Here is a 57,671-nt window from a genome sequence, read left to right as displayed (position 1 = left end):
CCACCCTTATTGAGCCTGAACAGGTACCACAAGATGCCATTAAAGACCTTTCCAGCCGTACTGCCGGTGTCTCCGCCACCACACTGTATATGGGGTTGGACTGCGAGCCGGAAGACATCGGTATTACGCAGGCCACCACCATGATTGGCGCCAACGCGGATGTGGATGAACAGTATCGTCGAGCCAAAACCCTGGAGCCCGCTGGCTACGTGGGATTCACCTGCTACAATTTCGCCGATCCCACTGCGGCACCCAAGGGTGGTGCCAACGCCTCGTTGATCGCGCTGCAATATGCCGACCCCTGGCTCAAACTCTCCCCAAGAGACTACGCCAAGGAAAAATACCGCTACGCTGACTCCATGTTAAAGCTTCTGGAAAAAACCTACCCGCAGATCCGCGGCCATATCGAAGAAGCGGAAGTCGCCACCCCTTTGACGGCCATGCGCTATCTCAACACCCCACGCGGTTCCATATACGGCTTCGATATGAAACTGACCGAACACCGACTTGTGCGTGAAAACGAAAATCACATCCAGGGCCTCTACCACGCCGGTACCTGGACCACCACCCAGGGTTATCAGCCCACCCTCCAGGCTGGCTGCACCATGGCGCGCCGCATACTACGAACTTTTGCATAAGGGGTATCAACTATGAGTGACTACAAGGACGCCATTCCCGGCTACAAAGAAACCATTGAGCGGATTCACAACCTGGAAGAAAACAATCCGGTACCCTATAACTATTGGGCAGAAACCGCCAAAGTCATCAATGAGTATCACCCCAAACGCCTGCAGCTGCGTGTCTCAGAAATCATTGCAGAGACCGCCACCTCCAAAACTCTGCGCCTGGTATCCACCGATGGTTACTTGCCACCTTTCCAGGCGGGACAATACATCAATCTGTTTGTTGATATCGAAGGGATCACCACCAGTCGAGCATTTGCCATTTCGTCCTCGCCCAACACGCTCAATCACTATGATCTGACAATTCGCAAGATCAAAGACGGCTTTATCAGCCAGTATCTGGTCAATGATGTCCAGGTGGGGCAGGAATTTATCAGCACCGGGCCAATGGGTAACTTTTATTACAACCCGATTTACCAGAGTAAGAACGTGGTGTTCCTGGCGGGTGGTTCAGGCGTGGCGCCAGCCATGAGCATGATCCGTGAGCTGGTGGAAAACGGTGACGATAAAACCATTACGCTTATCTACGGCTCCATGAATCTGGACGACATTATCTTTAAGAACGAACTCGATCAGCTTGCCAACGAACACAGCTCTGTGCGAGTCGAATACGTAGTCACCAACCCTCCTGAGAACTACCAGGGCTATCGCGGCTTTATCAGCGCTGACATCATACAGGACATTCTGGAGGCTCCTGAAGACAACACCTTCTTTGTCTGCGGACCGCAGATTATGTACGGCTTCGCCGAAGCCGAGCTGCGCAAGCTCAACATCAAGCGCCGCAATATCAAGTTTGAAGCCAATGGGCCACCATCCGACCCATCCCAGGAACCCGGCTGGCCTGAAGATGTAAACAAAACGAAAAAGGTCAAGGTGACAGTGACGGGAGGAAAGAGCTTTGAAACCGAAGCCGGTGAGCCCCTGCTCAATGCCCTTGAAAGGAATGGCATCGTAATGGAGTCTGCCTGCCGATCAGGTGAATGCAGCCTGTGTCGGTGCAAGGTAGTCAAGGGGGAGGTGTTCGAACCCAAACAGGCCCACGTGCGAAAATCGGACAAACAGTATGGGTATGTTCACAGCTGTGTGACATTTGCGGTCGGGGATATCGACATTGAAATCCAGTAAAGATTGGATGCATCGATAGCCATTAACGTAGATTCATTAATCGAAGAATGAGACTGGCCATGGGTTCTGGGACATTTAGCAATGCCACCAGAACCATTGCTGGTCTTTAACTATGAATAAACACCTGGTCCTTTCTCGGAACTCCTCGCTATTACAGAAGAGAGGCGACAGAAGTATTGCGGGCCACTCAAAGGGGTGATGTGTAACGGGCAAACCCTAGCGCGGCTGCATGCGAATCGCACCGTCCAGGCGAATGCACTCGCCATTCAGGTACTCATTCTCCGCCATCATCACAGACAGATGGGCAATTTCTTCCGGACGCCCCAATCGCTGGGGATTGACCACCATTTTACTCAGGGCTTGGATCACATTATCGGGCGCTGAATCAAACAGTGGCGTGTGGATCAAGCCGGGCACAATCGTATTAACACGGATACCGATGGGCGCCAGATCGCGAGCCATTGGCAGGGTCATGCCGACGATGCCGCCTTTCGAAGCACTGTAGGCGACCTGGCCGATCTGGCCCTCATAGGCAGCAACCGAGGCGGTATTGATAATAACACCGCGACCACCGTGCTCATTGGTGGGTTCGTTCTTTTCCATCTGTTCCGCAGCCAGTCGGGCAACGTTGAAGGTGCCGATCAGGTATGCCAGAAGAATTGCCGGGCGTATGAACGTGGTTGATTTTCTGCACCTGGGGGTATTTGGAAAGCAGCATATCGTCCATGCCCATGGCACCCAGAGACTCAAAGGAGGCTCTCAGGCCACCCAGCCCCTCCATGGTGGTATCGGGTTTGATAAAGTCGTCTTTCTCCAGGATGGTGAGACCATTGGCGTCTTTCACCGGCACCACGGACTTGTCGAAGTAACTATTGTCACGGGCAAATGCCGCCCGCTTCTGTGACTCCAGGGCAAAGGCGTCCACGTCCTCGCGGCTCCAGCCTTCCATCGTCGCAATCAGATCCGCGCCGATACCCTGGGGTACGGTACGCTGGTTCATGACAAACTCCGGGTCCCCCAACAGCGAACCACCCGCACTGCCCATAGGCACGCGGGACATGGACTCAACGCCACCGGCAACCATCAGCTGATTCCAGCCGGAAATCACGTTTTGTGCGGCAGAGTTAACGGCCTCCAGGCCCGAAGCACAGAAGCGGTCCATCTGCACGCCAGCGACGCTTTCGTCCCAACCGGCAAACTGCACAACCGCCTTGGCCATATCGGCCCCCTGTTCGCCCACCGGACCGGTACAGCCCAACATCACGTCATCTACATAGGAGGTATCCAGCTGATGGCGGCTCTGCAATTCCCGCAGCAACCCGGCCCCCAGCTCAATGGGTTTCACTTCATGTAAGGATCCGTCCTTCTTGCCCTTGCTGCGGGGCGTTCGGATCGCATCAAAGATATAAGCCTGGTTGGTCATGACTACCTCGTCTTTGTGGGCCACTGTAAGGCCGTTGTGGGGAAGCTGCGGGAACAATCCGCTGGAATTATATTGAGCCACGCCGGGAGGCTGGACAATGACGGCCGAAGAGGCAAAAATAAACAAAAAGTGACAATTTACAGACTGACTACCGTCAATCGAGAGAGAATCAGGCTTTGGAAAAGACACAACAGCTCAGTATCAGCGCCCGCATGACAGATCACTCCCTCGCGGGTGCACGGCGGGCGGGTCTGGATCTCGATCGACTGTTTCGAAAGTGTGGTATTCCCAAAGAGGCCCTCAAACAACCGGGTGTGAGAATACCGCTGGACAGGGCGATAAAACTGCAGAACCATTGCGCCGCCCTCATGCAGGACGAAATAAACGGATTATTCGAAAAGCCGGCTTATATCGGTACCCTGAGACTCATGGCACTCTGCGTTGTGCATACCCGTACCCTGGGCCGGGCCTTGCAGCGTTGTGCGGAGTTCTATAACCTGCCGCAAAACAGCTTGCGTTATCATTTCGTCGTCAATGATAACCAGGCCGAGTTTATTCTTGAGCGTATTCCAGGGCATCGGATTCTGGATAATTATGCACTAAGCTCGGCGATGACGGTGATCCATCGCTTTGTCGGCTGGCTCTGTAATGAGCGCATTATCCTCAACCAGGTCAATGTGGATTTTCCGGCTCCGGATTACCAAGAGGAGTTCAAGTACATGTACTACGGTGCGCCGGTGTTTTTCAATCAGGAACACTACAGCATTCGCTTTGATGCCAGCTACCTCGCTCGCAAAATCGTACAGAGTGAAGCCAGTGTGGAAAGCTATGTTCGACGGGCACCGCTGGACATCTATCTGTCCCTGGATGCCGGTGGTGCGGTTACCCTTCAGGTTCGGGAGTTGGTTCGAGAGGCGTTTTCGAAACAGAGCGAACCGCCTTCACTGGAACACATCGCCGCCGACATGGGATTTCACCTTCAGACTCTGAGGCGGCGCTTGAAGGATGAGGGGACCAGTTTTCAGACCATCAAGGCCCAGGTGAGGCGAGACATTGCCATTCATCACCTGGGGCATCTGGATTCCAGCATCGAGGAAATCGCCGCGTTTACCGGTTATACTGAGCCCAGTGCGTTTATAAGGGCCTTTAAGGCGTGGACGGGGTTTACGCCGTTGCAATTTCGTAAGGGGTTGGAGGCTGCGTAAGGGAAGCGACAAAAACCAAAACGCTAAACGAAGATCCAGCGTAAGCCGCTAGGGTTTCAGCAACCATTTGACTGTCTACAGTGCTGTAGACCCAGAGCAATAACGGCCAAGAAAGACATACAGTTTTTTGCACACGAATATATCTCTCTTAAGTCATCCTATTTACCATTGAAATATGACTCGAGTGTTTTAAGCGATCTTCGCTCCCGTGCCGGCTATGTCAATTTCGGCAGATCACTCGGCCATAGCCTCCCTCAACCATTTGTGGCCACGCGGCTTTGGTAACTTTATAGGCACCGTTAAGATGTACCTGCTGTACCAGGTCCCAGTCCTTATCGCTCATTCTGGCAAAGGATTTGTCACGAAGGATTCCAGCATTGTTAACTACGATATCAACACGACCCCAACGTTCCACCGCTTTGGCAACAATGGACTCACCGGATGTGACCGATTCATAGGCAGCAATCGCTTCACCCCCGGAGCTCACTATCTCTTCAACGACCTTGTCCGCCATCGATGAACCCGCTTCACCCTCTCCATTCGCGGAGCCGCCCAGGTCGTTCACCACAACCTTGGCGCCGCAAGCAGCAAGGTCCAAAGCATACTGCCTACCCAATCCTCCACCGGCACCCGTTACAATGGCAACACGTTCGTCAAATCTCAATCTGCTCATTGTATAAACGTCTCTTATTGGGCCTTGTAAAGGGTAACTACGGCGGCGCCTCCGAGCCCAAGGTTGTGTTGCAGCGCGATATTTGCGCCTTCAACCTGGCGCTTATCGGCACAGCCGCGCAGCTGTTGAACCAGCTCGTAACACTGTGCGAGCCCCGTGGCACCCAATGGATGCCCCTTTGACATCAGGCCACCTGAAGGATTAACAACATATCGTCCTCCGTAGGTGTTATCACCATTTTCGATCATTTCCGTGGCGCCGCCTTCACCGCACAGTTGTAACGCTTCGTAGGTAACCACTTCGTTAGGTGTAAAACAGTCGTGAAGCTCGACCACATCAATATCTTCCGGGCCAAGTCCCGCTTGCTCATAAACGGCAGCGGCCGCGCGCCTGGTCATATCCCGGCCGGCGAGATTCATGGGGTTATCAAACGTCTCTTGAGTGTCTGTCGTCATTGCTTGAGCAGCGATTTCCACACCTCCAGTAAGCCCATGTTTACGGGCAAATTCGGGACTGCACAGTATTGCTGCCGCGCCCCCGCAACTGGGAGGACAACACATCAGGCGGGTCATCCAGTCCATAAAGACCACTTGGGAGTTCAACACCTCTTCCAGGGTCAACGGCGTTGAGAAAAGCGAATAGGGGTTGTGAATGGCATGGTTGCGGGTCTTGACGGCGACCTTGGCAAAAATTTCAGGACCGGCATCGTATTTTTGCATATAGGCGTGACCGGCGCCGCCAAAGCTCGCCCCCGCCGGAAATGTCGTATCGTAACCCCAACCCTGCAGTTGAGGCAGAAAATTGGTAGACATCGGCGCTTCGCGATCATTCCACTTGCTCGTCAGCATACCTGGCTGCATTTCTTCAAAACCAAATGCCAGTACACACTCTGCCTCGCCGCTGGCGATGGCCTGACGGGCCAGGAACAGCGCCGAAGAACCGGTTGAGCAATTATTATTGACGTTAATCACCGGAATGCCTGTCATAAAAGCGTCGTAGAGCGCATGCTGTCCGGAGGTGGAATCTCCATACACATAGCCGGCATAAGCCTGCTCTATCAGCTTCGGATCAATGCCTGCATCTGATACCGCTGTTTGAATTGCCGTCGACCCCATCACGCGATAGGGCTCATTCTGGCCCGGCTTTTTGAATTTGGTCATTCCTACGCCGGCGACGAGAACTCCAGTCATCGTTTACTCCTGAGATTTGTTTATATCAAGCCGCTATCGGCTTATGAATGGTTTGCGAGGTAATCGGCTTTGAGCTCGGTCTTTAACACCTTGCCCAGAGTGTTGCGGGGCAGGTCGTGGCTGAGTACCACCACATCATTGATACGCTGTGTCTTGGACAGTCGTTCGTTGGCCCAGGATTTCATCGTCAGGGGATCAATCTGAATGCCCTTTTTGGCAACGATAAACGCGATTGGGGTTTCTCCCCATTTTTCGTGGGGGACTCCGGTAACGGCAACGTCCCTCACATCTTCATGGCGCTGAATTGTCGTTTCTATGTCGATGGGGAAGACATTGAGTCCACCGCTGATGATCATATCCTTGGAGCGTCCGCGCAGGGTCAAATATCCAGCTTCGTCAATTTCGCCGATGTCGCCGGTGCGTATAAACACCTGGCCTTCTTTATCCGTCCACACCAGTGCCTCGTTGTCTTGCGGGCGGTTCCAATAGCCACTCATCATGCCTTCAGAATAGCCGACGATCTCTCCAGTACCGCGGCAGGTAACATCTTCATCGTTTTCGTTGATCAGTCGAATCTCGCAGCCCGTCAATGGACGTCCTACCGAAGCCGGGCGCTCCCGCATCTCTTCTGGCGTAATGGCGGTTGCAATGCCTTCTGTCAGCCCCCACAGTTCGTAGAGTCCGCCATTGGTCAGACGCTGCATCTCTTTTTTCATTGGCGCCATCATCGGTGCGCCGGCGGTAATCGCGCATTCGAAACAGTCGAGTCCTGCTGACTCTATCTCTGGGTGCTCCAACAATACCGCACAGATAGCCGGCACCAGAAAACCGTAGGTTGGTCGGTGCCTGCGAACCACCTCCAGAAACCGGTCCGGGTCAAATTGCGACATGATAACCGTCGTTGCGCCAATCAACTTTGCCGGCAACCAACTCAACCAGGCTCCGTTGGAATGCGGCGGGATGATGGACAAGCATACTGAGTCCTGATGACAAGTCAGCAGAGCTAGCGCCAACTTGGCAAAGTTCTGTCTTGATTCATGGGTGTGGGCAATACCTTTGGGTGTTCCAGTGGTACCTGAGGAATATATGATCACTGCCAGGTCCTCTTTCTTGATATCCGGCTGTGTCGTCTTGGCCACTTCCTGATTACTCGATGGCAGTTCAAATGATGGGCCAGACAAAGGAATTGAGAGCGATTCCACTGCGTATTCCGCCAGGGTAAAGTAGTTTGAATCCGCGAACATATAGCGAGCCCCGGAGTCAATCAGCATGTTCTTAAGCACTTCTGCCGTTAGCAGTGGTGACAGGGGCACCACTGCCGCGCCTGCACGCCAGATCCCCAGGATCAATTCGTGAGCCCACAGGCTGTTTCCCACCAAAATCGCCACCCGGTCGCCCTTCTGAATACCGGCTGACATAAGAGCATGGGCAATCTTGTCACCCTCTTGATCATATTGCTTCCAGGTAACTTCACGATCCCCCTCGATAAAAGCTATCCCTTCTGGCTTGAACTTCCCATGGATGGCGACTTGTCTGGCCACGTGAACAAAAGGGAGCTCAAAATTGCTTTCGATTAATTGAGTCATGTCTGATGCCTTTAGAACGCCTGTTAGCTGGAAATTGAGCGATATGGGATTGAAACCCCACTACGGACATAGAGGATTTTACTGTTTTACAAACAGACGCCGATAATGAGATGATCACTTTCACTATTTAGATCCGCACACATACATTTAGTCAGACCGGGTACTTTGTACACCCGTTGGCCATTTATCACTGCAATCCAGATGGAAGTAGATCTCATGGGTAAGCGAGGCAATAATAAGAAGAATATGGAGCAACTGGTGTCGACGTTGCCCGCCGTTTCTGGAGGGGACAGCTTCTACTGTCTGAGTGATGGACTGCTGGAAGCCAGGCCTGAAAACTTCGACAGCATTAATGAAAGCTCTGAAGTTCTTATTGATGACAGTGAGCGTGGATTAAAAGAACTTTCAGCGGGAATTGTCATTTCCTATATCAACAGCAATCACTCAAAAGCCATTACGTTTGGCGGCCGATCTACCGGTAATATTATTGCCATCCGATTGATGTTCAAGGGAGCCTTGAATCAGATTTACGACGATCAGTGCATAGCAGGCGTAAAAGCGCCCCTCTGCAGCTTCCAACTGGTCAAGCCGGGGGAGATGTTTACGGTCAGCTATGGCGGTGAGCCGGAAATGGAACTTATCGCGATGTATATTTCGATCGAGAGGCTGATGGATTTATTAGCGGCCAGGATCGATCAACTTCCCGGACGGATACAAGCTTTTCGAGACTCTACGTTGCCTCACGACCATGGGCACTTTGTTGCTTCAGACAAAACGATTTCTATAGCCCATGATCTATTGATGAATATCTCCCAAAACCTGTTTTCCGACATCCTTGTGCAGTCGAAAGGCCTGGAGCTGCTCTATTTGCTGTTCGAAGACTGGTTCAATTCCGAAAAACCCGAGGCGACGCCGAAAAACAGATTCAGGTTGTCGGACCAGGATATAGACAGCATTGAGAGTCTCTATCGGCACGTATGCGATTCCTTTTGCCAGCCACAGACTATCGATGAACTCGCCAAAACCGCCAATATCAATCGTAACAAGCTTCACTACGGTTTCAAGCTGCTTTATGGCACCACTGTCAATCAACTGCAAACAAAACTCAGGATGAACTGGGCCAGGGAACAAATTTCGCTTGGCAAACTCAGCGTGTCAGAAATATCCGATAAACTGAATTACCTGGAGGTTAACTCGTTTAGCGCCGCGTATCGGCGCTACTTTGGTTCGGCACCGACCAAAGACAGATAGCCTGGCGTTATTGGTTTAGTGAAATTTGATACCGTGTAGTGCTTACTTCACAAACGAGACTACGACCTGCGATCAAAAAGCAATATCCTCCGAACCCACCACCAAACACCAGGGCGGCCATCATGGCGTAACTCAAGGAATCTACCCCCTCGGCGGAGGTCATTGCATCGCTCAGAATGCCTACTGACGCGGGTCCCATCCCCATGCCAATGATATTGATTAGAAAAAACAGAACAGCCGTCGCCTGGGCCCTTCTCTCCGGGCCCACCAATTCATGACTGAGTGCAATGATGGGTGCCAGCCACGTGGCAAACAGCAAAACCGTTAAGCCATTGAGCGCGATCGCCAGATTTTCGTTATTTGTCGTCAGTATAACCATCCCGACCGGAATCGTACCCAGCATGGCAATCGCCGGCAGCCAGATATACCAGCGTTTGTCGCTGGTTTTCAGCTTATCGACCAGTACTCCACCTCCAAAAGTACCCAGCAGACCACCAACGCCAGCAGTCAGCCCCATCCATAACCCTACCTCAGCTGTTGATACCTCAAAACTTCGAAGCAGGTAGGATGGCATCCAATTGCCAATCCCATAGCTTGAAAAGCACGACAAGCCGCCGGCGATGGCGATATAGCGGAATGCAGTGATATTCCACAGCATTCGCAATGTCTCAATGAATGGCTCCTGTTTTTTACCTGTATCCTGAATTTCTCCATTTGGTCTATATCTGGCGGGCTCTTCAACCGTGTACATGAGCAATGCGGCCAGCAGTACTCCCGGAAGACCAATAACGATAAACGCCGTGCGCCAACCATAGGTGTCACCCAGCCAGCCTCCAAATACGTAACCGGCAATCAGTCCCGCATAGATTCCCGAAGAATAGATGGACATCGCTGTGGCACGATTCTTCTCTGAATATAAGTCGGAAATCATCGAGAGGGCCGGAGGTCCACCCCCGGCTTCACCCACCGCAACCCCCATGCGCGCCAGCAACATTTGTATAAAGCTGTAACTGAGTCCACATATCGCCGTCATCAGGCTCCATATACCTAACGACAAGGCAACAATGTTGCGACGATTGCCGCGGTCTGCCATTCGTGCGATTGGAATACCAAAGGAGACGTACAGCAGGGCAAACGCAAAGCCTGACATCATACCCAGTTGAGTATCCGAAAATCCAAGATCCTGCTTGATTGACTCCTGTAATATCACCAGCAGCTGGCGGTCCACAAAGTTGAACATGTAAACCAGGAAGAGCATAAAAAGAACATAATGCTTGTACCCCGACTTATCATAGTTTGAATGGGTCGATGTAAATTGTTTTGACATATTACCTGAATAAGTTCCCTGATTCTGTTCGCAGGCCTGGAGTATTGCTTGGCTACCAAAGTTTCACTGGATCAAAACGAGGCAGAGTTATGAATTCTACATCGGCCTCTTTTGTCTTAAGGAACTGCAACAACTTTTTGTCAGCCTGCAGCAAGAAATCTTGCTCAAAAAGGTAGCGAAAGAACAGAGTTTGTCCTTCAAAAGGTTCGTTCAATGAGCATACAAGGCAGTCCCAGTGAATGGGAATAACGCGCTTGGCACCAACGGTCTCAACACTCTCATGCCAGTACTGTTCCCGGTATTCTTGCGTTTGTCCACCCAAGCCACCGATACCCAAAAAAACAGTGTCCGCCTTGTAATCATCGAGCCCACCCTCTATATAGCCGGCACTCCCGATAATCAACCAGCTGCCCCGAGGATGACTCACGTGCAGAGCCCAGGAACCTCCCTCTTTATACGCGGCCAGATTCGTGGGCGAGCCCACCGGTTCATCAATGGTCTCAACCGTGTTACCAGTAACGGATCCTGGGAATTCATAGTGTTTGGATAATATCGGGGTAATGGTAAATTTCCCCAATGGAATTTCTTCACGACTGTTCATCACTTTGATGCGAAATTCGGGCAAACCCCAACCACGACCCAGATTAGCCGTGGAATGGGTTCCCATCAGCAACGCATCTGTTCTCTCCGCAACTGCGGCCGAGTCCATAGCGTGATCAAAGTGTGAATGCAAGGGGATCACCGCCTCCATACTGTCGACATTGTTGGCCTTCAGACCAGCTTCTATGGCCGCCAGATCCGGCTCGAAATCACCCAGCAGTTGCAGCCAGCTTAAACGGGTAAACCAGCCATCCGTCATCCAGCGGGTTTCTCCATCGTCGAATAGAAGGGTCGATGTGCCGGTAAATCGTACCGTAACAGCTTCTTTGTCACCGCCGTAGTTGGCTGCCTGAATTTGCCAATTGGGATCCAGAGCTGGATCGGTGGTTGTGGTGGTCACCAGCCAGAACGCAACAGCGAATACCACTGCAATGCCAACCAGGATACTAACCAGTCGGTATATCATATTTCATCCCAATGCTTGCGAGGTAACCTGGAATCCTTCGGGTTTGGAGATAAACATGTTTCTATTCAATACAACAATCACCGCCGCAACCACCATGAGGACCATGACCCAGACTCCGAAGTTAAACTCCTCATTCAGCAGTCGTAAGGAAGCGTTATTGGCGCCGTGCATCACCATTGCAATCAGGATGGCTGCCTGTGTATGGTTTGCCAGCCACGTAAATATCAACGCCAGTGCCAGCGTCATCAATGTACTGCCTGCGAGCATAATGATTATGGCTTCGGTACTGCCATCACCGCCAAATGCCCGACCGTACCAAACCGGATAGTGCCAGACTCCCCACAAGAATCCCAAAAGAAGGGAAGCTTTTAAAGGCGTAAAGTGAGCCTGAAGGGCTGGCAGCGCATAACCTCGCCAACCCAGCTCTTCTCCGATCATGATTACACCGATAAACATGAAGTTCTGAATAAAGATGAAAATAAGTTCACCGATATTGGTAGTAATCAGCTTGCCCTGTAGCATTGCGGGGATAACGACCATTGCAATCGGCAACAACAACGCAACTGCCCACCAACGATAACCCACCTTCCAGACCAGCAGTCTCTTCAAGATCGTGGACAGTCCCTGTTTGCCACGGAAACAAAGAGCGGTGACCAGTGCCGACAGCATGGGTATCCAGATGATGATCAGCGCTTTTTCTTTGTACCACGACGCCGCTATCTGGTCACCCACGCCCTGTTCTATCATGGGACCGGACAGGAACACAGCCGCAGTAGATACGCTGAACGTGAGCAGGAAAAAGACGATCAGCTCCCGTTTTGTAACCTGGCTGTCTTGGACAATGTTCATGTATGACGTAACCCTCTAATTTGCTTTCCAGATCCAACGAAATGCGTCGGCCAATATTGCGGCCGCGTGTTGTGTGTCATGGCCGCCATCACCGAAGACGAAACGATAGTCATAACCGGCATAAGCAAGCGCGGAGGCCATGCTTTGATTGGCCAGCGCCCAGTCCCCAAACTCCAGCTGAAAATCATAGAGTCCGCTTTGCATAAATACCCGTATGGGTTTGGTGGGGTGTCTTCGCACGTTCATGGGGACGTTATGCCCCCCGTGAATATCAGTATAGCTGCCGATAAATGAGACCACATTGCCAAACGCATCTGGCCGTTGCCAGGCGACATTCCAGGCGGCCATTGCCCCGGAACTGGCTCCACCTATGGCACGCATCCGGGGATCATCGCTGATATTGTACGAGCGGCGTACCTCGGGGAGAATCTCCTCCAATAGCAAACGCGCGTAGTGGTCATTCTGCTTATCGTATTCTATCTGGCGCTGGCTGCTGCGAATGGTTGTCGCTTGCACATTACCTTGAGGTCGACCGGGTTCAACGAAGACCGCAATGGTAACCGGCATTTCACCCTTGTGGATAAGATTTTCCATCACGGCGAGCGTTGGCATATTGGTTTCATTCAAAAATCGATCGCCATCCTGAAACACCATCAGGGCCGCAGGCTCGTCGGATCGATATTGAGCGGGTACGTATACCCAGTAATTTCTATGTGTATTTGGGAATATACCGCTTGTATTCCATTCGTATTGTTTGACCGTGCCTTTTGGAACATCCTTCCCCCGGCTGGACTCCGGCCCCCATCGATAATCGCCATTGCGATTATCGACGATCAGATTAATCAAATAGCGTTTACGGGCTTGCTTGCTGATCTCGAGTCTCCGCGCTGGGTCCTTCAGCGTGGAAATTGGCGTAACGCAGTCGGAAGCTGTATTTAGGGGACTGTCCTCTCGACAGGCAAGATGCTCTCCTGCTGCCAGTTGGGATGTATTCGACAGCATTACCAGCACGGCTGCCCATAGCAGAGCCCGTTGCACAATAGCGGTGTATATCACTGCTTGGCTTCCTTAACTTTCTGCTCGAAGACCAGCTCGCGGACATCCTCCAGCATTTTTTTGGCGTCGTACACGATTCCATCCTTGATGGTGTATAGAATCCCCTTGCTGGTTACCATTTTGCCCTGGTCGCTATCAAGCATCTGGTGGCCGGTGCCGTATAGCACCTTAAAGTTTGCGATTGGGTTTTCATTGACAATAACGATGTCCGCCTTCTTACCCACCTGAATACTGCCTACTTGGTCGTCCATTCCAAGCAGTTCAGCTCCATTAATGGTGGCCGACTTCAGCACTTCCAAGGGGTGAAAACCCGCTTCCTGCAGCAACTCCAGTTCACGAATATAGCCAAAGCCATAGATTTTCCAGATAAATCCGGAATCGGATCCCACGGTTACCCTACCCCCCTTATTCTTATAGTCGTTGATAAATGTCATCCAGCGCCGGTAGTTCTTTTTCCAGGCTATTTCATCGGCGGTCGTCCAATTAAAGAAATAAGAACCATGGGTATGGGGATCGGCTTGAAACGAACGGGCAATATAGGGCATTGTGTATTCGTCGTGCCATACCGCGCGCTGTTCTCGCATCAGATCCCGATTGGCTTCATAGATTGTGAACGTGGGATCAATGGTAAAGTCGAGACCGATAAGTTCATCAATTGTGGCGTTCCACTTCTCGGATCCGGGAGCCGCCGCCTGTAACCACAAGCGCCCCGCCTGACCGAAGCGATCTTGCTCATTGTTAAAGTTATAATCGTAGGGATAATCCTGAATGATTCGATCTTCAAACATGGCCTCCGGTAAACCGTACCAGTGCTCCATGCTGTCCAGCCCCATACGGGCGGTGTCGAGCACATTCAAGCGGGTTACCGTAACCTGGGAATGGTGCTGAGTCGTTTTCATCCCCAGCTTTTTGGCCTCTTTGATCGCAGCTTCCACTACTTTAGGGGCCGCCCCGAGAAGCTTGATGCCGTCTGCTCCCCTTTTCTTAACCGCGCGAACCCATTTCCTCGCCGCTTTTTCCGTCGCCGTTTGTTCGGGGAAAAGTGCAAACACAACCATTCTGGGAGCGGTAATCTCATTATTGGCACTGCGTCGTTTATTCTCCAGCGTCCACGACAATCCCAGAAGAGCGCCGACATCTCTCACCGTCGTTACCCCGTGGGCGAGCCACAATTTGTTAACATACTCAGCATCGGTCAAAGAACCTGAAAATGCGTGGTAGGGAGAGCCAAGATGGGCGTGGGCATCGATCATGCCAGGTATGGCATACTGACCGCTGGCGTCAATCACCTTGATTCCGGCTGAGTTCTGTTTTTTGTCAGAAACTATCGTACCAACACCAGTGCCCTCAATCGCCGTGATCCGGTCGTTTTCAATCACAATGTTAACGGGCCCCTGATTGGGAGCACCCGTGCCATCGATCAGAAAGACATTCTTGATAATCAGTTTGTCAAACGGACCTTCGCTTTCCGCCCCCCTGGCGGGACTCTTTTTAGCCGGCGGGAAAGACTCGGGGACCTTGCTGATAATTTCCTCACCGGGTTCAACCTGAGCAGACACGGCACCATGGCTGACGACTATTGCCGATAGGAATAGACTATAGATAAGATTGGAATACTTCACGCTGAATCCTGAATTATGCAGCACCGACAGGAGCTGTCCACCAAGAACAGCTCCTGTCAGGCTAAAAGGAGTTAGGTCCGAACCAAAACAACGAGGCTTTATCAGTAGTCGTAACGCAAGCGGATGCCTACATTTCGTGGCTTGGCACGGACACCAATTGCCTGAGTAACACCCAACGACCGCAACACATCCTCGGCAATATAGGCATTCCAGTAGCCTTCATCGGTCAGGTTCTCGGCGAACACACCGACCGAGAATGAGCCAATGGAATAATCAGCGGATAAATTCACCAGTACATAGTCATCGAGTTGAGGGGATGTCGTAAAATCCGGTGCGACCGAACCGAACCCAAAGGTTTCATCCGTATAATAGACGCCGACTGAAGACCTGAGAGTACCTTTACCCAGAGACAAGTCATAGTGGGTGTAGAGATGTCCAGACCACTCTGGCTGCAGAGGAAGGCTGCCATCGTAGGAATCCAGACCGTTATTCGGATCATCAACGACGTCGACACTGACATAGCTGATACCCGCATTCAGTGCCCACTCCGGGGTAATGGCGGCATTGAACTCGGCCTCGAACCCAGTGTTTTCAACCGCGCCGAGGTTTTGGTTAACCACAATCAGCGCAGAGGTTTCTTCGTCGGGTACCAGCTCATTGAGAATCAGGCCGTCCTGCTCAACATGATAGACGGCCGCATTAAGGGTAACTCTGCCATCGGCCAATGTAGACTTGAACCCCAGCTCGTAGCTCTTCGCCTCGTCTCCATCCCAGGTTTCGAATCCAGCCGGAGCATCGCCATTGTTAAAGCCGCCGGCGCGCACGCCTTCGGAATAGGTGGCGTACATCATTAACTCATCAGACCAGGCCTTGGACAAGGAAATCATCGGGGTTACCGGGTCTTCTTCCAGGTCCACACTGATGGCATTTGATCGGTCAAGTACAACGCTTGACTCCGCCAGTACTCCTGTTTGTTCGAACCGATCAAATCGCAGGCCCACGGCGAGCTCCCAGCTGGGGCTGAATTCCCAATAGGCATTGCCGTAAACGGAGACGGTTTCATCGTCCACATCGCGGGTACCAAATGTGCTGAATCCCGCGGATGGGACGATATTCTCAGAAATTTCATCGCTGTTTTGTCGGCTGTAGAAACCGGCATACATAACACGTAATGTGTCTGAGAATTGGGTCTCAAATCGTATCTCCGCCTGGGTAAAGTCTTCGTCCAGAGACACCCTGCCACGGACGATATCAGTGGGCAGAAAATCCCTGTCTGCATTCCCCACTTGCTCTCTGCTGTCGTAGCCAAGGGTCAATGTCAGATCCGTACTGTCGCTGAGCGAGTGCGTCAATGTACCATTCATGCGAAATATTTCAGTCTCCGCAGATGTCTGAAACGACAGAATGGAGTCACCGTCAAAATCATCAGCGTCCACATTGTTACCCGGTACCGGTGTATAGGCTACGCCGGGGCCTCTGTAATCCCCGTAACTCGCGGACAGGCGGAATTCCCCCTGGTCGCTGTAGATCCAGCGCAGAGCACCCTTAATCGCATCTGATTCGCGGGCATCCCAGTTACTGCCCACTGTTTTGTGTTGGTAAAATCCATCCGATTCACTGGTGGAGGCGGCCAGTGAGCCGTACAGGGTATCTGCGATGATAGGACCCGCCACTCTCGCAGAAATCTTGTGAGCCTCATCTTCTTCTGTCCAGGAACCGGATATGCTGGCTTCCAGCTCGTCGCCGGGCAGTTTACTGATGACGTTTATCGCACCACCCAAGGTGTTTTTACCAAACAGGGTTCCCTGGGGACCACGGACCACTTCAACCTGGGCGGTATCCAGGAAACTGTCGTTAATTGAGGAGGTGTAAGGCACGTAGATGCCATCCATAAACAGACCCACGCCTGGCTGAATGGTCGTTTGCAGCGTCACCCCGACACCGCGAATTTGTACAAAAGCACGCTGATCGCCGTCGGAATTGATTCTCAGGCCCGGGACGATATTCTGCACATCAGCAACACTGCTGAGATTTCCGGTTTCCAGGACATTCGCGCCAATCGCGGAAACCGCCGCCGGTACATCCTGCAGGGATTCCTCGATCTTTCGAGCCGTGACCACTATTTCTTCCAAGCGGAAGTCCTCAGCACCGCCCTCAGCGGCCATGGTGGCACTTATATTGCCCGCAACAGCCATCATGACAGCCACAGCTAACGATTTTTGTGTGTTCATCATCAGTTCTCCTTCGAAGGCGGGATTACAGGGGTTTTTACACCTTGGGATTACCCCGCAAACTTGTATTATATCTTGATTGTATATATGCTATATTTGTTTCATTATGCGTCAAAAGCCGGGCCCTAGCGATACTCGCGAGAGCCTGACAATGGACGGATTTCTGTGAGGTCATCAGATCATCGCCGTTCTATATAAATGCTTTCTGAGTATAGTTTCGGCCCTCACAACAGTTCCTGCTTTGGGAGACCCGATATTGAGATTTTTGGCATCAATACAGCACACCTTCTTCTCATCGGATCGAGGTTCCATTGTATGGCGCCGCATAGATTCAACTTGTGCAGATTCGCCGAGAGTTTTTACCACTTGTCGTCATTTAATTCCCTGGCCTCAACGGCCCTGAACAGATACCAATAATAGCCCTGAGCAAATATAACCAAGCGCTATAAGAACAGCTTAATTGAGAGGTGAAAGTGATGATTGATATACGTACATCCGGGATTGACGTTTGCTCGCCAAAGAACGTTGTCGCTCAGAGTGCTGCGTCTCAGATTCAGGCCTACCCCCGCTGGGCGGAGACAACACCAGGCCCTATTCCTCTCAGTGCACTATTCTCAGAAACGAAGACGTATCTGTCGGGTAAACTGGACATATGGCAGCCGTACGAGGAATGCCTGGTCAGTATCAGAGACCAACAGACCTTGAAGAACCACTCAGTGTCGACGCCCATAGAGGGTTTTGTTGGTCTTGAATTCATTTTGGAGGGTGGCTATGAACAATGGTACGGAGACCACCGTATCCTCAATGCACAAAATGCCCGCATCACCCTTTCCAGCTATTCCCAAAATGGCTTTCAGACAAAAATACTGCGCGCAGGAGAACAGGTTAAGTCCGTAGCGCTTTGGATACCCGCCTCTTGTCTGATTAAGGAATATGGTTTGGAAATCGACCGTGTTCCCGGCAGCATACAGCCCATCGTTGCCGTGGAAGAAACGACCGCGGCTACTTTTCCCATGAGCAGCACCATCAAACGGATCACATCCGAAATGCTGCACCATCCCTTTTCCGGACAGATGGCCAATAAGTATCTGCGAGCAAAATTTGATGAACTGCTCTGTCAAACCGTTGTCAACCTCTATGACCTGGAAAACGCCTACCTGCAGGACAACAACCTTAGCAAGAGAAAATCTGCGGCCATGGCCAAGGTCATTGAGCATCTGAACTTGCACTACTGCGACCCCTTATCCATTGAACAACTGGCGGAAGCGGTTGGAATATGTCGCAGCAACCTGTCGTCGATGTTCAAGAGCACCTATGGTGTGGGCATTTCGGAATACCTGCTGACACAGCGGATGGAAAAAGCCAGGGAGTTGATCAGACAGGGCAAGATGAACATGCTGGAGGTTGCCCTGGCCGTTGGCTATAACGCACAGTCGAGTTTTACCCGTGCCTATAAAAAGTTTTATCAACAATCCCCAACGGCTGATCGAAAAATCTGTTATTCCTGAGTGATCTGAACACAATGTCTAGAATCGTTTAAGCCTAATGTCTCGGTATTCGGCCTTCATGGGCGGACCTACATGTACCTGGATACCGATATCGCCCTCGTCGTGTCGGCTGTCAACGTCGTCATCAATCACGATAGACACCACATGATTATTGACAATGTGAATCAAAATATTGCCCCGGGCGATGATTCGCAACTCATTCCAGTCACTGTTTACCAGAGAATTCACCAGCTCTTGATCTCCGAGAAGAGCCTCCACGCGGCTGCTGCCACCGGCACCCACTCGAGCTACCTCACCGGGGAGTGCCAGGATATGACGCCCCAGTTCGTCATAATTCTGACCGGTTACCCTCAACCCCGAAGGAGGATCCATCAGACTGCCCGGATTCTGCCAATCTGGAATTTTTTTCCCGGTCGCTCGTAACCAACCCGTAAACGGAGCACTCCACTGCGGGCCGTCGATGTCAAACTGGTAACCTCGCATTGTCCACTTGGGTTCGTAGAGCGATTGACTGCGGTAATTCACGCCGCCATTCCCCTGGGGAGAAATGCGATATTTTAGCCTCAGCTCAAAATCGCGAACGGGTCCCCCTCGGAAGATAAGGAAGCTGTTGTAATCCTTTAGCAACGTCGCCTCTGTGACCTCTCCAACAATGGCTCCGTCTTCTACGCGCCAATAGGTTGTGTCACCCTCCCACCCTTGAAGCGACTTGCCGTCGAATAGCGCCGTGAAGCCACTTTCCTCCGCCGACATTGGCAGCGGATACCGGTGTTGCCAGGAAACACACGACTCCCGCCAGACGCGCGAAAGACCAACTGAGTATTTGCAACATTGTCTTAATTTTCTCCCTCGAACGTTTTCGGCCTTGCATCTGGCCCCACCAGATTGCATCGTAAGTTGTATTACAGGTTTTAATCAACTAATTATATTATTTCGGGCTACCAGTCCTACCTATAGCCATTATGTAAGCTGGGGTTCCAGGTAATACTCTATGAACGCGAAAATGCTCTTTCATGTCGCTATCAAGACAATTGACCGGTTGCCCGATCCCAGCAGAAGTTCCACTTCTACATTCGGTGCCAGGTATGCTGACCTCTGTTCTTCGTTTCAGAATAGTGAAGACTCACCATTTGCTTCTAACATATTTGTGGTTACCGATTGTTGATACGTTTTTGCGAACCGGGCGCAAAGCCAACACTGCTCATGTTCGATTTGCCGTCAGTTATTGAAGCTTGTGTATGACCTGAAAATGAGTGAGAGAAAATATGGCAGAATTCGATAGAAAAGACAGTCTGAGCAAAGGTCCAAATATCTGATATTGACACTTTTTTTCTGAAACAGGCGAAGAGTTGGGTATTTCAATTGGGGTATTCGGGAGAATCTGTGAATTGTTCCGGTTCAGGCTTTGGCGGAGAGGTGCCATAGCCGGCATTTCGGCAAAAGCGGCTTCCCGCTCGGGCAGTCTCCGTTCCAGCACGTCGATGCCGTAAGAGCCCACAATAAATTTGCTGAAGGGAGTCTGTTTTCTCAACAGCGTGTCGACCGCGAAATCGCCACCCGACGAATGTCCGGCCAGACCAATCTCTTTCGGATCAATCCGATAGTCGGCTTTGAGTTGCTCCAGCAGTTGATCACTGAGAAAGCTGTGGAACTGGTCAGTACCGCCGAAACCTTCCTCAAACTTCAGTCCACCGGCCTCGATCATGGTTTCAATCAACTTCCAGAAGGAGAACTCCTTGCCCGGTGGTACTCTCATGGACGCCTCTGAGGGCACCTCGGCCGAGTAATCGATATTGCGCTGAATAGCGTGTACTCCCGGAGGCGCGGTAGAAACGCCGACGACAATCACCGGTTTAGACTCGCCGATGGACGACTGCAGGGCAACCGTCTCCAGAGCAGAGCCTATAAAGAACTCCCCATCCAGGACAACTACCATGGGGTAAAGGTCCTCGCTTTGCTCGTAACCTGGTGGTGTCGCAATCCAGACATTGTAATCAATGCCGTTGCTGTCGGCCTTGATAAGCCGATGAGAAAGATTCTTGAAAAGGCCTGGCAGCGTCGTTGTATCACTCATCATTGGTTTCCTGTCGACATGATTTGATATTTAACAAATCACTGGATTCAACCCGTAAAAATAATTCAGCTCAGGCAATAAATTCCAGAATATCCTCCGCCGAGCGCGGATCCATGGCGGCATCCAGATGCCCTTTGCCCTGGTACATTTTTAACTGGCATCCAGGGATCAGTTCGGCGGTCTCTAGAGTCAGCGCTTCACTGAACCAATAATCCTTATCGCCGGAAATCATTAGCACCGGTATGGAAATTTTCGGTAGCGCCTCACGGGTATCAAAGGTTACCTCGGCCTCAGCTTCCACCACCACATCGTTGGCGTAATACTCATGCTTGCCACTGCCACCCATCATCCACATCATGGTACCCGCGAAAAATTTCGCCAGTGCCGGCAGCATATTCGGGAACAAACCCTCGGCGTATAAAGCCCCCGCCTTGAAGCTCTTGCCCTCAGCCATGGCCTTACCGAAAGCCACATCGACACTTTTGATGGGCTCGTTAATTTGACAGGCAGCTACATGCAGCACCATTTTCTTGGTGCACTCTGGATGGTTTGCCGCAATAAACTGCCCAACCATACCGCCGTAGGAGCTGCCAACAACCAGATCTACCTGACCGCCCAATTCGGTTGCAATAACCTCGGCATAATCTTTGGCCATTTGCTCGATCGAATACCCCTGGGGCATATTGCGCTTGCGGGCAATACAAATCACTTTATAGCCCGCCGCCATCAATTCGCGATAGGGTTTAAACAAGGCTTTGGCACCCATCCCCTCACCGGGGTGCGGGTTACCCGGCCCACCTGGGATCATCACCGCCACCTTGTCGCCATCGCCCATGGCTGCCCAGGCCATGCTGTTGCTGTAGATACCTTTGGCTAGTGTCGACATATTTTTATCTTCTCCATATCCTGTTAACTGATGACAATCAGGGCAAAACTACTGTGCGGTGTTAGGCCCGTATAAACCAACCCCGCCAGACTTACTTCGTTATTATTCATGGTGCCTGAGCCCTGATTTTATTTTCGCCGGTTTCGATCAAATATCCTTGACCAGCCGCAGCGCATCATAGATGGCCGCATGGGTATTGCGGGCCGAGACCGCATCACCAATGCGGAACAACTGAAACTCACCCTCGGCATTCACCTCAATAGCCTGGGGCTTGCCAGCCACCATAACTTCATAATCCACCGCTCCCCGGTTTGTGGAGAAGGGTCTTAACTCGGTATAGACATCATCCAGCGGTCGGGTACCGTGATTGACAATCACTTGATCGACGCTGCGCTCTCGAGTGTAGTCACCATAGTCACTGCCAACCGTTGCAGTCAAACCCCCATTGGCGCGGCTGACACTCTGCAAGCGCCAACCCACCGTAAAGGTGGTATCCAGTACTTGCAGGCTCCTCATATAGGGCACCAGGTTCATGGCCATCACTTCTGGGGCGAAGGTGCGGTCGGGCGTCATCACCTCAACCTTGCCACCGGCTGCGGCAATAATTTCGGCGGCTTGCAGGCCGGGATGATCACCGGCATCGTCAAACACCAGCACATTGTTACCGGGCTTGATATCCCCAGAGATAATGTCCCAGGCAGAAACCACCAGTTCGTTACCCTCTTGCAACACTTCGGTGTGAGGCATACCGCCAGTGGCAACAATCACCACATCCGGATTTTGCTCACGGACAGAATCTGCGTCGGCAAAATGGTTAAACTGAAACTTGACCCCCATTTCCACACACTCGTCATAGCGCCAGTCAGTGATGGAAATCATTTCGTGACGACGCTGCGATTGCGAGGTCAACAATACCTGTCCGCCCGGTTTGTCGGCGACTTCAAATACAGTGACCTCATGGCCGCGTTCCGCCGCCACCCGCGCCGCTTCTAGACCACCAGGGCCGGCACCAATGACCACCACTTTTTTGCTCTGCTCGGCTTTCGCAATCTCGTGGGGAATGGACAGTTCACGACCAGTGGCCGGGTTGTGCAGGCAATAGGCCTCTCCACCTTGATAGATGCGATCCAGGCAATAGTTAGCGCCGACACAAGGACGGATACGATGCTCCTGCCCCGAGGTAATCTTACGAATAATGTGCGGATCCGCCATATGCGCGCGGGTCATGCCCACCATATCCAGCTTACCGCTATCAATGGCGTAACGAGCCGTGGCGACATCGGGAATTTTAGCGGCGTGGAACACCGGCAAACTGGTCGCCTCTTTAACTCGCCCGGCAAAGTCCAGATGCGGGGCGTTGCGCATGCCCTGTACTGGAATCAAATCGGTCAAGCCAGGATCCGTATCAATATGGCCGCGCACCACATTGAGAAAATCGACCATCCCCGATTGCTCTAACAGTTTGGAAATCTCGACACCGTCATCGGCATTTAAACCGCCAGCCAGAGCCTCATCGGCGGTATAGCGAACCCCGACAATAAAGTCGTCACCGACGCGTTTTCTGATCGCGGAGAGTGTGTCAAAGGTAAAGCGAAGACGATTTTTTAAGTCACCGCCATAGGGCGCATCCAGGGAATTGGTCAAACGCGACCAGAACTGGTCCATTAAGTGACCATAGGCCTGTAACTCAATGCCGTCGAGGCCCGCTGCCTGCATCCGCTCGGCGGCGTCGGCATAGTCTTCGATGATACGGGCGATATCCCAGTCCTCGGCTTTCTTGGGAAAGGCACGGTGGGAGGCTTCACGTTCATGGCTGGGGGAAACGACGGGCAACCAGTCGCCTTTATCCCAACGGGTGCGACGCCCCAGATGGGTCAACTGGATCATCACCGCGGCGCCATGGTCATGACACTCGTCGGCAATTTGTTTCATCCAACCGACCACCTCGTCCTGCCAAGCCAGAATATTATTAAACACCGGTGGGCTGTCACGGGATACAGATGCCGAACCTGCCGTCATGGTCAGGGCTACACCCGCCTTAGCGCGCTCTACGGTATAGGCCCGGTACTTGTCTTTGGGCATGCCATTTTCAGGGTAGGCCGGCTCGTGAGAGGTGATCATGATGCGGTTTTTCAGCGTCAGATTTTTGAGCTGAAAAGGCTGAAGCAGAGGGTCTTTGCTGTTCATAAGGCGGATACTTTTGTCGGTTGGCGTCCTGTATAGATGCTTCCATTTTGACAAGATTGCTCAGATCGCCTCAAACGACATTATTGTTCGGGCTGGCATGAGAAATTGTTATGCGAAACACCGCATTGGAGCTTAAAATTGCCAAAACGCCCTCTTTGACATAACTTTTGGTATGGTCAAAAATAGCCATTGAACCTTTGGGCTCGACACTTGGAGTCGACAACCGATGCCGAACCTGAAACAGAAACTGCCACCTCTCAGCTCCCTGATCGCGTTCGAGGCGGCCGCCCGTCACCTGAGTTTTACCGAGGCCGGCAAGGAACTGCACGTTACCCAGACCGCCATCAGCCGGCAGATCCGGGCGCTGGAAGAGGATCTGTGTATCGAGTTGTTCGAACGCGGGCACCGCAGTCTGGCCCTCACGGCTCCGGCGTCCAAACTGCTGCAGGCGGTAGGCATGGGTTTGCAACACATTGTCGCTGAAGTTTCTGAGATTCGCAGCAACAGTCAACTTGGGCATCTTACGGTTGCCGCTACCGTTGCCTTTGCCACTTTGTGGTTGCAACCGAAACTTACCGAGTTTCAAAAACAACACCCCGATATCGATATTCGCGTACTGGCGGTTGATCGCGATGTGGATATTCAGGCAGAGGCTATCGATCTGGCCTTTTGTTGTGGCGATGATTCACAGCAGGCGGGCGTGGAGTCGGTTCATCTGTTCGATGATGAGCTCTTTCCGGTGTGCAGCCCCGCCTATCTGGAAGCACACCCACAGCTCAGCGAACCGGCCGATTTGCTTAGTCACACCCTGTTACATCTCGATGAAGAACACTGGCATGGATTGAGCTGGGAAGCCATTGACTGGGCCTTCTGGTTTAGAGCAAAGGGCGTTGAATCGCCGCTGAAAATGCGAGGCATGCGATCCAACAGTTATCCCCTGCTTCAGCAAGCGGCCATTGATGGCCAGGGAATCGCGCTGGGGTGGCGGCACCTGGTCGGAGACAACCTGGAGAACGGTTCTCTGATTTGCCCCCTCAATTGTGTGCTGCACAGCCACAGAGGCCACTATCTGGTGAAATCCAGTCTAAAGCCCCTGAGCAGGAACACTCAGATATTTTATGACTGGATTTTGCGGCATTGAATAGAGGTTCCTCCGAGGAATTCGTGGGTTTGATGTTCCCGGAAAGCGCTTTAATTTGGTGAAAGTCAGCGGAGTGCCAGAACCGGAAGCGGAACGGCGGATTACGAAGCGCGAAGCGCTTCTAATCCGCCCTACGTTCTGAGTTTTGAATTTTGTATGGAGAAAACCCGTCGCGCTCAGAGCACGCTGCTACAGGTGGTTGGGCAATCCTGTAGGAGCCCGCTCCGAGGGCGAATGCGCTCGAAGAGCGCTCAGATCTACCTCCGGAAACGGCACGAAAGAGAACTAGCCTCCAAACCTGAAGCAAAACAACTCACCAATTCCTCGAAGGAGCTTGAATAAATAACCGCGAATTACGCCCCGCTTGGCACCTGGTTAAAGGGAACGTCTTTATCCACTCGAATTTCTGCGGGCAAGCCCAGCACCCGCTCGGAGATGATATTGCGCAGAATCTCGTCGGTACCGCCTTCCAGCCGGTTTCCGATGGTGCGGAAGAAATCGTGACTACCCCAGCCCATGGCGTCGTCTTCCGCAAGCACTCCGGCCATATCGAGAATATCCAGGGACATGGCGGCCAGGTCTTGCCGACCAATTCCAAGCACCAGTTTTGACACTGAAGCCTCCGGGCCAGGTACACCGCCCTTGGACAGGGTGGAAAGCTGGCGCAAACCGATGTTTTTCAATCCGGCTGCTTTAACATACCAGTCGGCAATACTCTGGCGCACGCCGCAGTCGTCAATGGCGCGACCCTGCCCCAGGGGGGTGGTGCGAGCAACTTCCAGTATCTCTTCAACGTTGTCGGAAAAAGCACCGCCTACGGCCACGCGCTCGTTCATCAAGGTGGTCATGGCCACCCGCCAGCCATTACCCACGGCATCCAGGCGCTGGCTGTCCGGTATGCGTACGTCCGTTAGAAATACCTCATTGAATTCCGATTCGCCGGACGCCTGTTTGATGGGACGAACTTCGACACCTGGACTCTTCATGTCAATCACAAAGTAAGTCAGGCCCTTGTGTTTGGCCACCGTCGGATCGGTGCGCACGACCAGGATGGCCCAATCTGATACGTGTGCCAAAGTGGTCCAGACTTTTTGGCCGTTGATGATCCAGTCGTCGCCGTCTTTCACCGCGCGCGTCTTGATACCGGCCAGATCCGAACCGGCCGCCGGCTCGCTGAACAGCTGACACCAGAGTCTTTCTCCATTCGCGATTGAGGGCAGCAATTGCTTGCACTGCTCTTCGGTTCCGTGGGTCATGATGGTCGGTACTGCCATGCCCGAGGTAATAATGTACATGCCGGCCAGGGGCATCACCTTGGCCTCCTCCTGGGCAAATATCGTGGCTTCCATAATGGAGACCTCTCGCCCACCAAAGGCTTTGGGCCAGGTCAGACAGCCCCAGCCACCTTCGAACTTGCGCTTCTGCCAGGCTTTGGCCAGCTCGGCCGCTTGGGAATCCGTTACGTTATCACCCACTTCAAAAGGAAATTCCTGCTTGAATTGGACGATATTTTCTTCCAGCCACTGCTTCGCCTGCTGGCGGAATTGAGCTTCTTCTTTGGTATCGTTAAAATCCATGGTCGTTATCCCACCTTGTCGATTCTGTTTCGCTTGTGCTCAATGCGTGTTGATCAGGCCGCCGTCGGGGCACCCGCCTCAGCAGTTTCCAATTGGCTGACGACGCGCTCCTTCCAGCGACGTTCGCCACCAATCACCAGGCTCAGCACCTTGGCGCGACGATAGTAAAGGTGGGCGTCCAGCTCCCAGGTAAAACCCGAGCCGCCGTGCACCTGAATGTTTTCCTTCGAGCACTGGTAGTAGGCCTGGCTGGCACTGACCCTTGCCGTGGCCGCCGCCAGGGGCAGGTCATCGGAGCTCGTCGTCAATGCCCAGGCGGCGTAGTAGCAGTTGGCCTTGCACATTTCCAAAGTGGCGAACATGTCAGCCAATTTGTGCTTGATCGCCTGGAAGGAGCCGATCTGCCGACCGAAGGCGAAGCGCTCGCTGGCGTATTGCACCGCCATCTCCAGCGCCCGTTGCGCACCGCCCAATTGTTCAAAGGCAAACAGAATCGCCGCGCGGTCCAATAACTGCTCGATTAACGCCTGGCCTTCACCGAGCAGTTCAACCGCTGTGTCTGTAAAGATAATCTCGGCCTGCGGGCGACTTTCGTCAATGCTGCTCAGGAGCTTTCGCTCTACGCCTGCGGCGGATAAATCTGCAAGGTACAACCCGGGTTTACCGGAATCCCCTCTAGCGACCACGATCGCCATGTCTGCAATCATACCGTCGATAACTGGCGTTTTTTTCGCCGTCAGCTTGCCGTTCCGCACCTGAGCCTGCAACAAATCATAGGACGGGCTGCCGGCGCCTTCCGACAAGGCCAGCGTGCCAATGGTCTCGCCGTGGGAAAGTCTGGGCAACCACTGCTGTTTCTGTGCTTCGGACCCTGCCAACAACACTGCCTGCGCCGCCAGGTAGATACTGGAACCAAAAGGTATGGGCGCAAGGCTGCGACCCAGCTCTTCAGCGATGACACACAATTCCATCTCGCTCAAGCCCAGACCACTGTATTCCTCAGGGGTGGCGGCTGAGGTCCAGCCCATCTCAACGGTGCCCTGCCATAGTTTGGTGTCAAAGCTGAGATCACTTTCGAGAACCTTGCGTACCACTTCGGTGGAGCAGTGTTCGGCCAAGTAAGCCCGCGCCTGTTCACGCAGCATATTTTGTTCATCGGAAAATTCAAAATTCATGTCTAGACCCCGTTAATCTCAAAGACCGCCACTGACTTCAATAACATCACCGCTCAGGTAATCGTTCTCGAAAATATGAACCACAGTTTGGGCAATATTGCTGACGTCCCCGATGCGCTGAACAGGAATCTGTCTGGCCGACTGCTCCAGAATCTCTGCCGGCATGCTGCGCAGCATTTCCGTGTCAATGGTGCCCGGAGCAATCGCCATGGCCCGGATGCCATAGCGGCCGAGCTCCTTAGTCCATACACGGGTCTGGGCGATAATCCCGGCCTTGGCCGCTGAATAGTTCGACTGGCCGAAATTACCCCGATGAGCAATTGAAGACATGCTGATAATGCAGCCGTCTTCAACACCTTGCTCAACCATGTGGGCAGCGGCTTCACGGGCGCACAGAAAAGCACCTTTCATGTGCACATCAACCACCAGGCTGTAGTGGTCACCAGACATCTTTTTAATGACCTTGCCATCTTTGACTTTGATCAGCAGTGCATCACGCAGAATACCGGCGTTGTTAATCAGTCCGTGAATGGCACCAAAGTCTCTGACGATCTGGTTAAAGGTATTTTCAACGATCTCTTCATCGGCCACGTTACAATTGTAGGCGCGACCTTCAGAACCGGCTTCTTTGATCAACGCCAGGGTGTCTGCCATGGCAGTGTCATCCAGGTCCAGGACCGCCAGTTTTGCACCTTTTTCCGCCAGGTGAACAGCGATGGAACGACCGATACCGCGGCCGCCACCGGTAATGACAATAACTTTATCTTGAATATTCATATAAGTTCTCTTCTCTGGTTGACTCGATCACCTGGCCCATTGGCAAAGGGCAACAGCTTTACATTCTCACACTCAGTCTGACGCGCGACAATGACGTCCCGAAGCAGTAAAAATTGACATTAAATGACAGACTCAGAACGCTAGTCCCTGTCCGCCAGAAACTTGATGATTCGCCGGCTGACCGCTTGCGGCTCATCCAGTGACAAGGTATGGCCGCCATTGGGGATCAGTTCGACTTCGACATCCGGCATGGTGTCTTTGGCCCTTTGCAAGACCTTGTGCGGGTTGTAGATAACTTCCTTGTCACCGACCAGCAGCAGAGACGGATGAGTGACTGCGCGCAGTTCAGCATCACTGTAAACCGGCGGCATAAACTCCGGGCCCTTCCACATCACCCACGACAAACGCGCCAGTTCGAAGAAGTCCCGATCTGGTTTGCGACCACCGGCGATATAGGAGTAGGCGTTTCTGATTAAGGGAGGGAATCCCGACAGGATGCTCAGGGTCATGCGCAGTACCCACCACCGGCGCAGCCTGGCAAAAATACCACCGGGGGTCAGCATAATAATCAAACTGATCCGCTCAGGGTGAATTCGAGCAAAATTGATATTCATAAAACCACCGTATGACAGCCCGATCATTGGCGGCTTTTCCAGCTGCAGTACATCCATACAATCAAGCAACCAGTCTGCCAAAGTCTGACTATCATCGGGTATTGCGCTAAAAGTACTTTTGCCTACATCGCCGACCCGATCCAGGCAATAACAGCGGTAACCAGCCTCGACCAATGGAGCAATGATGCTGTGCCACATGGGTGAGCAGCCGCCACCGCCGGGCAATAATACCAACGGTTTGCCATTGGCCGGACCGCTGGAGATAACATGGGTCGTTCCGAATCGTGTTGCTATCTCCCGCTCCTCAAAAGGCACTGGCCAGCACTCTGTCATAATGCGGTCATAGGCTGATATAAAGGCCGACTTTTGCTGCTCGTCCTTGAACAGGGATGATTCACCGTTTGCTTCAAGCATATTTTTTCCTGATAGAATAAATGTCGTCAGACCGGGTTGGTCCTATGCACTGACCGTGCTGCGTTGCAAACGCGCTTCCCGCAGCGCTTTTCGCCGAACCTTGCCCGCATCATCCCGTAAAGGGACGGTTACAAATTCAACCGACCTCGGTAACTTGTAGCGCACCAGCTGGTTTTGCAGAAACGCCAACAATGTCTCTTCGCTGATATTTCCGGCTGGGGCGTCAACAATAGCATGCACCTGATTGCCCAGATCTTCATGGGGCAAGCCAATCACCGCACAGGAACGCACACCGCTGAGCGCCTCAACAGCCGCCTCCACTTCGGCCGGGTAAATATTGGCACCGCCGCAGATAATCAGGTCAGTGCGGCGATCGGCGAGATAAAGATAACCGTCGTCATCCATGTAACCCATATCACCCAGGCTGTCCCAGCCGTCGTCGATAACGTTGGACTCGGCGCCTATATATTCATAGGTGGCATTGCCATCCACCGTGGACTTAATGTAAATCTCACCGATTTCTCCGGGCGGCAGCTCCTGCCCGTTTTCGGCCAGGATTTTCATGCTGCAGACACCATCCATAGGCTTGCCAACAGAGCCTTTGTGCTCAAGCCATTCTTCACCGTTAATTAGAGTAGCGCCCTGACCTTCGGTACCACCGTACAGCTCCCAGATAACACTGGCCCCCAACCAACCGATAAAGGCTTCCTTCAACCAGACCGGACAGGGAGCGGCGGTATGCAACAGTGACTTCAGCGAGGAGAGATCGTAGCGGCTGCGACTGTCCTCAGCCAGGTTCCAGATCCGCTGCATCATGGTAGGCACGGCATACATGTGCTCGACCTGATGCTCCTCGATCAGTTGCAGTGTTTGCTCGGCATCGAAGCGGGTCACGATGACAACCCGGTTACCCTGGCACAGGGAAGCCAGCGTCCAGAGAAAGGGGCCGTTGTGATAGAGCGGACCGGGTACCAGTACGCGCGACTGATGCGGTATCATAAACGCGCTCGCCTCGTCATCCCATACGGCGGGGGTAGGTGCAACAATCAGCTTGGGACGACCGGTACTGCCACCTGAGGTCATCGCTTTGATTTTTTCGGCAGTTCGCTCCTCAAGGGGCTCAGCGGATTGCTGTTCATAGCCTGCATAGTTCTCGGGCACCGAGATAAAATTCTCACCCACATCTGCAGTATCCACCCCCACGACCAGAGACGAACTCGCCAGTTCAATAATGGCATCGCGCTCGATCTTGGGCAGTTTTGACGAAATCGGCTGCGGTGTCGCTCCCAGCTTCCAGGTGGCAAAAACCGCACTGACAAATTCGATACCGTTGGGCAGGGCGATGGTGACCAGATCACCCTCTTTGACACCCAGATTCATATAGGCACGCGCCAATTGGTTTGTACGTTTTTCAAGTTCGGCCCAACTGATGGAATCGTCATCGTGTGCAATGGCGGTATTGTTTGGCTGCTTTTCAGCCCAGGACGCCAGGATACGAGACAGTGAAACAATTGCCATAGTGATTCTCTTTTGTCGCACTCAGAACTTGTAATTAAACTCAACACCATAGGTGGCAGGCCGCATGCGCACGGGATCAGCCCCCAGGCTTGCCAGTATTGCCAGCTGCGAGACTTCCGGATTTTCGTCGGTAATATTGGAGCCGGTTAAGAACACTGACCACTGCTGGCTCTCCACCCCGATACGGGCATTGAGCACGGTAAAGTCTTCCGTGGTGTAGGACATCCCTGGCCCATAATCGGAACGCTCGTCGGTATAGGTTGCGCTGAGAAAAGCCATGCCAGTAAGTTCGCCGAGCGGCCAAGTGTAAGTGGCGGCAGCGTTCCAGGTCAGCTCGGGCACATTCATCATGGCGTCGCCGTCACTGATACCGGCACTCGGCAGATCACCCTCGTACTCTATGCCATTCCAGTTGCCCGAAGCGGACAAGTTCAATCCACCATATTGATAGGTAGCAACAAATTCAAAACCGGCGCCTGCGGCACTGTTGGCATTCTCAGCCCAACCTTCCAGTGAGTTGTTTATGACTCCGTACAGCAGGGTTTGAATATCATCCCACTCGAGATAATAGGCCACCGTCTCCAGCTGCAGATGCCCATCGAGCAACGTCCACTTGCCGCCAATTTCATAGCTGATCACCTCATCTGGATCAATAGATGAGGGAACGTTGATGGGCTGTGTTTGAGTGGCGGCCGCGGCGATCAGGGTTTCAACATTCAGGGCACCGGAACGGAACCCCGTTGCGATGTTGGCGTAATAGAGGGAGTCCTGCGTCGGAGTCCAGGTCAGGTTAATTCGCCCGGTGACCTTATCAAAACTGCTGGATTCGGCTCCACTCTGATCGCGATCATCTTCGTAGTAGCGCAGCCCGACGGTCAGCTCCCATTGCTCGCCAATCTGGTGGATGGTCTCCCCAAATACCGCCCACGACTTCGAATCGGTGGTCGTTGACGGGCTGACCACCTCCGGAGCCAGACTGAGCAGTGGTCCGATGACTACCCAATTGGCGGGGTTCTCCGCCGCAAACGAGGTCGTGGTTTGGTCCTGATTTTCCATATCCAGATACACCGTGCCCAGGGTCCAGTTCCAGGAACCTCCGTTGCTGGAAGAAAGCTTGAACTCCTGCGCAAAGGTGTCCAATTTGGGATATTCCACCAGTGAAGCAACGCTGCCCAGTCCCGGAAGATCGAATATTGTGCCGGAAAGGTTGCTGCCTTCAAGGTAACTGGTAGTACTGAGGAAGGTGTAGGTATCGGTCACATACTCTATCTTCAACCCATAGAGGTCATTGCTGGTTTCAGCCTTTAACAGCTCGCTGCCAGCGACCTGGGCAAATTCCGACACGCCTAACATTGGCGTATAGCCGGGCAACAGCGCCGGCCCCAGCGCCAGATCAAAAAGAGTATCGAAGTTCGTCAGCGTATAGACAGCCTGGTGATTGTCGTCGGCAAAATTCTGGTGGCCTTCACGCTCTGAACTCCAGTAGGAAGCCACCACCGACAACTCTTCGGTGGGCGTCCACAGCAGCTTGACACGCAAAGAGGTATCTTCTGTTTCATTGTAATTGTCTTCGCCGCTTGCTGTCAGATCGATATAGCCGCCATCGTTGACTTGTGCCGCCACCACTCTCATGGCCAGCGTATCCTCTATCAACGGAATATTGATAGCTCCCTGGAGTTTGTTGCTGTCATCGCCACCGCCCGTGGTGGCATAGCCGGCCGTGACCTTGCCGGAAAATTCATTCATGACGGGATCCTGGGTGATGACTCGCACCACCCCACCCTGTGCACCCACACCGAACAGGGTACCTTGCGGCCCTCGCAGCACTTCAACACGATTGAGGTCATAGGGGTTCAGGTCCGGCGCAACGTTGCCGGTAATACGGGTATAGGGCAGATCGTCAAGGTAGTAGCCGACCACCGCCGCCCCCACGATAGCTGATACACCGCGGATCTGAATCGCCGGGCCGACGTTGACATTTTCTGCCACGGAGACCCCAGGGCTGCTGGATAGAGCCTCCATAATCGAGGTATATCCTTTGGCTTCCAGCTCTGTCCCCGTCATGGCGTCAACACTGAGGCCGGTGTCCATAATCGACGTGCCTTCCGCTCGGCGAGTGGCAGTAATGATTATTTCCTCAAGCAGAAACTCCTCTTCGGGCTCTGAAGCCTGGGCCTGGGCGACCCCCATGGCCAGGGGCAGCAGAACAAACGGGGCGCAACAGCGTATTGTCTTTATCATTATCAAGCTCTCCTCGGATAGATTCGGTTGTCAGCGTCTATGGGAGAAAATATGACAGGCTCTCAACTCAAACACACTCTGACCGCGTGATCGAATCTATGATAGTGACACTTTTTTGATGAGGAACGATGTTTTTGAGCTTTGATCCGGGTAGATCATGGCTACCGGAAAGATTAAATATGAATGACCTCTGGATATTCCCTATAGGCATAAGCCATTCCCTATCGGGATATTAAGCTTACTTCTGCTGCCTGATCTGAGAAGGGCTACAACCAAATCGACGCTGAAAGGCAATGGTAAAATTGTGCGGATGTCCGTAACCACAGTATTCTGCAATTTCCTGCACGGACAGTTGAGTTTCGTTGAGGAGCTGGTACCCCTTTCTCATACGCACTTCCAGCGCATAGACCGCTACGGTCTCACCAAAAGCCTGTTTAAATCCTTCCGTCAATTTGCGACGATTTAAACCCACCATCGCGCTCAACTCGGCGATCGACGGCATGGTACCGGTCGCCTCTTCCAGGATCGTGCGTGCCTGAGACAGTTTTTTGATCTCCGCAAAGGGCAGATCCCCGCGGCCGCAGTGCCCGTTGGCAGCTATGGTTTCCTCCCCCAGCAGACAGAAAAGTTCACCCACCTTCAGCCTCAGCATCATGGTATGTGCGACCCCTGAACTGGGCAAATTCACCAGTGCGAAGGACAAGTGCTTGAACAGCTCCGTATTGGGTAACTCATAGACTCGGTCTTCTGTGGTGTCCGCAGTTCTGAGCTTTTGAAACAGTGCGGGCGGCATAATACCCAATCGGTGCCACACCTCCCGCTCACCCTCTTCCGTGATATTGATATGGGTTACGCACACTTGCTGGTCTTCCTGCCACTGCTGCTCGAAGTCGCCGGCATCGGGTTTGTAGGAAACCAATCCCACGGATTCAGTGCTGTGAAGAATCTGGCGACCAAACCGATAGCTGACATCACCGGTGTGAAAAAGTCGCACCACGATATCATCGTATTTGGGGACTATACTGCGGGCCAGTTGACGCACGGTTTCCAGATCCTTGGGAGTGAACTTCCAGGTGACTACGGATATTCCCGGAAAAGGGCGATAGATTTCAATGCCCCCTTCCCACAGCGACGGATTCAGTGAGTACTGCAGTGCGGTGCCATCGGCGATCAGCGAAGCCTCTGCGTTGATGGCAACCGCGTCTTCGGCACCGGGAGATGGATGCTCCGCGCGCATCAGCGATTCCAGTGATTCCTTATCACTGAAACTCTCTACATCACCGGCGATTGCCGGGCGCAGGTCCGGTTTATTTCTGTCGGAGGGCATGGGCACTCATCATCAAAAAACACTGGAGTTCGTTTGTTTATACATTACAACCTTAGTGCCTACAAGCATATAGACAGGCCGAGCATCGGAGCGGCCGCTCAGCCCGCCGTGTCTCTACGGTATTCGCTGGGCGTGCAGCCATGCCAGGTCTTGAACGCGGTAGAGAAAGATGTGGGATCGCGATAGCCAAGCATCAATGCAATATCAATGACACTGACACTCCTGTCCCGCAGGTACTTTTTCGCCAGTGTGGATTTCACCTGCTGCAGGAAGAAACGGAACTGCGCACCCCGCTCCTGCAAACGCACCTGCAGGGTACGGCTCGACATATTCAACTTCTCGGCGACACTGCTTACCGTACACTGGCCTCTGGGTAACTGGCGTCGAATCACGGAATACAGGTTTGCCGTGAAGGCGTCGGCCTCCCAGGTTGAATGACGCAGGAACTCATCCAACTCTTCCTTGACATTGTCATACAGAGACGTGGAGACGTGCAGCTGTGGCAGTTCCAGAATACTCTTGTGATAATAGATCGCACTGACCGGCTGCTTGAAATATAACGGCGCGCGAAAAACGTCGTTGAGCATGTTGGTATCGTCGGGCCGGGCGCAGGTGAAATTCACCTTCACCGGCCTCACGGGCAACATACAGAAACCGTCCATCAACATCGCCGTGGACGCCAGTAGACTGTCGGTGATCAAACAGCGCTTCAGGCTGGCGGGCTTGTCGACGTGAAATTCCAGAATCAGGTAGTCACCCTTGCGTTTCACCTCGATCTTTACCAGATCACCCAAACCGGGAACCATGTCAGGCAGCAGGTTAATCCATTCGCGAAAGGTGTCACTGGCGGAGGCCACCGACATATAGATATGGAAGTTCTCCATATAACCAATACGCCCGCTCAGTAAACCAAAATCGTCATTGCCCGATTGCCGTTGTATTTCTTCGTGCAGGCGAATGTACTTTTCCGCCGGCAGGCTTGCGTCCGGCAGGTTGAGCAAGCCGATGTCGATACCCGCCCTGTGCGCCAGTGTTTCAAATGACAATCCCAGCGCACCGCATAATTTGTCCAGAATGTTCAGAGAACCGGCATAGACGACACTCACGGTGGTTCTGGCCTCTTCTTGAGTCTAGAGGCCATCCTACCCAGAAATCTGCGCACTTTCTAGCTATGACTGCGTAATATCCAATGTTGAAACCAGGAATTTCACTAGAATCCAACCAATATCTTCAATCGCAGGAGAATCAGACATGGCACTGGATTTTGACAGCGCCCGTTTATCCAACCCCTACCTGACCGCCGAGCACGAAGAGTGGCGCTCCCAGATACGCCGCTTTGTCGAACGCGAGGTTTTGCCCTTTGCCGCCGAGTGGGACGAAGCCGGCAAGATCCCGGATGATCTCTGGCCCAAGGCGGCGGAAGTGGGCATCCTCGGCCTGGGGTATGCGGAAGAATACGGCGGCATCAGTGAAGGTATCGACAGCTGGTACGCCAATATCATGACCGAGGAGCTGTCACGCCCGGGGGTGGGCGGAATCTTTCCCACTCTGCTGGTGCATGGCATCGGACTGCCACCGGTGGCCAACTTTGCCAGTGACGCCATCCGCAATGACGTTGTGCCGGCGGTCTTGAGCGGCAGCAAACGCATCTCTCTGGGCATCACTGAACCCAGTGGCGGTTCCGACGTCGCCAGCCTGCAAACCACCGCGCGACGCGAGGGCGATTACTATATCGTTAACGGTTCCAAGACCTTTATCTCCGGCGGCATGAACGCCAACTGGACCTCCACCGCGGTGCGTACCGGCGGTGAAGGCCCGGCTGGTGTTTCCATGCTTTTGATTCCCATGGATCTGGAGGGCGTATCCCGCACTGCACTGGATCGCAAACAGGGCTGGTGGTGCTCCGATACCGCCACGATTTACTTTGACAACGTCAAGGTCCCGGTCGGCAACCTGATTGGTGCGGAGGGCGAAGGTTTCAAGGTAATCATGAACAACTTTAACAGCGAACGCCTCGGTATGATTGTGCAGATGGAAGCCTATTCCCGCGTGTGTCTGGAGGAGGCCGTTAACTGGGCCCAGGAACGCCGCACCTTCGGCAAGCGCCTGGCTGATCACCAGGTGATTCGCCACAAGATTGCTGAAATGAAGCAGCAAATCAACGCCTGTCAGGCGATGATCCAGCACTGTACTCGCGAAATTAATGAGGGCAGTGTCAACGCCGGTGATCTCGCCCTACTCAAGGTACAGTGCAGCCAGACCATGGAATTCTGCGCCCGTGAGGCCAGCCAGATTCTTGGCGGCGCCAGCTACCTGCGCGACAACCGCGTAGAACGCATCTATCGCGAAGTGCGTGTGCAGGCCATCGGTGGCGGCTCGGAAGAAATTATGCGTGACCTGGCCTCGCGCCAGTATGGTGTTTGACAAAAATATTCGTTGTACGGCAATCTCATTACAAGAGTTCGCCCTACGGAAAAACAGATATGAACACACATCAGTTTCAAAATATCCAATATTCGGTGGAAAACGCTATCGCCACCATCACCCTGGCTCGCCCGGAGAAGATGAACGCACTGACGGGAGAGATGCTCGAAGAGTTAGTGCAGGCCTTTGATCTGGTCGATGCCGATGACGACGTGCGGGCGGTGGTGGTGACTGGTGCGGGCAAGGCCTTCTGTGCCGGTGCGGACTTGGCGCCCGAGGATGGCAACAATCCCTTTGCCAGTGAGACTATTCCGCGCAACCCCGACGGCAGCGTCAATTACAACCATGCCTCCGTTCGTGATTTTGGCGGTTTGGTGACGCTGCGTATTTTTGATTGTCTGAAGCCCGTTATCGGCGCGATCAACGGTGCCGCCGTGGGCTTTGGGGCATCCATGATCGTGGCCATGGATATGCGCCTGGCCAGCGAGCACTCCAAATACGGCTATCTGTTCGCCCGCCGCGGTATCGTGCCGGAATCGGCCTGCTCCTGGTTCCTGCCGCAAATCGTTGGTCGCGCCCAGGCATTGGAATGGTGTATGACCGGCCGCATCTTCGGTGCCGACGAGGCCCTGCGCGGCGGTCTGGTTCGATCGATACATGCGCCGGACCAGCTGCTGGATGCCGCTTACGAGCTGGCCCGCGAAATCGCCGACAATACCGCTCCCGTGTCGGTAGCACTGACGCGTCATATGCTGTGGCGGGTACCCACCGCGGACCATCCCATGGAAGGGCACCAGATTGACAGCCGCGGCATCTTCAGCCGTTCAAAGTCGGCGGATGCCCGGGAAGGTATCGCCAGTTTTTTGGAGAAACGCCCCGCCCAGTATCCGGATAAAGTCTCCAGTGATATGCCTGACTTTTTCCCCTGGTGGCAGCCGCGGGGGTATGAGCGGGATTGAAAAATCTCCTAACAGATCGGAGGTGGAAGCTGTCACCTCCGTCCCCATCGTTTTATTCGAACAACTCGCCAGCCGCCAACTTCTCGGCAACGATAGACGGTGCCCTGTAGCGCTCTCCGTACTTGTCTGCCAGTTCGTCACAGCGGTCAATAAATTTCTGCAGACCATAGGTGTTAACAAATTGAAGGTAACCACCTGTCCAAGCCGGCGCACCAATACCTAGTAGAGACCCCACATTGCCATCGGCAACTGAGCGCAATACGCCTTCTTGCAGGCATCGCAGGCTTTCAATCACGCTGCTGAACAACAGGCGATCCTTGATGTCTTCGTCGCTGATATCGAGTTCCGGCTTATAGTAGAGTTCAAGCAGTTTCGGCCAGATGGTTTTTCCGTCTTTGGAGTAGTCGTAGTAGCCACCATCGCCGTGGTAACGTCCACCGCGGTTAAGCTCCTTCACCAGAGTGTCGAGCAATTTGGTTGCCATCGGCCGGTTATCGTCTTCCACCGATACCAGCCCCTGTGCCACCTGCGCATCCTTGATCCTGACACCCAACTGCAGGCTGACCTCATCGTTGACAGTGACAGGCCCAACAGGCATGCCAATGGCCTTGCCCAGATTGTCGATACGAACCGGGTGGATGCCCTCGGCGATCATCTGTGCCGACTCCATCAGCTGCTGACCGAAGGTACGGGAAGTAAAGAACCCCAGGCTGTCGTTAACCACGATCGGCACTTTGCGGATTTGCTGCACATAGTCAAACGCCTTCGCCAGGGTATCATCGCTAGTGTTGTCACCGCAGATAATCTCCACCAGCGGCATCTTTTCAACCGGGGAGAAAAAATGGATACCAATAAAGTTCTGTGGCCTGGTGCTGGCCTGGGCCAATTGAGTGATCGGCAAGGTCGAGGTATTGGTGCCCCAGACGCCGCCCTCAACCAGACAGTTTTCAGTGTTGCTGGTGATCTTGTTTTTCAGATCCATGTCTTCGAACACGGCTTCAATCACCAGGTCACAACCCTCCAGGTCCGCGTCCTTGTCGGTTGCCTTGATCAGGCCAAGTACCGCGTCCTTTTTTGCTTCGTCCGCGCGGCCGCGGGCAATGGCTTTGTCCAGCAGTGCGGCGGTATAGGCTTTGCCCTTCTCGGCCGCCTGTAGAGAAACATCTTTTAACACCACCTCAATGCCCGCCATGGCCGAGACGTTGGCAATGCCCTGCCCCATCATGCCGGCACCAATGACCCCGACTTTTCTGGTGGGATTTTTAGCCACGCCCTCGGGGCGACTCGCACCATTGTTGACCCGGTTCATCTGAAAGAAGAACGCTGTCATCATGTTCTTGGCTATGTCGCTAGTGGCCAGGCGGGCAAAATTGCGAGATTCAATGCGCAATGCGCTATCAAAGTCGACGGTGATGGCCTCGTAGGCGGTCTCAAGAATACGCTGGGGAGCCGGCAGCAAGCCACGGGTTTTCTGCATCAGTACCTGTGGCGCCATCATTACCGCCTGGGAGACCCGAGGGTTCTTGCTGTTACCACCGGGAATTTTGAAGCCTTTTTGATCCCAGGGCTGGGTGAACGCAGCTTCGTCGTTTTTGTTTTCGAGTATCCAAGCCTTGGCTCGCGGCAGCAGCTTGTCCACACTGACAACCGTCTCATCGATCAGACCTTGCGCCAGTGCCTTCTTTGCAGTGACTTTTTTACCTTCCATCAGGTACGGCAAGGCCTTTTCGAAACCCAACAGATTGATCAGACGAACAACACCACCCGCACCTGGCAATAGCCCCAAGCCCACCTCAGGCAGCCCCACCAGCACGGGTTTATCATCCAGAGCGACACGGTAGTTACAGGCCAGGCACAGCTCATAGCCACCACCAAGCGCGGCGCCCTTGATGGCGGAGACCACTGGAACCGGCAGTTTCTCCAGACGTCGGAAGAATTGCTTGGAGGTTTCCACATGTGTGAATACCGCCTCAGCGGCATCCGCGCTGATTTTCACCAGATCGTTAATATCACCACCGGCGAAAAATGTGTCCTTGGCTGAGCAGAAAACGACACCTGCCAGCCCGGATTCGGCTTCCAGTTTTTCCAAGGTGCTGCCCATGGCGTCAGCGTACTCGGCGTTCATGGCATTGACCGGGCCGGTCATGTCCATGGTAATCGTGACAATACCGTCGCTGTCTTTTTCGTAGTTGAATACACTCATCTTAGATTCTCTCAATAATGGTGGAGATACCCATACCACCGCCCACGCACAGGGACAGCATGGCTCGCTTAAGACCACGACGCTCAAGTTCATCGAGCATGATGCTCACCAGCATGCCGCCGGTCGCGCCCAACGGATGGCCGAGGGCGATGGCGCCACCGACAACGTTGGTGACTTCGGTATCGATGCCCAAGTCGTCCATATAGCGCAATACCACTGAGGCAAAGGCTTCGTTGATTTCCCACAGATCGATATCGCTCTTTTTCATACCGGCGATCTTCAGGCACTTTTCAGCCGCGGGCCCCGGCCCCACCAGCATGATGGACGGATCGGTGGACAGTACGGCACCGGCGACGATACGACCGCGCGGGGTCAGGCCCAGGTCCTTGCCCGCCTGTTCGCTGCCGATCAGCACCGCACTGGCGCCGTCAACGATGCCGGAGGAATTACCCGGTGTGTGCACGTGGTTAATGCGCTCCACCTGTGGGTATTTGGGCAGGATCATATCGTCCATACCGGTAGCGCCCATAGCCTCGAAGGAGGGTTTGAGTTTGCCCAGTACTTCCATGGTGGTATTGGGCTTGAGGAAATCATCCTTTTCCAGAATGGTAATGCCACTGCGGTCCTTTACCGGCACTACGGACTTGTCGAAATATCCATTCTGTTGGGCGTGAGCCGCGCGCTGCTGTGACAACAGGGCAAAACCATCCACGTCCTCGCGATCCCAACCGCCCAGGGTGGCGATCAGGTCGGCACCAATACCCTGGGGAGCAATGCGCTGCGCCATCACAAACTCGGGATCGCCCAACAGAGCGCCCCCGGCTGAGCCCATGGGTACCCGGGACATGGACTCAACGCCGCCCGCCACCATCAACTGATTCCAACCGGACATAATGTTTTGTGCCGCTGAGTTCACTGCCTCCAGACCCGATGCACAAAAACGGTCAATCTGTGCAGCGGCGATGCTCTCGTCCCAGCCCGCGTGCTGGACGATGGCTTTGGACACCACCGCCCCCTGCTCACCGACGGGACTGTTACAACCGAGCATGACGTCATCCACATAGGCGGTGTCAAATTGATGGCGGCGCTGGAGTTCACGCAGCAGACCGGCTCCCAACTCAATCGGTTTGACTTCATGCAGAGTCCCATCTTTTTTACCCTTACTCCGCGGAGTACGGATAGCATCGTAAATATACGCTTGGTGTGTCATGGCAACCTCGTTTGGCTGGACCGAAACCGGCCCGTTGGCGATAAAAGCAGTGTTTCATTCTTACACCGGCCCAAGTGCGGTACAATGACCGCCACTGGCAGCAAAAATAGGCAGTAATTAACAATCCACGACAGTACTGATGAGGAATCCGATTTGAGTACGGCCGAGAAAATCAGCGTATGTGCGATGATCGTGGTGCATTCTCTGGAAGGCATGAGGCAGGCGGGTCATGATATCCCCAGCCTGCTCAAGCGATGTGATATTTCGGAAAAGCAACTGAAAAAACCGAAGGCGCGCGTCCCTGTTGAAAAAGTGGTTAAGCTGGCAAGGCTGTGTTCATACCAGGCCAAAGACGAGCTCAATTGTTCCCTGGAGCGTCCTTTCCTGCTCGGGCACTTTCGTATCGTGGCGCTGTCGCTGTTGCAGACACGGACATTGGGATGCGCCCTGCAGCGACTGACAGAGATTTACAATTTATTTGACAACAGCTTTCGCTATTCGATGAATATCGGTGCCAATCAGGTTGAATTCAGAATTGAACGTATAGCGGGGCACCGAATCGTAAACGATCACGCCATCGACTCCGCGTTGCTGGTGGCTCATCGAGTTGTGGGCTGGTTATGCAACGAGCGAATCATTCTGAACCAGGTCACCCTCGACTTTCCACCCCCCGATTACAGGGCAGAATACCGGCATATTTACTATGGTGCGCCTGTCCTGTTCAAGCAGCCCCACAATGCCTTCTTCTTTGACACCAGTTATCTGGATCACCCCATCGTTCAGAACGAGGCCAGCACGGAAAGTTATGCTCGTCGCGCACCGCTGGACCTGTACCTGCCGATGGATGCCGGGGGTGTTCTCACGCAGACGGTCAGGACGCTGATCAAACAGGCTTTTGCCAGGCACAATGCGCCGCCGGAATTCGAGCAGATTGCGACCCAAATGAAATACAAGCCCCACACGCTCAGACGCCGCCTGGGCGAAGAAGGCACGAGCTTTCACACCATCAAATCGCAAGTAAGGCGTGATATTGCTATCCATCACCTGGGCGACCCGGAAACCAGCATTGAACAGATTGCCGTCTATGCCGGCTACGCCGAACCCAGCGCGTTTATCCGGGCCTTTAAGAGCTGGACCGGTTTTACGCCGCTTCAGTTTCGCAAGGGATTGGAAATTGAATAAGCTTCCAAACTGATAAAGCAAACAATACGAGAGCAATCGCCGACGAATTGTTGTTACCGACCTTTGCTGAACGCGTACCTCAGAACACCCGCCGCCTGGTAAATCATCATCAGGCCTTCATCGATAATGCCACCCATACCTGAGAACCCATGGATCTGGCCCTCATAGCAGATATAAGTCGTGGGAACCCCGGCGTTACGCAGGCGGATCGCATAGGCCCTGGCCTCATCCACCAGAGGATCAAGTTCTGCGGTAGTGATATAGGCCGGAGCAAGACCGCTCACATCGGGCGCACGCAAGGGTGAAGCACGCAGCGCCCATTCCTGATCGCCAAACAGAATATCGGAACCAAAGCGCAGTGAATCTCGGTCGACCAGATAATCCATCTGCTGCACGGAAGGTGTTTCGGACATATGATCCAGCAAGGGTACGTCCAGCCACTGGAGCACCGGCTGGGGAATACCGTCGGCCTTGGCATCCTGGCAAACGGTGGCTGCAATATTGCCGGCCGAACTGCCTCCGCCCACAGCAATGCGTCGGACGTCGCCATTGATTTCTCCGGCGTGCCGAAGCAGCCATTTGTAAACCGCATAGCAGTCATCAAAGGCGGCCGGATAGCGATTCTCCGGGGGCAGCCTGTGTTCGGGAATGATCATGATGCAGTTGGCTTCTGTTGCCAACACGTGGGGGGTACCGCCAAACTCGTAAGCGGTTTTGTGAGCAAAGGTACCACCGATAAAGTACAACAATACGGGCATGGGAGCCGTAGGCTCCCGTGGTACGATCATTCGGCAACGAATGTCTCCCTCCGGACCAGGCACGAAAATATATTCGTCCTTGTAGACGTCTCGATTGGCCGGCCCGAGTTCAGCAAACAACTTTGACGCGGATTCGCGAATTTCCTCGATGCTGTGCTCCGAGACTTCATCCAGACCTCGCTGCCCCAGTTGGTCAATAACAACTTGCGTTTGGGGATTGATATAAACATGCTTCATCGTCTTGTACCCTTGTTATCTGACTGATTTGGTACTCAGCTGATTGTTTGATCTTGCTTGAATTCGATAAAATTGCCATCGGGGTCCTGAATCACAAATACCGATACCGTGGGACTGATCTCTGTTTTCGGCGCCGCAAAAGTCGCCCCGGCATCTTGACAGCGCTGGATTGCGTCATCCAGGCTGGACACATACAGAGTAAGATAACGTAAACCCGATATCTGAAACAGTGAATCGATCGAGTCGGCAACCGGTGGCGGTTTGATATCAGTGTCCGGGACGACAATTTTAATCACGCTTTCACCCCACACAAATTTGTGGGTGGTTACGCCAGGCATGGTGACGCCGGGCGCTTCCTCCAGGCCAAGCTTTTCGCGGTAGAAGTGCAACATCGGTTCCGGATTAGCCGTAACCAGCCCCACATCGACGGCCTGTTTCGAGAGTTTGAATGACATAAGCTTTAACTTGTAGAATTACAGCGCTGACCGTTGGCGGATATAACCACTGATGGCGGCCGCAGCACCAGCGCAATGCAGCATTGCCTCAAGGTGATCCCCCTCGGAGGAGAAAAATGGAATCCCATTGCGCCGCGCGAATTCCAGCATCGGGTCGTGATAGGGATCATCATAGCCGACCCAAAACAGCACTGGCTTTTTGATCACTGCGAGCGCCTCTGCCTGCCCATCCAGATCGTTGATGGCATTGATCGCTGGTCGAAGCGCAGCCTCTTGCTCCGGGGTAAATTCCGGTGCCAACTCAGGAGGGGCCTCTTCTCTTGCCAGTCGTACCAGGTCCTCAAAACGGATTTCGGTAAGTCCAAAATTTGGTGCGCTGCGGTACATGCCTTCTTCCACATCCCAGCCACCGACCACCAGACCCGCACAACGCTCAGGGAAATATTTAGCGATACCTGCGACGGTCCAGCCGCCCATGGAATAGCCCATATACCAGGCTTCGGACTTCCCCAGGTCATCCACCACCGCGACCAGATCCGCGGCCCGCTCTTTCAAGGTGTAGAGTGCCGGATCAGAGGGTTTACCACTGAGACCGTGACCGAGAGAATCCGGCAGGGCGATGGTGAAGTGTCCTTCAAAGGCCTTCACAAACTCCGGGGCGATAAAATTCATTGCACCATCGCCAAGTCCACCGTGAGCCATAACGATCAATGGCCCTTCACCTCGCACCAGATAGTGAATATCCTGACCGCGACGATTTGTGGTGCAGCTTTTCCAACCCTCAGGGGTATTTGTATTCTCGATATTCATCTCTCTTCCTATTACAATATTTTCCGTGTCTCGAACCTTCAGTCTATCGCTCACGGCTTTTCCAAACTTCTGATGCAGGACAGAATAGTGTTATCCCTGGCTATACAAATGGTGGTGATAATATTGGCGAGTTCTCCTAAACATCCCCGACGCCAAGGGAACGGTTCCCCTCGGAATCTGTTGTTTCTCCAAAAGGCTTGACTCTGCCACCTTCTTTGGCAGCGGCTTTGTCTTGATTCAATCGCTTCCAGTTGTAGTTGCCATCATCAACCTTGGAAAATCTTCGGCATAGCACAAACAACCCCCACAGATTAATCAGGATACAGAGCCCTAACACCTCTGGTCTGATCAGGTCACGAAACCAGACAAACGCCGCAATTTGCAGATACACCTCCGGCGCGATAAACATGCCGGCGATCATACGCCTGCCTGGGGGTATCAGACTGAAGATCATGGCATTCAGCATCGCCAGGGTCACGAACATGTATTCAAGTTCGAAGCGATTGATTTTACCTTCCAGCAGAGCATTAAGCGCCACGAGTCCCAACAACATGGCGAGCGCGGCGTTACTCTTATTGCCTTTAATGTCGATGTACCAGGCATACAGGTTCAGGCGATCATCGACAAACACCCACGAAGGTGTTTTTCGGTAAAAATCATCGCAGATCTTGTACAGCCCCGTCCCCAAATAAATAATCACCTCTACCCATAAAACAATAAGCAGCTGATTTGTCAGGGGGATGAACTCTGTTGCTGTCAGCATATTGAAACCTCGCGAACGTTTGTCGACCTGTGGCCTATACCCTGCTGGTACCAGGAACCTCGTCCAGTTTTCTATCTATCGTATTGCGGAAAGGATCATGGTTTGCCTCCTGTTTGATGACCACTTTATCATCATTAAACCGCTTGAAGTTATACACACCTTTTTCAGCCATCGTAATCCTCCTGACCAAAACAAAGATCCCCCAGGCATTAAATAGCACACAAAGGCCGATAACCTCAGGTCTGATCAAGTCGCTGAACAAGACAAACATCGAAATCTGCAGATAAAATTCAGGTGCGATCAGACACATAGGTACCGCACGTTTATCCGGTGGAATAAGTCCGAAAATCATGCCATTGAGCATTGCCAGGCTGAGAAAGATCAGTTCAATTTCAAAGCGGGTCACCTTTTGCTCCAAAACCCCATTCAATGCGACAAGACCCAACATCATCGCAAGCACGGCATGGCTTTTGTGGCCCTTGGTGTCTGCATACCAGGCATAGAGGTTCAGGCGCTTGTTTCTAAACACCCAGCCCGGAGTCTTGCGAAAAAAATCATCGAAGATCTCAAACAGCCCAGTGCCCAAATAAATGATTGCTTCGATCCACAGCACAATCAAAAGCGTTGTCGTTACCGGGTAGAACTCTGTCGCGGTCAACATGCTGAAACCTCTCTCTAACGGGTTTAAGAGCGTTGGTAAATCGTCACGACACCCGCGCCGGGCACACCGATATTGTGCTGCAGCGCCACGCGCGCATTCTCCACCTGTCGGTCGCCAGCCGTGCCACGCAGATGCGTCACCAACTCAAAACACTGGGCCAGACCGGTAGCGCCAATGGGATGCCCTTTGGACATCAAACCGCCGGAGGGATTAACCACCACTCGACCGCCGTAGGTGTTGTCGCCATCGTCAACGAACCGCATGGCTTCACCTTCGCCACAGAGTCCCAGGCTTTCGTAGCTGATCACTTCGTTGGGCGTAAAACAGTCGTGCAGCTCAACCACGTCCACATCCTCCGGCCCCAGCCCCGCCTGCTCGTAGGCGGTTAGTGCCGCTCGACGCACATAGTCATACCCCACCACATTGCAGGCGCTTTCGGTCAGGGTCTCGTTGTCGGTGCCCATGCCCTGACCCGCAACAAAAACCTCCGTGTTACAACCGTGCTTTTTGGCAAAGTCTTCGCTCACAAAGACCGCCGCTGCGGCACCACAGGTTGGCGGGCAACACATAAAACGTGTCAGGAAACCTCCGAACACCACCGGCGAGGCCATCACCTCTTCAACCGTCAACGGATCGGTAAACAGCGCATAGGGATTTCGACCCGCGTGGCGCCGGGTTTTGACCGCCACCTTGGCAAACAGGTCCGCCTTGGCATCGTAGCGCTGCATATACTCTTCGCCGGCGCAACCAAATAACATGGCGGCTGGTGGCCCTTCAGCCGGCAGTGGACGAATATCGTTCAAGGCCTTAAAGATATCAGTTGCGGCGAACGTACGGTCATCCCAGTGACTGCCTAGGGCTCCTGTCTGCATTTGTTCGAAACCGTAGGCCAGTGCGCAATCCACCATACCTGACTCCACCGCCTGTCTTGCCAGAAAAATCGCAGACGAGCCGGAAGAACAGTTATTGTTGACATTGAAAATGGGAATGCCAGGCAAGCCCAGTTCGTACAGCACCTTCTGGCCACAGGCGCTGTCTCCATAGATGTAGCTGGCATAAGCCTGCTGGACATCACCCAGTTGTATGCCTGCATCCTCAATGGCGAGTTTGACTGACTGGCTGCCCATGACCTCGTAGGGATCGTGGGCGCCGGGTTTCTTGAACTTGCCCATGCCGATACCGGCAACGTAGACCTTGCGACTCATCAAATTTACCTCTTAAAATTGTGTGAAGAATTACGGCTATCAAATATTTGTTGTGATCATTTACCAGCAGTCAGACAAACGAAACCGTTGCTGATCGCAACCCCGCCCTCTTCTGACTTAACCTGAAAGGAGACGACGTTCCCGTGTTTAATTGCCTGTAGTGTCAATATCGATGGCATATAAACCATGCCCGTAAACCGCCCGCCAAGACGGGTCACTCGGGTCGGGTCGGCGTCGGCAAACTCATCGATAATGGACGAAACTGCCATGGACAGGGTCGCCGTGCCATGAAGAATCAGATCGGGCAAACCCGAAGCCAAGGCTACGGCTTTGTCGGTGTGAATTGGATTCCAGATGTTGGTGCATTCGGTGTAAACATGGGCGGCGCCCGCCGACACGGCTATGGTTTTTTCAATACCGTCCATTGAGGGGTCACAGAACTGCGGCCAGGGGGGAATCTCTTCGCTGCTGGTTGTTTCACCGATGATATCCACACCCCGAAACACACCGCTTTGATAGGTTCGCAACACCAATTCACCGGTGTTGGCATCCAACGTATCCAGGCGCGAAACCGCCAGTGCACCCGGCTTGATGGGATCCAAAGCAGCCATGGTCGAATGGGTCTGCAACCGATCACCGGCCTTTATGGGGCGCAAAAAATGAATATCATGAGCGGCATGTACAGCGCGCAGCCGTTCCTCCGCGGTAAACTCCTCCATACCCGCAACCTCGGCCTGATTGGACACCAGAGGCCACTCCAGGCAGACCGAGTACATGGGGTGTGCCAATACCGTCATCTTGTCAGTATCAAAGTAGCAGGGATTGAAATCGCTGATACCGGCGGCGTAAGCCATCAACTCCCGAGCGTCGACTCGATGCTCTACGGGCTCGGCACTTTTTCCAACAAGGTTTGAGTTTATCGGCAAAATTTATCTCCTTGTTATTTGTCGCTGCTTCAACAACCGTAGGCCTTTCTCGCGTCTTCGCCATCCGGGTCGCTCACAACATTCGGCTGACGATCAAACACGAGGCAGCTGCGATTGCCGGCGTCGTAAGCCGGCCAGACGGGAAGTCCTTCGCCATTGGGGCTTGCACTGCGTACAAATGCAACCAGCACAGATCCCCAGAGTTTGGCCAGCGCCCGGTTTTCTTCGGTGTTTTCGTGAAACGCCGTCAAATTACAGGATTCCAGCTCGAACATGTTGAAGGTAAAAGCGATCTCACAGCCATGGGTAATACCCATGGGATTATCCGTGGGCACCTCGAAGTTATACACCCAGCCGCCCGCTCCCGCCTTTGTCGCCGCTTCAGCATTGTTCAACACCGCCGAACGAAAACAATCGTTCCAGATCTTCTCCGATTTATCGACATCTGTTGCGCCTTCGGTCTGCCTGTCTAGATAAGCGAGATAATCCTGAGGGTCAGTTTGATTGATCAGGGGAACAAAGATGCTCTTCGGGAACTCTGAAGAACCGGGTTCATCACCCCACAGGTATTTGAGGTAAGTCGCCTCTTCCTTGTTGGTTCCGGACAACAGTGGAGGTCCATCGGGTCCCTTGCTGACAATGGCGTCGCGGGGAGATCGGGTAATAATAGTACCGTCAACCGTCTTCGATTTGTCAGCCGTTTGTTCCAGGGGCACAATCACTTCCTGGAAATGCGCAAACAGGTCTGCTGGCGGTATATCCAGCAGTTGCGATTCCAGATCGCTGGTGATATCCAGATGTTCGGCCAGCACTTTGGCCGCATTGATCGGCGTCATCTTACCCGGCTCGATATCACCGGGGCTGAAGGCGATGGAGCTGTGGAACAGACCTTCCGCAGCCGGAGCCCCCTGTAAGGCCAACACCGAACCGCCACCACCGCTTTCGCCCCAGATGCTGACACAATCGGGATCACCGCCATAATCGGCGATATTGTCACGTATCCAGCGAAGCGCCGTTATCTGGTCTTCGAAACCGCGACTGATCGTGCCTGCATACTCCTCACCCAGCGCGCTGAAATCGCAGAAACCGAAAATACCCAATCGATAGTTGATGGCGACAACAACACAGTCCTGCTGTCGTGCCAATATGCTGCCATCGTATTCATTGGCGCTGCCCTGAATCAGTCCGCCGCCATGAATCCAGCAGACCACCGGGCGCTTTTTGTCATCCGCTGCGGGTGTATGCACATTCAAGTAGAGACAATCTTCCGACAGCTCGCCCGGAATTTCCCCCTCGATCAAGTCTTCGGGATAAGGGGGTTGCACACATCGATTGGGGTAGCGGGTGGCATCAAATGTACCCTGCCAGGCAGGAGCCGGCCGGGCGGACTTCCAGCGCAGATTGCCAACCGGCGCAGCGGCGTAGGGTAAGCCCAGAAAGTTCTGGACATTGTTTTTTTCGATGCCCTTGACTGATCCAAGACGAGTATTGATCAGTGTCATTTTTTACGCCCCTGAGTTAATTGATTCGCGCTTCACGCAGTGCCTTTCGACGAACCTTGCCGGCATCATCGCGCAACGGCTCGCTGACGAACTCGATAGAGCGGGGGTGCTTATAGCGCACCAAATGGTCAGCCAGGAAGGTCAACATATCGTCCTCGGTAATGGCAGCGTCGGGGGCATCGACAATAGCGTGCACCACATTGCCCAGATCTTCGTGAGGCAAACCGATCACCGCTGAAGAGCGAACCCCTGGAAATTGATCGATTGCCGCTTCGACTTCGGCGGGATAGATATTGGATCCGCCACAGATAATCATGTCGGTACGGCGGTCGGCCAGATACAGGTAGCCATCTTCGTCCAGATAGCCCATATCCCCGAGGCTGTCCCAGCCCCCTTCGATCTCTTTGCTTTCCGCGCCTATGTATTCATAGCTGGAACCCGCGTTTTCCTTGAAGCGCATATAGATCTCACCGATGTCACCCGGGGGCAGTTGCTGACCGCTGTCACCGAGGATTTGAATCTCCGTCCCCTCAATGGCTTTGCCCACCGATCCTCGGTGCTGCAGCCACTCCTCGCCAGTGATGGTGGTACCGCCCTGGCCTTCCGCCCCACCATAGAGTTCCCAGACTACCTGGGGGCCGAGCCATTCGATAAAGGCTTCTTTCAGCCAGGCGGGACAAGGAGCCGCCATATGTATCGCTGACTTCAGCGAGGACAGGTCGTACTTCAGGCGCAACTCATCTGGCAGGTTCCAGATGCGCTGCATCATGGTGGGCACCATGTACATATTTTCAATGCGATTTTCTTCGATCAACTGCAGTGTAGTTTCGGCATCAAAACGAGTCACAATAACCGTGCGGTTACCCTGGCACAGGGCACATAACGCCCACATAAACGGCCCGTTGTGATAGAGCGGCCCCGGCACCAACACGGATGACTGATGAGGGATCATAAAATAGGTGAAATCCAGATCCCAAACCGCCGGCTGCGGCATCACAATCAGTTTCGGGCGCCCTGTGCTGCCGCCGGATGTCACCGCCTTGATATTTTTTGACGTTCTTTCTTGCAGCGGTTCAGTGGAATAGTTTTCGTATTGACTGAATTGTGCCGCAATGGAGGGAAAACGTGCATCGGCGTCCACGGCACCCACCACCAGACTCGGGTTTGCCAACTCAATGATGGCGTCGCGCTCGATCTTTGGCAGCTTGGCGGAAATGGGTTGTGGTGTGGCACCCAGCTTCCAGATGGCAAAGCATGCGGCGATAAATTCGATGCCGTTGGGAAGCGCAATGGTGACAAAGTCATCCTGCTTTACACCCAGGTCTTCGTAGGCGCGGGCCAGCTGGTTGGTTCTCTCCTCCAGCGCCAACCAGGTAATTGTGTCGCCCTCGTGAACAATGGCAACCTGGTTGGGTTGAATCTCCACCCAGTGAGCCAGGATGCGGGAAAATGAGATAACAGACATGGTATTGACCTTTTGCATGCGAAAAAAAAGGCAGCGGACCCGTATCAGCATTGGTCTCGCTGCCCTGACTACCATAAAGGCTAGAACTTGTAGTTGACTTCAACTCCGTAGGTGGCCGGGCGCATCCGCACGGGATCCACGCCAAATTGAATCAGCGCGGCCAACTGTGAGACCTCCGGATTCTGGTCGGTTATGTTTTCACCGGTGAGAAAGACCGACCAATGTTCTGCTACTACTCCCACACGGGCATTAACCAATGTGAAAGCATCCGATGTGTAGGTCAGATCCGGCGGAGAATAGTCCGAGCGCTCGTCGGTGTAGGTGGCTCCCAGGAAAGCGACTCCTTCAAACTCACCCACGGGCCAGTGATAGGATGCTGACGCCGACAAGGTCAACTCGGGCGTCTGCATCATGGTGGCGCCGTCTTCAATGCCGGCACCCGGAATGCTGCCTTCGTACTCCATCTTGCTCCAGTTGCCTGAGGCCGAAAGCACCAGGCCTTCGATCTGGTAGGCCGCCCCGAATTCGAAACCTGTGCCACTGGCTTCATTGCCATTGACCGCCCATCCGGTTGCCCGGTTTTCCGGTGGTGGGGTCACCGCCGTGACAAAGCTTTGAATGCTGTCCCACTGAAGGTGGTAAATCGCAGATTCCAATTGCAGGCGCCCGTTGAGCAGGGTCCACTTGCCGCCAACTTCATAGCTGATGACTTCATCGGGATCCAGCAGACTCGGAAGGTTAACACCGAGGGAGGCGGCATCGGCAATCGCCTGCGGACCTAACAGGCCACCGGCACGAAAGCCCTGGGCAATATTGATGTAGTAGAGGGAATCTTCCACCGGGCGCCAGGCCAGGTTGATTCGCCCGGTCCATTGGTCCCAGGAGCCGTCAACTTTGTATCCGCTCCCATCCAGGGAAATCTCCTCGCGCTCGTCTTCGAAGTAGCGCAACCCCAGAGTCAACTCCCACTGATCGCCGAGTTCATGAACAGATTCACCAAATACGGCCCAGGACTTTGAGGTGAGTTCATGTTCACTGACGGTGTTTTCGTTGACGCCAAATGCGGCCAGGATGGCAAAGTTGGCCGGATCCTGAGCAAACAGTGTGGAGATCGAGACATCGCGATTTTCCATATCGAGATAGATAGCACCAACAGTCCAGTTCCAACTGCCCTCATTGATGGAAGACAGTTTGAATTCCTGCGCGAAGGTATCCAGCTCCTCAAACTCTCTTGCGGAGCGAACACCCACAGCCGGAATTGGCAGGCTGCTGCGGTAGCCGCCATCCAGGTACGAGGTGGTACTGACGAAGGTAAAACTGTCGGTGGCGTAGTCAACCGTGAGCCCATAGAGATCGTTTCGGGTTTCAGCGATCATACTGTCGCTGCCAACCGGCTGTGTCAGCTCCGTGGCCCCCGGCAATCCAAACACGGCGTCGAAGTTGGTAAAGGTGTAATAAGCCTTGAGGTCATCCTCGGCCCAGTTTTCGTGGCCATTGCGATCGGAATGCCAGTAAGACGCGGTAATCGACAACTCCTCGGTAGGCGTCCACAGCAGCTTGACACGGTGAGAAGAATCATCCAGTTCGTTAAAGTCATTCTCCCCCGTCAAAGGCAGATCAATGTATCCCCCGGAATCCACTTGGGCGGCAACAATGCGCATGGCCAGGGTATCTTCAATCAGGGGAATATTGATCGCCCCCTGCACCTTGTGGCTGTCGCTGCCACCGCCAGTAGCCGAGTATCCCGCGGTGAACTTGCCTTCGAACTGGTTCATGATCGGGTCCTGGGTAATGATTCTTACCACACCACCCTGGGAACCCGCCCCGAAAAGTGTACCCTGAGGGCCGCGCAAGACCTCAACGCGGTTGAGGTCGTAGGGATTCATGTCCGGCGCCACATTGGCGGAAATGCGCGTGTAGGGAAGGTCGTCCATGTAGTAGCCCACAACCGCATCGCCAATAATGGCAGACACGCCTCGGATCTGTACGGCGTTACCCACGGCGCTGGATTTTGCCACAGAAACACCCGGGCTCATGGACAAGGCATCCATCACCGAGCCAACGCCCTTGGCTTCCAGATCTTCACCGGTCATGGCGTCCATGCTGATGGAGGTGTCCATCAGGCTGGTACCCTCGGCGCGCCTCAAAGCGGTGACTACAATTTCCTCAAGCAAAAATTCTTCTTCCTGTTGTGACTGCGCACTCGCCGTGTTCGCCGCGATCAGTACAGACAGCAGCGCTAAACCACGCCCGATATTGGCCTGACCGTTACCATCTCTCCGACGGATTGTCATAAGCTACTCCTCAGTAGTTCTACTCTTGTTATAGTTGAAGCCGTTCAGATTGGCTCTTTCAAGGTGAGTTCAGGCTATCGCGGTTGGACGGCGGATTCTTTTGGCAGCGGACAGGAAAATGTTACCTGCGACCATTTTGCAGGCGGGGAAGAGGAAAACGAGCACCAATATAACCAAAAGCTATAATGAAAGAGGCGCAAAGTAGAGAATAGATCTAGCCCGCAGCGGCGGCTATCAACAAACGGCGCTTGTCTCGGGGCGAGACGCCGAAGCGCTTCTTAAAGGCACTGGTGAAGTTGCTAGGGCTGCTGAATCCAGTCTCAAATGCGATCTCCGCAAGCGGTAGCGCTGTCGTATTGAGCAGGCGTTCGGCTTCCCTAAAGCGAGTCTCACGCAGCCATTCCATCACCGTGGCACCGTACTGGCGCTTGAAGCCTGACGTCAGGCGCGTGCGGCTCAAGCCCACCGCGTCGGCCAGCGTATCCAGGGTGTGCTGCTGCCCCGGGCTCGCCTCGATGATCTCTCGAACTTTGGCCAGTTGGCGCTGTTCTCGGGTTACCTGCGGCGGAGCTTCCGACAGGGCTTGCAGAAAATGCAGCAACAACTCATTGGCGAAAAGCGTCAGGTTGCGGTAACGCATACCGCCTGTTTCGGGATGATTCAGCAGCTTGGAGGCGCTGGCTATGGCAGCCATGGGCACGTTGACTTGCTTTAGTTCAAACTGATCAAGCGATCCAGTAAAGAATTCTCTCAGTTGTACCGGTAATTCGTCGCTGGACAACCCCAGCGCACGACTCAGGTAGTCAGCTTGGGCAGAGATGCTGACACTCTTCAGCCCCTTCCCGAGTTGGGAGCCCACGGTGATTTGTGTGCCAGCCGGGACATAGGCCATCGTCTGGACCGGTTGCCTGGCACTGGTCAGCCTTACGCCAGAACCGGGTTCATAAAATTCCCCCTGCAGTTGGACCGCCAGCCCCAGAACCCCAGTGCCGTCCACAGTCACCTCTGTGTCGGCATCCTCGGACAGGTTGGTGACGCTGCAGTAGAGGCCGTCAGACAGCTGAAAAGCCTCAACATAGTTATGAGGCTTGTCCAGCTCCGGGCAAATACGCAGCAGCTTGCCGCCACAGGAGAGTTCGCCATTGAGCAGCACCGTCTCCTCGGGAATCCAGCCCCCCGTGGCCTCGATTATGTCCGTGTTCCTCAGCGGCTGTGTGAGCATCATGATTCAACACCCTGGGCGGAGTCCCGGAATGCGGCGTTTCTATAACCACCTGACTTAGTAATATTTTGCGCCACAGGAGGCCTTCCTATAACCTTTACACGTGATTTTTAAACTAGCCAAATCACTTCGGAAGGTCAAGCTATTCTGAGCGCACGCTATCCTCCTGCCTTATTGTGCCTGCATCAGTAAGAAGCAGGACTCCTGCCATCTCAAAATCTCCCTGCCCCGCTGATTCCAGATATCAACCCTGGTGGTTGCACCGCATCTACAACCCTGACGCGACACCACCAGACGGAAACACCGGCGCCGCGAATTGGTTGTCATACACACATTCGATCAACACTGTATCCTGTTCGTTCCAGCTTACCGCACGGCTTGACTCCAATCTGGTGGCGGCAATCTGTTCCTTGCAAAACCCTGCTGCGCCTAAAAACACAGAAACATGCACACCTGATTCGTATTCACAGTTCTTGTTTGCCGTCACCCGAAGGATAACGATCTCACGTTCGTGGATCGACAGCGGGCTATCTTTATCCAATAGGTTGAATGCCCCCTTCTTGGCCGCAAATCGAACGCTGTTTACGAATACTCTGGGAATAGAGGGAGAATCGGTTGACGTTTAAAGAGTTGCGAAGGTGTTGCAACGACGTTTCTCCCACTGATTTTTGGTATGGATGAAAACTTGCGATGGAGCCTGGCACGCTACCGGCCTCGCAATTCGTCACTGCATGTCTAGTATTCAAATTGGCAGATTTGAATTGAGTGGATGAGAGGTTCAATTATGAATATTGGCGTAATAGGTATCGATTTGGCCAAGAACTCCTTTCAATTACATGGAGTTAATGACAAGAGAATGGCGATCCTCAAGAAACGCATATCTCGTGATAAATTGGAGTGCTATATGGCCAATATGCCGCCATGCACAGTTGTCATGGAATCATGCGGTGGCGCAAACTATTGGGCAAGAGTCTTTTCAAAGTCTTGTCATGACGTAAAGCTAATCAGCCCACAGTTCGTAAAGCCGTTTGTGAAAACAAACAAAAATGACGCTAATGACGCTGAGGCAATTGTCGAAGCCGCGAGCAGATCATCAATGAATTTCGTTCCGGTCAAGCGAATCGACCAACAGGATATACAATCTTTGCATCGAATACGTAGCAGATTAGTTAAAAACCGAACAGCATTAATCAATGAGATACGCGGACTTAATTTGGAATATGGAATTATCATTCCTGTCGACGCAGCAAAAGTTAAGAAGCATCTGTGTTCTATCGTCGCGGATAGACAGAATGAGCTTACTCCATCATCAAGGGAATTCATGCAGGATCTTGGTTCCACTGTCAACAGGAATTTACCCTCCTGCAGTTTGTCAATTGAAAAAAATGCTCCGCTTTTATAAAGGGTTTTTCCTGTTGGATATCGGAAGATATCACTAAGCTCCCCCTATATGAGTTCCAATCTAGCAATCTCATGCATCCTAACCGGCGGGATGTAAAAGCAGAGGTAAAGACCCATGGCTTAGAATGTTATCAACATTATCAAAGCCCTTATATTACAGCGTTAATCGGAGACCCGGAGGGAAAAGTGTGCTTGTTTGGTACCGGAGGCCGGACTTGAAGACCGTTGATTTATAAGGGTTTTTCGGGCCGTGTCGTTGGTTTGTCGCGCGGAGATCATGTCCCCCCATTCACCCAGCAGACCACTTCCCATCGCTTGCTCTTTTTAACAATCGCCTCGCCCCTCCTTGAGTCGCAGCCAATGGAAGCGGACTGCGACAACAAATCACCTCAAATGGAAGCGGGCACATCCACACCATTTTGCAGGCAACTGGCCACCAGTGTGTTACGCAGCAAGCAGGCGATGGTCATGGGTCCCACACCGCCGGGTACAGGCGTGATCCCACCGGCCTCCTCTGCAGCTTCGTTATAGTCAACGTCACCGACCAGGCGGGTCTTGCCATCCTCGGCGTCAATTCGGTTGATGCCCACATCGATCACCGTGGCACCGGGCTTGACCCAGTCGCCCTTGACCATCAGCGGGCGCCCCACCGCCGCAACGATAATGTCCGCCTGCCGACAGATTTCTGCCAGGTTGCGGGTGCGGGAGTGGCACACGGTGACCGTGCAGCTTTCCTGCAACAGCAGCATGGACACCGGCTTGCCGACGATATTGGAGCGCCCGATGACCACCGCGTGTTTGCCGGAAAGGTTGTCGCCCAGATGCTGTTTGGCCAGCATCACACACCCCTGGGGGGTACAGGGCACCAGGGCCCCCTGCTCGCCGTTCATCAGCTTGCCGGAGTTAACCGCGTGGAAGCCGTCCACGTCTTTTTCCGGGGCGATAGCTTCGATGATCGCTGTTTCGTTAATGTGATCAGGCAGCGGCAGTTGCACCAGGATGCCGTTGACGGACGGGTCGGCATTGAGTTCGCCGATTCTTGTCAGCAGCTCGGACTCGCTGGTTTCAGCGGGCAGTTTGAATTCCAGGCTGTTCATGCCCACTTCCAGGGTTTGGCGGCCTTTGTTGCGCACATACACCTGGCTGGCCGGGTCTTCGCCCACCAGCACTACCGCCAGCCCCGGCTGCAGGTTGTGTTGTTGTTTCAATGTGTCTATCGCTGCGGCAATATTATCGCGCAGCTGTTGGGCAGTTGCTTTACCATCAAT

The 57,671-nt window shown here is 53.4% G+C and carries 47 protein-coding genes and 1 pseudogene (1 of these 48 running past the window's edge); 10 read left to right on the top strand and 38 right to left on the bottom strand.

Annotation, left to right across the window (positions count from 1 at the left end; all coding sequences use genetic code 11):
• Positions 1–638 carry the final stretch of a phytoene desaturase family protein gene (locus HBA55_RS22810; protein ID WP_166996144.1) on the top strand. Its footprint begins 892 nt before the window's first position, so only the last 638 of its 1,530 coding nucleotides appear in the window; its start codon lies off the left edge, out of view; its stop codon occupies positions 636–638.
• Positions 639–650: 12 nt separating this feature from the next.
• Positions 651–1,808, top strand: coding sequence for a 2Fe-2S iron-sulfur cluster-binding protein (locus tag HBA55_RS22805; protein WP_166996143.1), 1,158 nt, complete (start codon positions 651–653; stop codon positions 1,806–1,808).
• A 216-nt stretch (positions 1,809–2,024) separates the two neighbouring features.
• Here the strand turns inward: HBA55_RS22805 and HBA55_RS22800 are convergent.
• Positions 2,025–2,453 (bottom strand): annotated as a pseudogene (locus HBA55_RS22800) (SDR family oxidoreductase); the annotation flags it as partial.
• Positions 2,386–3,231: a thiolase family protein gene (locus tag HBA55_RS22795; protein WP_166996141.1), complete on the bottom strand. Its 846-nt coding sequence runs from the start codon at positions 3,229–3,231 to the stop codon at positions 2,386–2,388. The pseudogene HBA55_RS22800 and the gene HBA55_RS22795, both read right to left, overlap by 68 nt.
• A 176-nt stretch (positions 3,232–3,407) precedes the next feature.
• Between HBA55_RS22795 and HBA55_RS22790 the strand changes: the two genes are divergently transcribed.
• A complete protein-coding gene (locus HBA55_RS22790) occupies positions 3,408–4,436 on the top strand; it encodes an AraC family transcriptional regulator (protein ID WP_166996140.1) in 1,029 nt (342 codons plus the stop codon).
• A 220-nt stretch (positions 4,437–4,656) separates the two neighbouring features.
• Here HBA55_RS22790 and HBA55_RS22785 read toward each other — a convergent pair whose 3' ends face one another.
• The 3 genes from HBA55_RS22785 to HBA55_RS22775 are packed head-to-tail and all read right to left on the bottom strand — an operon-like array spanning position 4,657 to position 7,885.
• A complete protein-coding gene (locus tag HBA55_RS22785) occupies positions 4,657–5,109 on the bottom strand; it encodes an SDR family NAD(P)-dependent oxidoreductase (RefSeq protein WP_166996139.1) in 453 nt (150 codons plus the stop codon).
• A 14-nt stretch (positions 5,110–5,123) separates the two neighbouring features.
• Positions 5,124–6,299 carry a lipid-transfer protein gene (locus HBA55_RS22780; protein ID WP_166996138.1) on the bottom strand — a complete coding sequence of 392 codons (1,176 nt, stop codon included), beginning with the start codon at positions 6,297–6,299 and terminating at the stop codon, positions 5,124–5,126.
• Between the two features lie 41 nt (positions 6,300–6,340).
• Entirely contained in the window at positions 6,341–7,885 is a 1,545-nt protein-coding gene (locus HBA55_RS22775) for a class I adenylate-forming enzyme family protein (protein ID WP_166996137.1), read from the bottom strand.
• 201 nt (positions 7,886–8,086) lie between these two features.
• On the opposite strand from HBA55_RS22775, the gene HBA55_RS22770 reads away from it, so the two are divergent.
• Complete coding sequence (locus HBA55_RS22770) at positions 8,087–9,136, top strand: helix-turn-helix domain-containing protein (RefSeq protein WP_166996136.1); 1,050 nt, start codon at positions 8,087–8,089, stop codon at positions 9,134–9,136.
• A 7-nt stretch (positions 9,137–9,143) separates the two neighbouring features.
• Here HBA55_RS22770 and HBA55_RS22765 read toward each other — a convergent pair whose 3' ends face one another.
• From HBA55_RS22765 to HBA55_RS22740, 6 genes are all read right to left on the bottom strand, one after another.
• Positions 9,144–10,394, bottom strand: a complete 1,251-nt coding sequence (locus HBA55_RS22765) for a spinster family MFS transporter (RefSeq protein ID WP_166996135.1) — start codon at positions 10,392–10,394, stop codon at positions 9,144–9,146.
• Positions 10,395–10,515: 121 nt separating this feature from the next.
• A complete protein-coding gene (locus tag HBA55_RS22760; RefSeq protein WP_166996134.1) occupies positions 10,516–11,529 on the bottom strand; it encodes an MBL fold metallo-hydrolase in 1,014 nt (337 codons plus the stop codon).
• A gap of 3 nt (positions 11,530–11,532) precedes the next feature.
• Entirely contained in the window at positions 11,533–12,378 is an 846-nt protein-coding gene (locus HBA55_RS22755) for a CPBP family intramembrane glutamic endopeptidase (RefSeq protein WP_166996133.1), read from the bottom strand.
• Between the two features lie 15 nt (positions 12,379–12,393).
• A complete protein-coding gene (locus HBA55_RS22750; RefSeq protein WP_166996132.1) occupies positions 12,394–13,434 on the bottom strand; it encodes an alpha/beta hydrolase-fold protein in 1,041 nt (346 codons plus the stop codon).
• Complete coding sequence (locus HBA55_RS22745; protein WP_166996131.1) at positions 13,431–15,056, bottom strand: amidohydrolase family protein; 1,626 nt, start codon at positions 15,054–15,056, stop codon at positions 13,431–13,433. Before HBA55_RS22745 ends, HBA55_RS22750 begins: the two co-directional genes overlap by 4 nt.
• 101 nt (positions 15,057–15,157) lie before the next feature.
• The gene (locus tag HBA55_RS22740; RefSeq protein ID WP_166996130.1) at positions 15,158–17,290 is read right to left on the bottom strand and encodes a TonB-dependent receptor; all 2,133 of its coding nucleotides are present in this window, start codon (positions 17,288–17,290) and stop codon (positions 15,158–15,160) included.
• A gap of 473 nt (positions 17,291–17,763) precedes the next feature.
• On the opposite strand from HBA55_RS22740, the gene HBA55_RS22735 reads away from it, so the two are divergent.
• Entirely contained in the window at positions 17,764–18,795 is a 1,032-nt protein-coding gene (locus tag HBA55_RS22735) for a helix-turn-helix transcriptional regulator (protein ID WP_166996129.1), read from the top strand.
• Positions 18,796–18,813: 18 nt separating this feature from the next.
• On the opposite strand, the gene HBA55_RS22730 is transcribed toward HBA55_RS22735, so the two are convergent.
• The 4 genes from HBA55_RS22730 to HBA55_RS22715 all read right to left on the bottom strand — a co-directional run bounded on the left by HBA55_RS22730 (position 18,814) and on the right by HBA55_RS22715 (position 23,942).
• Positions 18,814–19,548: a 3-keto-disaccharide hydrolase gene (locus HBA55_RS22730; protein ID WP_166996128.1), complete on the bottom strand. Its 735-nt coding sequence runs from the start codon at positions 19,546–19,548 to the stop codon at positions 18,814–18,816.
• Positions 19,549–20,017: 469 nt separating this feature from the next.
• A complete protein-coding gene (locus tag HBA55_RS22725) occupies positions 20,018–20,869 on the bottom strand; it encodes an alpha/beta hydrolase (RefSeq protein ID WP_166996127.1) in 852 nt (283 codons plus the stop codon).
• A 70-nt stretch (positions 20,870–20,939) separates the two neighbouring features.
• Complete coding sequence (locus HBA55_RS22720) at positions 20,940–21,755, bottom strand: alpha/beta fold hydrolase (RefSeq protein WP_166996126.1); 816 nt, start codon at positions 21,753–21,755, stop codon at positions 20,940–20,942.
• A gap of 147 nt (positions 21,756–21,902) precedes the next feature.
• On the bottom strand, positions 21,903–23,942 hold the full coding sequence (locus HBA55_RS22715) for an NADH:flavin oxidoreductase (protein WP_166996125.1): 2,040 nt from the start codon (positions 23,940–23,942) through the stop codon (positions 21,903–21,905).
• Positions 23,943–24,168: 226 nt separating this feature from the next.
• On the opposite strand from HBA55_RS22715, the gene HBA55_RS22710 reads away from it, so the two are divergent.
• Entirely contained in the window at positions 24,169–25,083 is a 915-nt protein-coding gene (locus HBA55_RS22710) for a LysR substrate-binding domain-containing protein (RefSeq protein WP_166996124.1), read from the top strand.
• 353 nt (positions 25,084–25,436) lie between these two features.
• Here the strand turns inward: HBA55_RS22710 and HBA55_RS22705 are convergent, their stop codons facing one another.
• The 8 genes from HBA55_RS22705 to HBA55_RS22670 form a co-directional block, all read right to left on the bottom strand.
• On the bottom strand, positions 25,437–26,660 hold the full coding sequence (locus tag HBA55_RS22705) for an acyl-CoA dehydrogenase family protein (RefSeq protein ID WP_166996123.1): 1,224 nt from the start codon (positions 26,658–26,660) through the stop codon (positions 25,437–25,439).
• Positions 26,661–26,713: 53 nt separating this feature from the next.
• Complete coding sequence (locus tag HBA55_RS22700) at positions 26,714–27,835, bottom strand: acyl-CoA dehydrogenase family protein (protein WP_166996122.1); 1,122 nt, start codon at positions 27,833–27,835, stop codon at positions 26,714–26,716.
• Between the two features lie 18 nt (positions 27,836–27,853).
• The gene (locus HBA55_RS22695; protein ID WP_166996121.1) at positions 27,854–28,612 is read right to left on the bottom strand and encodes an SDR family oxidoreductase; all 759 of its coding nucleotides are present in this window, start codon (positions 28,610–28,612) and stop codon (positions 27,854–27,856) included.
• Positions 28,613–28,752: 140 nt separating this feature from the next.
• On the bottom strand, positions 28,753–29,640 hold the full coding sequence (locus HBA55_RS22690; RefSeq protein WP_166996120.1) for an alpha/beta fold hydrolase: 888 nt from the start codon (positions 29,638–29,640) through the stop codon (positions 28,753–28,755).
• A 42-nt stretch (positions 29,641–29,682) separates the two neighbouring features.
• Positions 29,683–31,158, bottom strand: coding sequence for an AMP-binding protein (locus tag HBA55_RS22685; RefSeq protein ID WP_166996119.1), 1,476 nt, complete (start codon positions 31,156–31,158; stop codon positions 29,683–29,685).
• Positions 31,159–31,179: 21 nt separating this feature from the next.
• The gene (locus HBA55_RS22680) at positions 31,180–33,399 is read right to left on the bottom strand and encodes a TonB-dependent receptor (protein WP_166996118.1); all 2,220 of its coding nucleotides are present in this window, start codon (positions 33,397–33,399) and stop codon (positions 31,180–31,182) included.
• Positions 33,400–33,637: 238 nt separating this feature from the next.
• Positions 33,638–34,726 carry a helix-turn-helix transcriptional regulator gene (locus tag HBA55_RS22675; protein WP_166996117.1) on the bottom strand — a complete coding sequence of 363 codons (1,089 nt, stop codon included), beginning with the start codon at positions 34,724–34,726 and terminating at the stop codon, positions 33,638–33,640.
• Positions 34,727–34,824: 98 nt separating this feature from the next.
• A complete protein-coding gene (locus HBA55_RS22670; RefSeq protein ID WP_166996116.1) occupies positions 34,825–35,832 on the bottom strand; it encodes an AraC family transcriptional regulator ligand-binding domain-containing protein in 1,008 nt (335 codons plus the stop codon).
• Between the two features lie 145 nt (positions 35,833–35,977).
• Here HBA55_RS22670 and HBA55_RS22665 point away from each other — a divergent pair, with 145 nt between their 5' ends.
• Both HBA55_RS22665 and HBA55_RS22660 read left to right on the top strand, forming a co-directional pair.
• Complete coding sequence (locus tag HBA55_RS22665) at positions 35,978–37,150, top strand: acyl-CoA dehydrogenase family protein (protein WP_166996115.1); 1,173 nt, start codon at positions 35,978–35,980, stop codon at positions 37,148–37,150.
• Positions 37,151–37,209: 59 nt separating this feature from the next.
• Complete coding sequence (locus HBA55_RS22660; protein ID WP_166996114.1) at positions 37,210–38,109, top strand: crotonase/enoyl-CoA hydratase family protein; 900 nt, start codon at positions 37,210–37,212, stop codon at positions 38,107–38,109.
• A gap of 52 nt (positions 38,110–38,161) precedes the next feature.
• On the opposite strand, the gene HBA55_RS22655 is transcribed toward HBA55_RS22660, so the two are convergent.
• Both HBA55_RS22655 and HBA55_RS22650 read right to left on the bottom strand, forming a co-directional pair.
• Positions 38,162–40,312, bottom strand: a complete 2,151-nt coding sequence (locus HBA55_RS22655) for a 3-hydroxyacyl-CoA dehydrogenase NAD-binding domain-containing protein (RefSeq protein WP_166996113.1) — start codon at positions 40,310–40,312, stop codon at positions 38,162–38,164.
• A gap of 1 nt (position 40,313) precedes the next feature.
• A complete protein-coding gene (locus tag HBA55_RS22650) occupies positions 40,314–41,522 on the bottom strand; it encodes an acetyl-CoA C-acetyltransferase (RefSeq protein ID WP_166996112.1) in 1,209 nt (402 codons plus the stop codon).
• Positions 41,523–41,675: 153 nt separating this feature from the next.
• On the opposite strand from HBA55_RS22650, the gene HBA55_RS22645 reads away from it, so the two are divergent.
• A complete protein-coding gene (locus HBA55_RS22645) occupies positions 41,676–42,704 on the top strand; it encodes an AraC family transcriptional regulator (RefSeq protein ID WP_166996111.1) in 1,029 nt (342 codons plus the stop codon).
• A gap of 53 nt (positions 42,705–42,757) precedes the next feature.
• Here HBA55_RS22645 and HBA55_RS22640 read toward each other — a convergent pair whose 3' ends face one another.
• The 12 genes from HBA55_RS22640 to HBA55_RS22585 form a co-directional block, all read right to left on the bottom strand.
• Entirely contained in the window at positions 42,758–43,699 is a 942-nt protein-coding gene (locus HBA55_RS22640; RefSeq protein ID WP_166996110.1) for an alpha/beta hydrolase, read from the bottom strand.
• Between the two features lie 35 nt (positions 43,700–43,734).
• The gene (locus HBA55_RS22635) at positions 43,735–44,154 is read right to left on the bottom strand and encodes a VOC family protein (RefSeq protein ID WP_166996109.1); all 420 of its coding nucleotides are present in this window, start codon (positions 44,152–44,154) and stop codon (positions 43,735–43,737) included.
• An 18-nt stretch (positions 44,155–44,172) separates the two neighbouring features.
• A complete protein-coding gene (locus HBA55_RS22630) occupies positions 44,173–44,964 on the bottom strand; it encodes an alpha/beta fold hydrolase (RefSeq protein WP_166996108.1) in 792 nt (263 codons plus the stop codon).
• A 136-nt stretch (positions 44,965–45,100) separates the two neighbouring features.
• Positions 45,101–45,727 (bottom strand): hypothetical protein, encoded by a 627-nt coding sequence (locus HBA55_RS22625; RefSeq protein WP_166996107.1) that lies wholly within the window; start codon positions 45,725–45,727, stop codon positions 45,101–45,103.
• Positions 45,728–45,761: 34 nt separating this feature from the next.
• Positions 45,762–46,388: a hypothetical protein gene (locus HBA55_RS22620; RefSeq protein ID WP_166996106.1), complete on the bottom strand. Its 627-nt coding sequence runs from the start codon at positions 46,386–46,388 to the stop codon at positions 45,762–45,764.
• A 23-nt stretch (positions 46,389–46,411) separates the two neighbouring features.
• Positions 46,412–47,593: a lipid-transfer protein gene (locus tag HBA55_RS22615; protein ID WP_166996105.1), complete on the bottom strand. Its 1,182-nt coding sequence runs from the start codon at positions 47,591–47,593 to the stop codon at positions 46,412–46,414.
• Positions 47,594–47,649: 56 nt separating this feature from the next.
• Positions 47,650–48,519, bottom strand: coding sequence for a MaoC/PaaZ C-terminal domain-containing protein (locus HBA55_RS22610; protein WP_166996104.1), 870 nt, complete (start codon positions 48,517–48,519; stop codon positions 47,650–47,652).
• A 29-nt stretch (positions 48,520–48,548) separates the two neighbouring features.
• A complete protein-coding gene (locus HBA55_RS22605) occupies positions 48,549–50,021 on the bottom strand; it encodes a carboxylesterase/lipase family protein (protein ID WP_166996103.1) in 1,473 nt (490 codons plus the stop codon).
• 16 nt (positions 50,022–50,037) lie between these two features.
• Positions 50,038–51,486 (bottom strand): AMP-binding protein, encoded by a 1,449-nt coding sequence (locus HBA55_RS22600; protein WP_166996102.1) that lies wholly within the window; start codon positions 51,484–51,486, stop codon positions 50,038–50,040.
• A gap of 80 nt (positions 51,487–51,566) precedes the next feature.
• The gene (locus tag HBA55_RS22595) at positions 51,567–53,780 is read right to left on the bottom strand and encodes a TonB-dependent receptor (RefSeq protein ID WP_166996101.1); all 2,214 of its coding nucleotides are present in this window, start codon (positions 53,778–53,780) and stop codon (positions 51,567–51,569) included.
• 214 nt (positions 53,781–53,994) lie between these two features.
• The gene (locus tag HBA55_RS22590; RefSeq protein ID WP_166996100.1) at positions 53,995–55,005 is read right to left on the bottom strand and encodes a helix-turn-helix domain-containing protein; all 1,011 of its coding nucleotides are present in this window, start codon (positions 55,003–55,005) and stop codon (positions 53,995–53,997) included.
• 265 nt (positions 55,006–55,270) lie between these two features.
• On the bottom strand, positions 55,271–55,543 hold the full coding sequence (locus HBA55_RS22585; RefSeq protein ID WP_166996099.1) for a carboxymuconolactone decarboxylase family protein: 273 nt from the start codon (positions 55,541–55,543) through the stop codon (positions 55,271–55,273).
• A gap of 315 nt (positions 55,544–55,858) precedes the next feature.
• On the opposite strand from HBA55_RS22585, the gene HBA55_RS22580 reads away from it, so the two are divergent.
• The gene (locus HBA55_RS22580) at positions 55,859–56,404 is read left to right on the top strand and encodes an IS110 family RNA-guided transposase (RefSeq protein ID WP_420821509.1); all 546 of its coding nucleotides are present in this window, start codon (positions 55,859–55,861) and stop codon (positions 56,402–56,404) included.
• Between the two features lie 388 nt (positions 56,405–56,792).
• Here HBA55_RS22580 and folD read toward each other — a convergent pair.
• Positions 56,793–57,671: bifunctional methylenetetrahydrofolate dehydrogenase/methenyltetrahydrofolate cyclohydrolase FolD (gene folD / locus HBA55_RS22575; protein WP_166996097.1), on the bottom strand; the 879-nt coding region annotated here is incomplete at its 5' end.

It is taken from the genome of Pseudomaricurvus alkylphenolicus (genome assembly GCF_011683955.1).
GTDB classification, from domain to species: domain Bacteria; phylum Pseudomonadota; class Gammaproteobacteria; order Pseudomonadales; family Cellvibrionaceae; genus Pseudomaricurvus; species Pseudomaricurvus alkylphenolicus.
This window is presented reverse-complemented; position numbering and strand designations above follow the sequence as displayed.

What these genes read in the sequence shown, in the direction of transcription:
- HBA55_RS22805 (WP_166996143.1), top strand. Translation starts at nt 651, where the DNA reads ATGAGTGACTACAAGGACGCCATTCCCGGCTACAAAGAAACCATTGAG.
- HBA55_RS22795 (WP_166996141.1), bottom strand. Translation starts at nt 3,231, where the DNA reads ATGACCAACCAGGCTTATATCTTTGATGCGATCCGAACGCCCCGCAGC.
- HBA55_RS22785 (WP_166996139.1), bottom strand. Translation starts at nt 5,109, where the DNA reads ATGAGCAGATTGAGATTTGACGAACGTGTTGCCATTGTAACGGGTGCC.
- HBA55_RS22780 (WP_166996138.1), bottom strand. Translation starts at nt 6,299, where the DNA reads ATGACTGGAGTTCTCGTCGCCGGCGTAGGAATGACCAAATTCAAAAAG.
- HBA55_RS22775 (WP_166996137.1), bottom strand. Translation starts at nt 7,885, where the DNA reads ATGACTCAATTAATCGAAAGCAATTTTGAGCTCCCTTTTGTTCACGTG.
- HBA55_RS22770 (WP_166996136.1), top strand. Translation starts at nt 8,087, where the DNA reads ATGGAAGTAGATCTCATGGGTAAGCGAGGCAATAATAAGAAGAATATG.
- HBA55_RS22765 (WP_166996135.1), bottom strand. Translation starts at nt 10,394, where the DNA reads ATGCTCTTCCTGGTTTACATGTTCAACTTTGTGGACCGCCAGCTGCTG.
- HBA55_RS22760 (WP_166996134.1), bottom strand. Translation starts at nt 11,529, where the DNA reads ATGATATACCGACTGGTTAGTATCCTGGTTGGCATTGCAGTGGTATTC.
- HBA55_RS22755 (WP_166996133.1), bottom strand. Translation starts at nt 12,378, where the DNA reads ATGAACATTGTCCAAGACAGCCAGGTTACAAAACGGGAGCTGATCGTC.
- HBA55_RS22740 (WP_166996130.1), bottom strand. Translation starts at nt 17,290, where the DNA reads ATGATGAACACACAAAAATCGTTAGCTGTGGCTGTCATGATGGCTGTT.
- HBA55_RS22735 (WP_166996129.1), top strand. Translation starts at nt 17,764, where the DNA reads ATGATTGATATACGTACATCCGGGATTGACGTTTGCTCGCCAAAGAAC.
- HBA55_RS22730 (WP_166996128.1), bottom strand. Translation starts at nt 19,548, where the DNA reads ATGTCGGCGGAGGAAAGTGGCTTCACGGCGCTATTCGACGGCAAGTCG.
- HBA55_RS22725 (WP_166996127.1), bottom strand. Translation starts at nt 20,869, where the DNA reads ATGAGTGATACAACGACGCTGCCAGGCCTTTTCAAGAATCTTTCTCAT.
- HBA55_RS22720 (WP_166996126.1), bottom strand. Translation starts at nt 21,755, where the DNA reads ATGTCGACACTAGCCAAAGGTATCTACAGCAACAGCATGGCCTGGGCA.
- HBA55_RS22715 (WP_166996125.1), bottom strand. Translation starts at nt 23,942, where the DNA reads ATGAACAGCAAAGACCCTCTGCTTCAGCCTTTTCAGCTCAAAAATCTG.
- HBA55_RS22710 (WP_166996124.1), top strand. Translation starts at nt 24,169, where the DNA reads ATGCCGAACCTGAAACAGAAACTGCCACCTCTCAGCTCCCTGATCGCG.
- HBA55_RS22705 (WP_166996123.1), bottom strand. Translation starts at nt 26,660, where the DNA reads ATGGATTTTAACGATACCAAAGAAGAAGCTCAATTCCGCCAGCAGGCG.
- HBA55_RS22700 (WP_166996122.1), bottom strand. Translation starts at nt 27,835, where the DNA reads ATGAATTTTGAATTTTCCGATGAACAAAATATGCTGCGTGAACAGGCG.
- HBA55_RS22695 (WP_166996121.1), bottom strand. Translation starts at nt 28,612, where the DNA reads ATGAATATTCAAGATAAAGTTATTGTCATTACCGGTGGCGGCCGCGGT.
- HBA55_RS22690 (WP_166996120.1), bottom strand. Translation starts at nt 29,640, where the DNA reads ATGCTTGAAGCAAACGGTGAATCATCCCTGTTCAAGGACGAGCAGCAA.
- HBA55_RS22685 (WP_166996119.1), bottom strand. Translation starts at nt 31,158, where the DNA reads ATGGCAATTGTTTCACTGTCTCGTATCCTGGCGTCCTGGGCTGAAAAG.
- HBA55_RS22680 (WP_166996118.1), bottom strand. Translation starts at nt 33,399, where the DNA reads ATGATAAAGACAATACGCTGTTGCGCCCCGTTTGTTCTGCTGCCCCTG.
- HBA55_RS22675 (WP_166996117.1), bottom strand. Translation starts at nt 34,726, where the DNA reads ATGCCCTCCGACAGAAATAAACCGGACCTGCGCCCGGCAATCGCCGGT.
- HBA55_RS22665 (WP_166996115.1), top strand. Translation starts at nt 35,978, where the DNA reads ATGGCACTGGATTTTGACAGCGCCCGTTTATCCAACCCCTACCTGACC.
- HBA55_RS22660 (WP_166996114.1), top strand. Translation starts at nt 37,210, where the DNA reads ATGAACACACATCAGTTTCAAAATATCCAATATTCGGTGGAAAACGCT.
- HBA55_RS22655 (WP_166996113.1), bottom strand. Translation starts at nt 40,312, where the DNA reads ATGAGTGTATTCAACTACGAAAAAGACAGCGACGGTATTGTCACGATT.
- HBA55_RS22650 (WP_166996112.1), bottom strand. Translation starts at nt 41,522, where the DNA reads ATGACACACCAAGCGTATATTTACGATGCTATCCGTACTCCGCGGAGT.
- HBA55_RS22640 (WP_166996110.1), bottom strand. Translation starts at nt 43,699, where the DNA reads ATGAAGCATGTTTATATCAATCCCCAAACGCAAGTTGTTATTGACCAA.
- HBA55_RS22635 (WP_166996109.1), bottom strand. Translation starts at nt 44,154, where the DNA reads ATGTCATTCAAACTCTCGAAACAGGCCGTCGATGTGGGGCTGGTTACG.
- HBA55_RS22630 (WP_166996108.1), bottom strand. Translation starts at nt 44,964, where the DNA reads ATGAATATCGAGAATACAAATACCCCTGAGGGTTGGAAAAGCTGCACC.
- HBA55_RS22625 (WP_166996107.1), bottom strand. Translation starts at nt 45,727, where the DNA reads ATGCTGACAGCAACAGAGTTCATCCCCCTGACAAATCAGCTGCTTATT.
- HBA55_RS22620 (WP_166996106.1), bottom strand. Translation starts at nt 46,388, where the DNA reads ATGTTGACCGCGACAGAGTTCTACCCGGTAACGACAACGCTTTTGATT.
- HBA55_RS22615 (WP_166996105.1), bottom strand. Translation starts at nt 47,593, where the DNA reads ATGAGTCGCAAGGTCTACGTTGCCGGTATCGGCATGGGCAAGTTCAAG.
- HBA55_RS22605 (WP_166996103.1), bottom strand. Translation starts at nt 50,021, where the DNA reads ATGACACTGATCAATACTCGTCTTGGATCAGTCAAGGGCATCGAAAAA.
- HBA55_RS22600 (WP_166996102.1), bottom strand. Translation starts at nt 51,486, where the DNA reads ATGTCTGTTATCTCATTTTCCCGCATCCTGGCTCACTGGGTGGAGATT.
- HBA55_RS22595 (WP_166996101.1), bottom strand. Translation starts at nt 53,780, where the DNA reads ATGACAATCCGTCGGAGAGATGGTAACGGTCAGGCCAATATCGGGCGT.
- HBA55_RS22590 (WP_166996100.1), bottom strand. Translation starts at nt 55,005, where the DNA reads ATGATGCTCACACAGCCGCTGAGGAACACGGACATAATCGAGGCCACG.
- HBA55_RS22580 (WP_420821509.1), top strand. Translation starts at nt 55,859, where the DNA reads ATGGCGATCCTCAAGAAACGCATATCTCGTGATAAATTGGAGTGCTAT.